The organism is Mesorhizobium sp. BAC0120, from assembly GCF_033542235.1.
Lineage (GTDB): Bacteria > Pseudomonadota > Alphaproteobacteria > Rhizobiales > Rhizobiaceae > JAWRCU01.
In genome coordinates this window covers 57,672-112,973 of the sequence record NZ_JAWRCU010000018.1, presented here as the reverse complement: position 1 = coordinate 112,973, position 55,302 = coordinate 57,672, and the positions used below count along the sequence as shown (strand labels likewise).

The window sequence follows — 55,302 nt, the reverse complement described above, 5'->3', positions numbered from 1 at the left end:
CGACTCGCTGTTCCTGCTGCCTGCCTCGCAGACGCGCGACAAGGACGCGCTCACCGAGGAGGGCGTGGGCCAGGTGATCGCGGCGCTCAGGGCGAAATTCGACTACGTGTTCTGCGACAGTCCGGCCGGAATCGAGCGCGGCGCGCAGCTCGCCATGCGCTTTGCCGACGATGCGGTGATCGTGACCAACCCGGAGGTGAGTTCGGTTCGCGATTCCGATCGCATCATCGGCCTGCTCGATGCCAAGACGGTAAAGGCCGAGCGCGGCGAGACCATCACCAAGCACGTCCTCGTCACGCGCTACGATGCTGCGCGCGCTTCACGCGGCGAAATGCTGAGGATAGACGACGTGCTGGAGATCCTCTCCACGCCTCTGCTCGGCATCATTCCGGAAAGCCAGGCGGTGCTGAGGGCATCCAATCTTGGTTCGCCGGTGACGCTCAATGAACCCACCAATGTGGCCGCCCGCGCCTATGTCGAGGCCGCAAAGAGGCTGAGCGGCGAGGATGTTCCGGTTGTTCTGCCGACAGAGAAAAGAGGTTTCCTCGATCGCCTGCTGGGAAGGAAAGCAGCATGACTTTACTCGATCTTTTCAAGCGGCGCGGCACCGCCCCTGTGGCGCGCGAACGCCTGCAGGTGCTGCTCGCCCACGAGCGCCAGAACCGTAATCAGCCTGATCTCCTGGCCAAGCTGCGGGAAGAGATCATGGCAGTGATCGCCAGGCACGTTCAGGTCGATCAGGACGACGTGAAGGTGAACATGGATCGCGGGGAGAGGGTATCGACGCTGGAGATCGATATCCAGATTCCGGCAGGCGCCATGGCGGCCGCGTTCTGACGGACGACCCGCGTCGGAAGGCGATCTGCCTTGCTGGCATGATCGCCTTGCGCAGCGGCTAAGAAGGCCGGTACCGCAATGTCAGCTGCGCGATACGATCAATTGCCTGAACCAGGCTTAAACGGAATCAGGCTTAAACGGAACGTCCGCTGCTGAATGCCAGGGGCGGGGCGGCCACAATCGCCTTGCCTTGCCTGCCCAGGGCAGAATGCCGACCAAGTTGGCTGCACCGGCAAGCCGGGTCGTGCGTGCCGGGCGCCGCAGGAGCTCAAGCCGCCGCTCCTTGCATGGGAGCCGCGCTCCAGTCCCGGTCGCAGCTGCCCGTGACCCTCAACGAACAGCCGACCCATCACCCCTGAACCGGCGATGCTTTCGCGCGCAGTCGTGCTCCGACCTGGTTGCAACTTTGGCGAGCCTCGCCAGCGCCGATTGTGCTATCGGTTGTGAAGGGTGGGTAGCACTATTGGGGGGCATCATAATGCGTATCAGGGCATCGGACCGACAAGTGCGTCGCGGCTTTCGGACACATCCGATGCGCAAGCAGAAAGACGGAGCGGCATGGCGATCCCACATGAGCGCACGCCGCTCTAAAATGATCGCAGCTTTGGCCGGCGTCCTCGTCTCAGGGCTGACCGCAGTCTCCTGTCAGACCTTGAACCAGGCCGAATGCCAGACGGCCAGCTGGTACGACCTCGGCCAGCGCGACGGGCTGGAGGGACAGCCAGTCACTCAGGTGGCGCGTCATCTCGAGGCCTGCGGAGAATATGGTCTGCCCGTCGACAACGCCTCGTGGCGGCGCGGATGGGAGGCAGGGATCCGCCAGTATTGCGTGCCTGAGAACGGGCTCAATCTCGGCCTGAGCGGGTCAGGTCAAAACTCGAGCTGTCCAGCCGACCTCGCGCAAGCTTTCATGAACGCCTATGCGGTCGGCCAGCGAGTACACGACGCTCGCGCCGAGCGCAGCCGTGTCGAAGCGGAACTCAACGACCTCAACGGAAAAATGGTGGAGGCCAAGTCGCAAGAGGAGCGATCGGCATTGAGCTCGCAGGTGTTCCTCAAGCAGAACGAGCTCCTGATGAGCGACAGGCGTGTGCGGGATGCGGATTGGGAGCTTGATCGATATCGCAATCGCAGCAGTGCTGCCGGCTACTGACGAGCACTCGGCATAGACCGCCTCCGCCGACATGGCGGACCGAAAAATGCGGAGCGTTTCCCAGAACAATCCGGCGCGGAAGCAAGAAATGGAGCGGGGTGGCGGTGCAATTTTCACGCACTCCGCTCTTCCGTCCCGATTCTCATTTCGCAAGAGCTGGACTTGGACGCCGGAGCGAATCATCGGGGTGCTGGCGATTTGTCTACTGCTGTCATTCATTTTGATTCGAAATTCGTCCAGAGCCCGATATCCAGATGAGGCTCACTTGGAGTTATGGCGCCACAGTTGCGTGCGTCCGGGCAGGATCGCTACGCCGCTCGATGGTTTAGCTACGCATCGGATTTCTGCAAAACCCACTGCGCAGGCGGGTGCATGGCGTCCGCCAGCTGTTTTCCGCAGCTTGACGGATCGCTGCGTTGCAGAATTGCCGCAGTGTCGGGGCGCGGAAATAGGTCCAGTTTTGTCCTTTGCCTACTTCGCAAGTTAAGTTTACGAGTTCGACAGCAGGCCCCAGCCGCCGGGGCTGTTCTCGCGCCTGGTACGCCGTCATGCGGGGTTGGCCATCGGCTTTTCCCTACCCTCCGGTTCGGTGCTCCTGGGACTTTCGGTCGTTGTGCCGGGGATTTCGATGAACATATCGACAACCGCCCGCGAAATTGCTGCGTGTTCCGCCTCCAACTGGGGAGCGGATCCCGACAAGGTGTGTGCTGTCGAACTCAATGCCGCGTTCAGCCGGCTCGCCCTGCCGCGAACGCAGGGCTATCCCGGAACCGGGGCGCAATGGTTCCAGCAGCGCATTCGCGACCTGCGGAGTAATCCTGACTTCCCGGCAACGGCAGTCGACTACGCCAGAAGCATAGTGCATCTGTTCGAAGGCCGTTACCTCGTGAACAAGGCGATGGCGAACGTTTCCCGCCAAACGGTCTGCATGGCCATCCTGTCTTCATATTTCGGGCAGGCCGAAAAGACCGGCGGCGCCTTTCTCTCGTCGATCCAGACACTGACCACCGCGATGGGCGTTTGCAGCAAGAACACCACTGCCGCAATCGTTGCGCTTCTGGAGCGCCTCGGCTTGATCGTGCGCGTGGAGAATCACCAGGATCGCAGATGGCTGTACATCCAGCCCACGGAAGATTTGATATCGGCGACCAGGGATTTCCAGCGTATCTCGCTGGCGGCGGCAGACACGCTGTTCCCGTCGAGAAACTACGGCGCGTTGTTCGATCAGGATGAGGGCATCCAGGAACGCTGCTTTGCGGCCGGGCTTTACTCCTACATCGCCATCCACGGGTCCGTTCTCAATCATCCCCAGTCTCAGGTGTTCGTGGCTGCTGATGGTGGAACGATATTGCTGCTCAAGCTCATGTCCCTGAAGGAGGCGGCCCGGCAAGATGACGATCATATCGTCGAGTTTCCTTTCGACGAGATCGGCACGCTGTTCGGCTTGTCGAGAACGCACATAAGACGGCTCATGCGGAAGGCGGAGGCTGAAGGATTCGTGCAGCTTCTGCAAAAAGGCGGGCGTCAGATCCGGTTGCTGTCGCCGCTCGAAGACCTGTTCGAGAACATCGTTGCCGCACATGTCGCACGAGCCCAGCTCGACATGCATCTCGCCATGGGCGACGGCATGTCGGCTTCCCCCCGCAAGTAAATGTGAGCCGCTACGGTGCGACGGTTCTGGAACTGTCTTCCCTGACGGAATGGGTCCCCGCTCAGGGATGGCGGGGACCCTCATGCGTTGACTGGAGATGAAAACGCATCAATTGCCTTCCGATCAAAGCAGTCCTTCTACATCGGCCGGAAGTAGCATTTATAAGATGTGCTAGATACATCCAACAGTCAAAGGACAGTTTTGGGTCTTGTGTCGCGATTCGTCTGCATCTTGAGCGACGAATGTATACTCGTCGAAAATTAGGCGTTTATGAACAAAGAGGTATGGGAATACACCCAACTTTGTCCCTGTAGGCCGAGAATTCGTTGCAAATATGTCGCAGTGGGAATCGCGAGGAAATAGACCCAGTTATGTCCTTTGCCGACTCCGAAGGTCAAATATACCCGTTCAGGTGGCAGGGGGTTGACCCTAGCTAAACGAGCTATTTCGGAGATTAATATGAATATCAGAACGATCTTGCTTGGGTCGACTGCGGCCATTCTTGCTGCCAGCGGTGCTCGCGCCGCCGATGCAATCGTCGCGCCCGAGCCGGAGCCGGTCGAATATGTTCGCGTCTGCGATACATACGGCACGGGCTTCTACTACGTCCCCGGCACCGAGGTTTGCCTGAAGGTCGGCGGCTATCTCCGCTACGACATCGGCGCAGGCGACCTGTTTGGCGTTGACACCGACGGCGACGACAAAGCCGACACCTACTACAAGCGCCAGCGCTTCCAGCTGCGCATGGATGCCCGTACCGAGACCGAGCTCGGCACGCTGCAGGGCGTCGTGGGCATCAACTTCAACTGGACGACCCATGGTGGCTTCGAGACCAACGACGTCCGCGACGACGAGCACATCGAGCGCGCCTGGGTGAAGCTCGGTGGCTTCATGATCGGCGTCGAGGACTCGCTGTTCTCGACCTGGCTGGGTGGCGCTTCGGGCGTCGTCAATGACGGCCTGATCCCCTACGCTCCGTTCACCACGCACCAGATCTCCTACACCTTCGATGCCGGCAACGGCTTCTCGCTCATGGCGGGTGTGGAAGAGGGCAACAACGACGATTCGTTCTATTCCGTGGATCCGGTGACCGGTGTTCGGCAGGGCGCCATCCTCGACTACACGCCTCATGTGCTGGTCGGCGCGGCGTATAAGACGGGCCTCTTCGGCCTGTCGGCTATCGGTGCCTATGACTCCGTGCAGGAGGAATTCACGATCAAGGGTCGCGTGGACGTGACGCCGAACGACATGTTCTCGTTCTTCGTCATGGGCGGCTGGACGGATGACGACGGCGACGGCAACTTCCCGGGCGGCGTTCCCTATGCCAACAATGGCGGCAACTTCTATGCTGTCTGGGGCGGCGACTGGGCGATCTGGGCCGGCGGTGCCGTGCACTTCAACGACCGCACCACCCTCAACGCCGAGTTCGGCTACAACGAGCTTGCCGATTGGTCGATCGACGCCGACGTGAACTTCACCGTGGTTCCGGGCTTCGTCGTGACGCCGGGCATCGGCTTCCGTCATGGCGACGGCGATCCGCTCAGCCAGTTCGCGGAAGGCGACAACTGGGGTGGCTACCTCCGCACCCAGTTCACGTTCTGATCGTTCGAACGAAACGTGACTTGGAGGACCCGGCGGGAAACCGCCGGGTCCTTGTCGTTTGGGGAAGCGGCCGGGAGCAACGCGAGCGAGCTGCCATGCCAAGCGCGTATCAGCCGCACGCTCTTGGCGGGGCATCGTCAAGGCACAGTTCGGCCGATACCGAAGCATCGGGGCGAGCGATCAGCTAAGGGAGGCGGCAAACGCACACGGAGGGCAGCCGGTGAACAAGCCGAACATCGCTAGGGAACTGGGGCTGCTCCTGATATTGTCCATGCTGTGGGGCGCGTCCTATACCTTCATCAAGGTCGGCGTCGAAACCATCCCGCCCGTCACGCTGATTGCTGCGCGTACCTTCGTTGCCGGTGTGCTCCTGACGGCCATCATCTATTGGCGCGGACTTCGCCTGCCGAAGGACGCGATGACGTGGAGGCGGTTTTTGTTTCAGGCGTGCCTCAACAGCGTCATCCCGTTCACGCTGATCGCGTGGGCCGAGCAGGCGACCGATGCCGGCGTGGCAACCATCCTCAATGCCACGACCCCGATCTTCACCTTTCTGCTGACCGTTCTCGTCACCCGCCACGAACCGGTGACCGGACGCAAGCTGTTCGGCACGGCAGCCGGGCTGGGAGGAGCCTGTCTCATCGTCGGCCTGCAAGCGCTCCACGGCGTTGGGCGTGAGCTGGCGGCACAGCTCGCCATCGTTTCGGCCAGCATCTGCTATGCGGGCGCAGCGATCTTCGGCAAGGGCTTCAAAGGCCTCGATCCGATCATGCCGGCAGCGGGCTCGCTGATCAGCGGGGCGGCAATCCTGATCCCCGCCAGCATGATTGTCGATCATCCGTGGACGCTGGCCCCGTCCGCGGCATCCATTCTCGCCTTGCTCGCACTCGCGGTCGTCTCCACCGCGCTTGCCTTCGTCATCTATTTCCGGCTGGTGCAGACGCTCGGCTCGGTGGGGATTACGGCGCAGTCCTACCTGCGGGTTCCCATCGGCGTGGCAATCGGCGCCTTGTTCCTGGGCGAGAGCCTGACTTCGACTGCCTGGCTCGGCTTTGCCTGCGTCATCGCCGGCGTTGCGGCGATGACGATTCCGGGGCGCGGCCAAGTGATGGCTTGAGAGATAGGGCTGCCCCGGAGCATGCGTCTAGCGAATAGCAGAATGCTCACATCTAGCGTGGCCGCAAGGTGTGTCCGGACGGCTTGTTAGTCGGGAAGGGTGGCGCCCGTGAACCCCCCTCTGTCCTGCCGGACATCTCCCCCTAAAGGGGGAGATTGGCTGTCGTCGATGATTTCGCCAATCGCCTATCGTCTCAGAACGGGCGCCGTCCAAGCGGCTGTGCAATCCCCCCCTTGAGGGGGAGATGTCCGGCAGGACAGAGGGGGGGGCTGAAGGACACCGCGTTGGCCGTTCATTCAGCACAGCGCAGGACGGCGAGCCTACCCGCCCGCGACCCCCTTCAGCCGATAGAGCGCATCCAGCGCCTCGCGCGGCGTCATCTCGTCCGGGTTGAGCTCGGCGAGCGCCTTGGCGAGCTCGTCCGACTGCGTGGGCTTTGCCGGCTCACGACGCATCGCCGCGGAAAACAGCGGCAGGTCGTCCACCAGCCGGTCGGCCTTGCCTGACGTCTCGCTGGTTTCCAGCTGGTGCAGCACCTCCTTGGCGCGCTGTACCACCGCATCGGGCAATCCGGCGAGCCGAGCGACTTGCACGCCATAGGAGCGGTCCGCCGCTCCGCGTGCCACCTCGTGCAGGAAAACGACCTCGCCCTCCCATTCCTTCACCCGCATGGTGACGTTGTGAAGGCGCGGCAGCTTGCCGGCCAGCGCGGTCATCTCGTGGAAATGCGTGGCGAAGATCGCGCGGCAGCGGTTCTTTTCATGCAGATACTCCATCGCAGCCCAGGCGATGGAGAGCCCGTCGAAGGTGGCGGTGCCGCGCCCGATCTCATCCAGGATGACGAGCGCCCGCTCGCCGGCCTGGTTGAGAATCGCCGCGGTCTCCACCATCTCGACCATGAAGGTCGAGCGCCCGCGCGCAAGGTCGTCGGATGCGCCGACGCGCGAGAACAGCCGGTCGACCACGCCGATATGGGCGCTGGTCGCCGGCACGAAGGAGCCGGCCTGGGCGAGTATCGCGATCACCGCGTTTTGCCTGAGAAAGGTCGACTTGCCGCCCATGTTCGGGCCGGTGAGCAGCCAGATCGCGCCATTGCGCCCGTTTCCCTCCGGCGAGAGGTCGCAGTCATTGGCAACGAACGGCTCCGTGGCCAGCCTCCGATGCGCCTGCTCGACCACCGGATGGCGCCCCGCGACGATATGGAAATTGAGCGAATCATCGACCACGGGCCGCGCATAGTTCTCGGTGCGCGCCAGCACGGCGAGCGCGGCCGAAACGTCGAGTATCGCGAGCGCTTCCGCCGCCCTCCGGATCGCCTCGGCCTCGCCGACTGCCTCCGAGACCAGCCGGTCAAAACCCGCAAGCTCGATCGAAAGCGCCCGGTCGGCGGCGTTGGCGATCTTGGATTCCAGCTCCGCCAGTTCGGTCGTAGTGAAGCGCATCGCGTTCGCCATCGTTTGGCGATGGATGAAGCGCGCCTTCGCGGCATCGGAGCCGGTCATGATCGCCTGATGGTTGGCGGTCACCTCGATGTAATAGCCGAGCACGTTGTTGTGCCGGATCTTCAGCGAGCGGATGCCGGTCTCGTCGATGAGGTCGCGCTCCATGCCGGCGATCACCCGACGTGACTGGTCGCGTAGCGCCCGCATCTCGTCGAGCTCGGCGTTGTAGCCCTCGCGCACGAAGCCGCCGTCGCGCTTCAAGAGCGGCAGCTCCTCGGCAAGTGCCTGGCTGAGATGATCGTAGAGACCCGCAGGCAGCGCCTCCAGCCCGGCTCGGGCGGCCACAAGCTCCTGGGGCAGCAGCGCGCCGTCGAGCAGCGCCGCGATTCCCGCCGCCGCGCCGAGCCCGGATTTCAGCGCGCCGAGATCGCGCGGCCCGCCGCGGTTGAGCGCGAGCCGCGACAAGGCGCGGGCGATGTCGGGCGCGGCCTTCAATTTTTCGCGCAGCCGGTCTGCGAGATCCGGGTCGGCGGCGAAGAAGGCGACCGCATCGAGCCGCGCGTCGATGGCGCTCGGGTCGGTGAGCGGCGCCGTCAGTCGCTCCGCGAGCAGCCGCGCGCCGGCCCCGGTCACCGTCCGGTCGACGGCCCTGTAGAGAGAGCCCTCGCGGCTTCCCGACATCGAGCGCAGCAATTCCAGATTCGAGCGCGTCGCCGGATCGATGAAGAGCGTCGCGCCGTTCTCCTCGCGCTCCGGCCGAGCGAGCGGCGGCCGCTCCGCCTTCTGCGTCTTCTCGACATAGGCGATCGCGCCGGAGATCGCCGACAGCTCCGACCTCGAGAAGGCCCCGAAGCTGTCGGGCGTCGCGACATCATAGAAGCGGGCAATGCGTGCTGCTGCGGTCGCCGAATCGAACAGCGCTGCCGGCTGCGGGTTTGCCACGCGTCCGATGATGTCGAAGACGGGTTTGAGCGCCTCATCGCGGAACACCGGCTCGGCGACGATCAGCTCCTTCGGGTCGACGCGGAAGATGTCGGTCGCGAGCCGCTCCTCCGATGATTCGGCGACCCGAAACGTCCCGGTCGAGATGTCGATCCAGGCAAGAGCATAGGCATTTTCGCTGCCGCCCTTCACCCGCCCGAGCGCCATGAAGTAGCTCGCCTCGGATGGCGCGAGCAGCTTCTCCTCGGTGATGGTGCCGGGCGTGACGAGCCGTATCACGTCGCGCTTCACCACCGACTTCGAACCGCGCTTCTTCGCTTCCGCCGGGTCTTCCAGCTGCTCGCACACCGCGACGCGGAAGCCCTGCGCGATCAGCTTCTGCAGATAGTCGTCAGCCGCATGCACCGGCACGCCGCACATCGGTATGTCGTGGCCCTGGTGCTTGCCGCGCTTGGTGAGCGCGATGCCGAGCGCCTTCGACGCCAGCTCGGCATCGTCGAAGAACAGCTCGTAGAAATCGCCCATGCGATAGAAGAGCAGGCAGTCCGGGTTCGCCGCCTTGATCTCGATATATTGCTCCATCATCGGCGTCGCGCCGGCCGCGACAAGCGCAATTCCGCCGCCCCCTTGCGGGGAAGGGGTGTCCACCTCTCCGTTTCCCGAACGCATGTCCATGCTGCCGTGCCTGCTAGAGCTCGATCTGATCGGTCCGGCTCGCGTCACACCCCTCATCCGTCGCCTTCGGCGCCCCCTTCTCCCACGAGGTGAGCAGGGGACGCTGGCATCGACTTCGCTGCAAATCGCCAACGTCCGCGATTTGCAGAGCCGCATCTGCAGGCCTCTCCCTTCTCCCCTTGTGGGAGAAGGTGGCTCGGCGCGCAGCGCCGAGACGGATGAGGGGTTCCAGCTCGCTCGACCGCCGTGAGCTTTCCCCTTGGCGCTTTACTCGTCCGAAGTGTAGCCTTATTCCCGAACGCTCCACAAAATAAGCGATCAGGCCGGTCCAAGCGGCCTCACGTGGGAGGAACCGCCGTGAACATCGCCCAGAGACCGAACAAGCCGGAGAATTCCGGTCCGTCCGTCAGCGCCGAGGAGGCCCTGGAGTTCCATGCCATGGGCCGGCCGGGCAAGATCGAGGTCGTCGCCACCAAGCCCATGGCGACCCAGCGCGACCTGTCGCTTGCCTATTCGCCCGGCGTCGCCGTGCCCGTGAAGGCCATCGCCGAGGAGCCGGCCAAGGCATTCGACTACACGACTCGCGGCAATCTCGTGGCCGTCATTTCCAACGGCACCGCCATTCTCGGTCTGGGAAATCTCGGCGCGCTCGCCTCCAAGCCGGTGATGGAGGGCAAGGCGGTGCTCTTCAAGCGCTTCGCCGACGTCGATTCCATCGACCTCGAGGTCGACACCCAGAATATCGACGAGTTCGTCAACTGCGTGCGCTTCCTCGGCCCCTCTTTCGGCGGCATCAATCTGGAGGACATCAAGGCGCCCGACTGCTTCATCATCGAGCAGCGCCTGCGCGAGCTGATGGACATCCCTGTCTTCCATGACGACCAGCACGGCACGGCGATCATCGCCACGGCCGGCCTCATCAACGCGCTGCACCTCACCGGCCGCGATATGAAGAACACCCGGCTCGTCTGCAATGGGGCCGGGGCTGCTGGCATCGCCTGCATCGAGCTGGTGAAGGCCATGGGCTTTGCGCCCGAGAATATCATCCTGTGCGACACCAAGGGTGTCGTCTACCAGGGCCGTGAGGACGGCATGAACCAGTGGAAATCGGCGCATGCGGCAAAGACCGAGGCCCGTACGCTGGCCGAGGCGCTGCAGGGCGCCGACGTCTTCTTCGGGCTTTCCGCCAAGGGCGCGCTCACCCCTGACATGGTTGCTTCCATGGCGGAAAACCCGATCATCTTCGCCATGGCAAATCCCGACCCGGAGATCACTCCGGAGGAGGTCGCCCGCATCCGCACCGACGCCATCATGGCGACCGGCCGCTCGGACTACCCGAACCAGGTCAACAATGTGCTGGGCTTCCCCTATATCTTCCGCGGCGCGCTCGATGTGCGCGCCACCACCATCAACGACGCCATGAAAGTCGCCGCGGCCGAGGCGCTGGCGGCGCTCGCCCGCCAGGACGTGCCGGACGATGTCGCCGCAGCCTACCACGGCGTGCGCCCGAAATTCGGGCCGACCTACATCATCCCGGTGCCGTTCGATCCGCGCCTCATAACCGACATCCCGGTGGCGGTCGCCAAGGCGGCCATGGAGAGCGGTGTCGCCGGGCGGCCGATTGCCAATTTCGACGCCTACGCCAACGAGCTTTCTGCGCGCCGCGACCCGATCGCCTCCACGCTCCAGCGCATCTACGACCGCGTGCGCCGCCAGCCCAAGCGCGTCGTCTTCGCCGAAGGCGAGGAGGAGCAGGTGATGCGCGCCGCCATCTCCTTTGTGAACCAGAGGCTCGGCACGGCGATCCTGGTCGGCCGCGACGACGTGATCAAGGAGAACGCCCGCCTTGCCGGGCTCGACCTGGAGCGGCCGGGCATCCAGGTCATCAACGCGCGGCTGTCGCGCCGCAATGCCTTCTACACCGACTATCTTTACGAGCGCATGCAGCGGCATGGCTTCCTCTTCCGCGACGCGCAGCGCCTGATCAACAACGACCGCAACCATTTCGCCGCCTGCATGCTGGCGCTGGGCGATGCCGACGCGGTGGTCACCGGGGTCACCCGCAACTATTCCACCGCGCTCTCGGACCTCCGCCGCGTCATCGACGACCGTCCCGGCCATTGCGTCATCGGCGCCTCGATCGTGCTTGCCCGCGGTCGCACGGTGATCGTCTCCGACACCGCCGTTCATGAGATGCCGAGTGCCGAGCAGCTCGCAGATATCGCCGAGGAGACGGCCGGTTTCGCGCGCCGCATGGGCTACGAGCCGCGCCTTGCCATGCTCGCCTATTCGACCTTCGGCCATCCGCCCGGCGAACGCTCGACGCGCATCCAGGAGGCGGTCAAGATCCTGGAGAAGCGCCGCGTCGATTTCGAATACGACGGCGAGATGGCCGCCGACGTCGCGCTCGATTACGCGCTGATGAAGCGGCAGTACCCCTTCTGCCGCCTGTCAGGCCCGGCCAACGTGCTGGTCATGCCCGCCTTCCACTCCGCCTCGATCTCGACCAAGCTCCTGCAGGAGCTCGGCGGCTCGACGGTCATCGGCCCGCTGCTGGTCGGCTTGAACAAGCCGGTTCAGATCGTGAGCCTCAACGCGAAAGACAGCGACATCGTGAACATGGCGGCGATCGCGGCGTATAGCGCGGGGGTGTGACGCCCGCGATTGGCCAATCTCCCCCCTTGAGGGGGAGATGTCCGGCAGGACAGAGGGGGGCGCTGTCCCGCCGGCGTATTTGTACTGCCCGTGGCTGCGCTGATTCATGTAGTCGAGCTTTTGCTCGACGCTGACATAAAATACATACCGCTACTCTATATTGCCCCGAAGCGCTTCAATAGCTCCAGTTGCTTCTGTAACTTCTCGATATCCATGCTGGAATCGAGTGTTACATTAACATTGAAGTTCGCCCGTGGTGCCGGCTGCGCCGAGTTTCCGGGCGGTACCGGGAAGCCGTTCTTGTCTTCCTCGCCGATGTCACTGGCCGCTGCCTCAGTATCGGACCCCGCATCGATTCTGGTCGCGGGCGAATTCACTGTCGAATTGTTTGATAAGGACTGGTTGTTTTCGTCGGTTACGACCGAAATCGCGGCTGTTTCCGACATGTCGGCCGACGCGAGGTGCGTTATGCGATCACCGTCCACAGACACCAAACCTGCTGTTGCCAAACTAGCGACATACAATTCCACGCAGGTGTCTGTCTCATCTGGGTGGACTTTAAGATCAGCGGCGCGCTGCTTCAACTTGGCCCTTGTGACAGTATCGCTTTGAAAGGTATCAAACAGTCTTTTGAATACAGTCGGCTTCAGCACGGCCTGCCCGTACAGGTGAGGCAGTTCTTCTGGCGGAGCGGCCACAATCTTCTTAGCCAACTCATCGGCAGTGTAGCCTGACTTCGCGTCGCCATCTAAGAAGCCATACTGTTTCAGAGCCGAGATGCGGACATCCCCGATACCAGCCTTGGCTCCCACCACGCCGGAATAGATCACGTCGCGTGGCTGTCGGCTCGTATGTGTTTTGCTGACCAGCCGTCGTGCATATCCTACCGCATCTTGAAGTGCTATCCGTGGAAAGATTGTACCTCCCTTCCGCCCCCCTTTCGGCATCTGCCGTGTCTTCTTTTCCTCAGCACTCATACATCCCCCCTCAATGCTGTGAGAAGCTCATCCAATCCAGCTTTATAAGAGTTGGAGAAGTCTGCATATTTCTTATCGGCGATGATCTGCGGCATAGGCGTAGTGTCAAGTTTCAAGGGCAAGATATGAACTTTTCTTCGTTGTACCTCATTTACCAGCGCATTGTTCAATTCCTTTTGAACCCACGATGAGTTCACGGAATACTCACTCGTCGCAATCAGGAAAAAGTCAGAACCAGCCAACCCCTGCGCGATCTTTTCCGGGATGGAGTCTCCGACGCGGATGCGTTGCTCGTCTAGCCACACGTCAACGCCATTTGCGGTTAGGTCGGCAGCCAGTTGTCGGATGAATGGCTTGTCCATGGAACTATGTGACAAGAACGCAATGCGTCGGTTCCTGTCTTCCTTGTGACGCTGCTCCTTTTTAGTCTCGGCCGCGTCTACAAGATCCTCTGCGATCAGACTTGGTTGCAACGCACCAAGAGACTGAGCCCACTCAACCAACGGGTTAAGATCAGCGGGAATAAACGGTGTGATACCTGCAATCGTTGCCGCTTTGCGAACGGCAATGTCTAGCTTGTCACCTAGTCTGAGGAACTGCCGAACTCCTGTCAGGAGCGGAAGCCGAACAAGCGCTTCTTTAACTACGGCTTCTTTCTGCTCCTGCGATCCCTTGTAAGGGTACGGAAGAGCCAATGCGTAACCAGACTCAGTGCTCTCGATCAGCCCAAGCCTTTCGACAAGTCCAATCTGACATGCATTCTTCAGGAGCTTGCCTGCCGTTCGTGGGTCTATTCCAGCAAATTGAGCGACCTGTCCGTTTGAAGGCGCGTCCAACCAAGCGACCGCATCTAACACAACAAACAGGGAGTCTAACTTAGCGGCCTCAAATCGCTGCGGACTTTTTGTTGCTAGCGGGGTTTTGTTGGATGCTCTCCTCTCGCTACCCTTCTTGGACGATGTCTTAGTTACCATGGCCCCTCTTCACTCTGCAGATGTTCTTGGCGCGAGAATCAGCAGGTAGTCCCCCATTCATATCGTATAGGTAACTGTAATCGAGTCGCAATCTCAGGTGGCCCATTAACTGTGCTTGATCTACGCAAGGCACAGTTTCTAATATGAGAGCGGTCTAATACAGCTAGGTAGCGACCCTCTATTTACAGGCAATTGGACCTCCAAGGCTTGCGTTTGGAGACGGTGCACTGTTGAATAATCTCTGACGATTCCGCAGCTGCAGCTGCAGCCTACGCGTCGGCGGGCGTTCTGGCGATAACGGAGCCTCAGGTTCGAGTGCCAGAACCGGAGAAGGGCGCAGAAAGGAAGAGACTTCCTTTCAGCTGATTGGCAACTCAAGCCCACGTGCGGAGCCAATCGTAGGCGCTTCCGACACTGATCTCGAGCTATGCCGACCAAGTCAACTACTATTGGAAACACGTGCGGTGGCTCGACGTCATTTACGACAAGGAGAGCATTCGCCAGACGCGGCGACCGCTTCCCAGGACTTTAACGTCCATAGAATTGGCCGTTGGCGCTGCCCCTTGTCGCCCTGCCGTGCACCTCCCCGTAAACGGGGAGAAGATAGCCGGCCGCCACGACGGCGCTCATTCTGCAACGACGATTGGCGAAACCAGAGCGACAGTCGTGCCTCCCCGTTTCGAGCCTGTCGAGGAAACGGGAGAGGATGCCGTCCTTCGGCAACTCGGCAGCCAGGTGAGGGCGGCGCCGACGATCAACGTTTACGGGCGCTGTTATGACCTGAAAACCGTCACCCCCTCACGAATACCACTTCCCCAACACCACCTTCGTATCCTTCGTCTTTGCAGCCACCTTGTCGGCAAATGCCTTCGGATCCTGTCCCTGGTAATGATAGGGATAGACGAAGGCCGGCTTGAACGCCTCCACGGCCGAGGCCGCCTGGTCGATATCCATCGTGTAGGGCAGGTTCATCGGCACGAAGGCGATATAGATGTCCTTCTGCGCGCGCATTTCGGGCGTGTCCTCGGTGTCGCCGGCGATGTAGACGCGGCGGCCGTCTATTGCGAGCACATAGCCGTTGTCGCGGCCCTTCGGGTGGTATTTCTTGCGATCCTCAGTGGTGTTGTAGGCCGGGACGGCGTCGATCGAGACCGGGCCGACTTCCGTCTTCTGGCCGTTGCCGATGGCGGTCGCCTTGGCCTTGAGATCGGCCGGCAGCTTTTCCATCACCGACGGGTTCACTACCAGCCTGGTGTCGGCGCCGACGATGGCGGTTAGCGTCTCCGGCTCGAAATGATCCGGGTGTTCGTGCGTGATCAGCACCAGGCCGGGAGCAGGCTGCCCCTCGAAAAGCGCCTTGCCGCCGACCGGGTCGTTCCAGATCACCAGGCCGGGTGTGCTCATCACGAAGCTCGCATGCTGGACCGGGCTGATGACGATTTCGCCGCTATCCGTCTTGTAGCGGTCGCCCTTGCCCTCAGCGCGGGCTGTGAACGGCATGACGCTGGTGGCGGAGAGGCCCGCCAGGCCGGCGAGACCGAGCTGCAGCGTGTCGCGTCGTGTGAATTGCATGCAAAGACCTCCCTCTCGTGAATGGCGCACAAGTGAGCGTGCACTGAGCAGACTATTTCAGAGCCGCCGTCGCGCAAGCGGCTCGCGATACGTGTGCCGAATGTGAACGATCGTCGTTCGACTTTCATCCCGTCCGCGCTCGGGAAGTTGCGCCGCGCGGCAAATTGATTTGCCTTTGATCCGCGGCGGTGTCGATTTTTCGGTCCCATCGAAAAAGGGATCTCCTGCCATGCTCCCTACCCGGCGTCATTTGCTTCAGGCCGCGGCAGCGGCCTTGCTCCCGCCCGGCGTACCGCTCGCGGCGGCCGACGAGCCCAAGCTGATCCGCGAGGACTACGCGCTGGCCCGCCAGCGTTTCCGCACGCATCTCGTCAAGATGGGGCCAGCACCCGATGAGCCGCAGCCGCTGTCGGCACCGCCGGGCGCCCGGCGGCTCGACTACCGGTCGGGTGAGCTTACTCTGACTGCCTGGATCTCGGAAAATGCCGAGCCTGCCCCTTCTACCGGCTCCCGTCCGACAGCCTCACGGCCGGCCGTGCTGTTCCTGCATGGCGGCAACGCGCTCTGGCAGGGCCACTGGGATCTGGCTCGGCCCTATGTCGAGGCGGGCTATGTCGCAATGATGCCGGCCGTCAGAGCCGAAAACGGGCTTCCCGGCTATTTCTCGGGCTTCTATGACGAGACGTCGGACGTGCTCGCCGCGGCCGAGCTGCTGCGCGCTCAGCCCGGCGTCGACCGGGAGCGGCTGTTCCTCGCCGGTCACAGCGTCGGCGGAACACTGACGCTGCTTGCTGCAATGAGCACACCCATTTTCCGCGCCGCGGCCGCCTTCTCCGCAAGTCCCGATGCACGCGCCTTCTTCCGGCGTTTCCCGGAGGATATCCGCTTCGATACCGCCGAGCCGCAAGAGTTCGACATGCGCTCGCCGCTGTCGTTCGCCACCAGCTTCAAATGCCCGGTGCTGATGCTGCACGGCAGCGAAGAGAAAAAGACGGATGCGGCGCTGCGCCTGATCGCCGACCGGGCCGAGGCCGCCGGCCTCAAGGCGAAGCGCGGCATCATCGAGGGCAGCCACAGCTCCGCCATTCCCGGCGAAACCGCCGAAAGCCTCCGCTTCTTCGCCAGCGTGTGAGCTGCAGGCGCACCGACCGAAAGTAGAAGCTCCCGGGCAGCAGCTCTCAGGAACAATTCTGTTTGCTGACGGTTCGATCGGCATATCTCCCGGTCATGCTCCACACCCTACCTGCCGGGAAGAAAGGGGCCCGCCGTCCTCCTCCGACGGCGGGCCTGGAACCGTTCACCTTCCTCAACGTTAACCCGCTATGGCTGGGTCGGGTCCGAAATCTCGTCAATATGAGCTTCGCGAGCAGCTAAGGCGGGCAAAGCGCGACCTGGAAAACTGGCAGGCCGCCTACGACAATTGCTGCGAACCCGCGGACCCCTGCAAGTTCATTGCAGAGATCAGGGACGCGGAAAAGCGGCTTGCCGCCGCCCGCAAGGCGCTCGGCGAGATCGCTCCGCCCGAACCCACAGTGCCGGCCGTCAAGTACCGGATCCGCTCCCGAACCGCACTCAACTATCGCTGGTTGAAACCGCAAGGTGGGTGATGGAAGCCTCAACGTCCAATGACCCCCTCTCCCCGTTTACGGGGAGAGGGTAAGGGTGAGGGGCAGCGCTGCCGTCGAAGAGTATGATGCAGCACCTGCGCTATTCGAAAGCCAGGATACGACCGCCCGTCTCTCACCATGTCACCGTTCCTGTCAGAATTCCGGTGCTCGCCGCGTATCAGCTGCAGGCGCTGGCTTGGAGTGTCCCGATAGACGCTTGCGCCGCCCCTCACCCTTACCCACTCCCCGTAAACGGGGAGAGGGGGCGTCAAGCGCTTGAGCCCTTCACCAGCCGCTTCGGTGCCTGCATCAGCCAGGCGCGGCGGAGCCGCAGCGCCAGCTCCTCGAGCGGCACTGCGTGAACTCGCACCAGCATCGAGGGCCAGCCCTTGTAATGGTCCGTCTCGAAGTAGAATTGCGGAGCCGCCTCCATCAGCACCTCCTTCTCCTCCAGCGGACACATGACGACCACGGTGTCCGGATCCCTCACCCGGCAAAGGAATTTCTTTCTCACCTTCAGAGCCGGCGTGCCGTAGGAAGTGCCTTCCTCGATTTCGGGCAGGCCTTCGGCCGCTGCCTTCAGTTTCGCAAAAGCGGAGGACAGATCGTCGGACATCGCTGTCCCCTGCGGTGCCACGCCAAGCGATCCAGTTGGCTGCAAAAATGCCCTAGGCGGCGAAGCGCTCGGCTTCGTTGTTGAGATAGGTGAGGTATCGCGAGACGATCGCCGTGACCGGCAGGACGATGAAGACGTCGGTCGTGCCGAAATCATGGTCGATCACGCAGCCCTCGCCGATCTTGGCGCCGACGCGCAGATAGCCCTTGATCAGCGGCGGCATGCTGGCGAAGGCCGAACGCATCGAGACGGCTTCGGCCGGCATCAGGTCCATCGCGCAGTAGCGGTCCTCGACCGCGCGCACATCCCATGGCGGAAGCGCCCGGCAATGATGCGCGAGATAGGAGAGCGCCTCGGCATGCCGCGCCGGCACCGTGCCGTGGAAGGAGGCGCAACCCGTCATCACGCCGATCTCGTAATGATTGACGTAAGCCCAGATGCCCTGCCAGAGCACTTCGATCGTCCGCTTCGAGCGGTATTCGGGGAGCACGCAGGAGCGGCCGAGTTCGAGGAAGCGAACGCCCGGATGGCGCGCCACCAGAGCGTCCAGCTCGAACTCGTCCGTCGAGTAGAAGCCGCCGGCCACCGCCGCCCGCTCCTGGCGCAGCAGCCGGTACGTGCCCACGATCTTACTGGTGTCGGGGCCGGGCAGCGAAGTGTCGAAGACGAGCAGGTGGTCGCAGACATCATCGAATCGGTCGGCGTCGCGCTGCTCGATGGCATGGACGAGCTGGCGCCTGGCGCCGAGCTCTTCATAGAAGACGCGGAATCGCACCTCCTGCGCGGCTGCTATCTCGGCAGCATCCCGCGCCAGGCGGACTTCGAGGGGACCTATCCTGCCGAGCGCGCCCCCCGTAACGATCCCCGCGCTCTTGCGGCTCAGCAGTGGCATTGCGTTGGCGGCTGGACGAATGTCTCGCTCCGTCAGTGCTGATTGCACGAGTGATTCTCCTTCGAGCCATCCCTCAATGTGGGGGATAAGCAGGCAGTGCAACAGGACTGTGACAGTAACGTGAACTGCACCAGCGGGCAATAGAGGGACGGCCGGCAGTGGATAGCCGGCTAGCCTCTCGCCTGCCGCGTCTTCCGCCCGGTTTACTCCCGCCTGTGCACCCCCGGCCTGCCTTTGCGTCAGGCGGCCGCCTGGCTCTCGACCGCGCGGATCAGCGCGTCCGGGTCGAGCGGTTTGGTAACGAAGCCGCTAGCGCCATGGGCAAGCACGTAGTGTCGGGTCGTCTCCTGGCTGTCGGCCGAAAGCACCATGATCGGCACCGGCGCGATGCCGCAGTCTTCCTCGTGGCGGCGTATGATTCCGATCGCGTCGAGACCGTCCATGACCGGCATGTGAAGGTCCATCAGCACCACGTCATAGTGGCGGTTGCCCGGCTCGGTGACCGCGTCGACCGCCGCTCTGCCGTTGCCGACAACGTCGACCCGGTGCCCGGCCTTGGTCAAGGTTGCCCGCGCGAGCATGGCGTTGATGTCGTTGTCTTCGGCGATCAGGATAGACAGGCCCGGGCTGTGGCGGTTGCGTGCAAGGCCCATCCTCGGCGGCGCCTTGCCCGCCTCGCTCGCAGGCGCGGGTTTTATCCGCTCGCTGGTAAGGGTCCGAAGCAGCGTGTCGCCGCGTACCGGCCGCGCCAGGAAGGCCGAATAACCGGCAGCGCGGAACTCACCCAGCATGCCGCGGTCGGTCGGCGCAATCAGCGTGACTGCGTCCGCCCCTGCGAAACCGGCCTCGCGCAGCCGCCTGAGCAGCCGGCCCTCGGTCGCCTCCAGAGCCGCATCGACCAGCAGCGTCTGGCATCGCGCGCCATGGGCGGCGGCCTGCGGCACGGTCGTCACGATCTCGGCCCAGCCGCCGCAGGCCCTGACCGTGCGAGCGATCGCCTCGGCTTCGACCATGTTCTTCGAGAAGATGACGACCCCTTTGCCGGCAAGCACCGAGGCGTTGTCCTCCGCCTGTTTGACGCTGTTGGCCGGGATCTCGAAATGGAATGTCGAACCGAGGCCGGGCTCGCTCTTCGCGCCGATGGCGCCGCCCATCGAGGTGACGATCCGCCTGGAGATGGCAAGGCCGAGTCCGGCCCCGCCATGCTCGCGTGTCGACGTGCCGTCGGCCTGCTCGAACTCCTCGAAGATGCGGCCGAGGTCGCGTTCCTCGATGCCGGGGCCGGTATCGGTGACGCTGAAGCGTATCGTGCGCTCAGTCTCCGTGCCGCAATTGGCGACTTCCACCAGCACGCCCCCGCAGTCGGTGAACTTGATGGCGTTGCCGATCAGGTTGAGCAGCACCTGCCGCAGCCGGCCGGGATCGGCCGTGACGATCAGCGGCACGTCTGGCGCGACATGGCAGCCGATACCGATTCCCTTGCCGTAGGCACGGGCGGCAAGCAGCTCGACAATGTTGTCGGCAAGCTCGCGGATCGACACCGGCTGCGGCTCCAGCTCGAAGCGGCCCGCCTCGATCTTCGAATAATCGAGCAGGTCTTCGATCAGCGCAAGAAGCGCGCTCGCCGAGGTGGAGATCGCGCCGACATAGGTGCGCTGCTCCGGCGACAGGCTGGTGTCGGCGAGCAGCTTGGCCATGCCCATGATGCCGTTCATCGGCGTGCGGATTTCATGGCTCACCGTCGCCAGGAAGCGCGACTTCGCCTGGCTGGCGAATTCGGCGCGCTCGCGCGCATTGATCAGCGCCATCTCGGCCCGCTTGCGGGCGGTGATGTCGCGGGCAATCGCCCTATGCGAGACTGCGTCGCTCGCCTTGTCGCGAACGGAGAGCTCTATCCAGGAAAACCAGCGCTGGCCCTTGGGCGTCTGGATCGCAACGTCGGTCGAGCTCAGGCATTCGCTCTCGGCAAAGGCCGCGTCTGGTACGATGCCGACATCGATGCGGAGCTCGGCCAAGGTGCGTCCCCTGAGTGCTTCGGGCGTCATGCCGACAAGCTCGCCGAAAACCGGGTTGGTGTAGGCGATGCGGCCCTCGCGGTCGCGATGGACCACGAGATCGCCGAGCGCGTCGATCAGGCCGCGGAAGCGCTCCTCGCTTTCCTGCAGCTCCCACATACGATCGGATAGCGTCTCATACTCCTGGCGGCCGCGTTCGACCGTGCGGCCCATCTCGGCTGCAAGCCGGTCTTCGGCGCGTAGCGCGAAGGCGAAGACCAGCAGGGTGCCGACGCCGATCAGGAAGATTGCCGCCGTTATGAAGGCCGGTGCGCCGAGCAGGCCGCTGAGGCCCGCCGTGACCAGGATGGCGACGATCAGCAGAAGGTGAAGCCCGCGCGGGTTGACGCGCTCGAGCGTCGGCACCAGCGGCGGCGGTGCAAGGCTCTGCCGTACGTGCCCGCGCTGGCTGACCGAAACCGACCCTTCGGCTCCGATTCCTACAATGTGGCCGGATTGCGCCGTCATGCCCTATGGCATTGACATGGAAGGATTAGAGAATGTTTGGACCGACCGATCGAATTTTAGCGAAACAGCGAATAGCGAATAGCGAGTAGCGGCGGAGCACCGAAGGAGCCCTATTCGCTATTCGCTACGCACTATTCGCTCACATCCACCACCACGCGGCCGCGGATTTTGCCCTCGACAATCGCCCTCGTGCTGCCGATGATTTGGTCGAAGCGGATGGTCCGCGACAACATGGCGATCTTGTCGCGGTCGAGGTCGTTGGCCAGCCTGTGCCAGGCCTCGATCCTCAGCGGTTTCGGCGCCATCACCGAATCGATCCCGAGCAGCGATACGCCGCGCAGGATGAAAGGCATGACGCTTGCCGGCAGGTCCATGCCGCCGGCAAGGCCGCAGGCCGCAACAGCACCGCCATAGGAGGTCATGGAGAGCACGTTGGCCAAGGTGTGGCTGCCGACCGCATCGATGCCCCCGGCCCAGCGCTCCTTGCCGAGCGGCTTTGCCGGGCCGGAAAGCTCGTCCCGGGTGATGATCTCGGCGGCGCCGAGGCCCTTCAGGAAGTCCGCCTCTTCCGGCCGGCCGGTCGAGGCGATCACCTGGTAGCCGAGCTTGGAGAGGAGCGAGACCGCCACCGTGCCGACGCCGCCCGCTGCTCCCGTGACGATCACCGGGCCGCGCTCGGGACCGATCGCGTGCCGTTCCAGCGCCATTACGCAAAGCATCGCCGTATAGCCGGCCGTGCCGATCGCCATTGCGTCGCGCGCGGTCAGTCCGTCGGGCAGGGGAACCAGCCAGTCGCCCTTCACGCGGGCGCGCTGCGCATAGGCGCCGTAATGCGTCTCGCCCACGCCCCAGCCATTGAGGATCACCTTGTCGCCGGCCGTGAAATCGGGATGCGAGGAGGCGAGCACCGTGCCGGCGAAATCAACCCCGGGGATCATCGGAAAGCGGCGCACGACCGGCGCCTTGCCGGTGATCGCAAGGCCGTCCTTGTAATTGACCGTCGTGTATTCGACCGAGACCGTGACGTCGCCCTCCATCAGATCGGCTTCGGACAGTTCGGTCACTTCGACCGATTGCTTCTTGTCTGCATCGCGCGAGATGAGGATCGCCTTGAATTTCTCGGGCATGGTCGACCTCCCCATGTGTGTACTTCGAGTTTGCGAGCGGGCTGGCCGCGGGTCAATCGTCGGAAAGTTCAGTCTTACTGCGGCTATTTCGCCAGATCAGCAGTTCCTCGATCACCACCAGCACCGCGCCTATGGTGATCAGCGCGTCGGCAAGGTTGAAGACCGCGAAGGACCAGACCGGCGTATGGAAGAGAATATAGTCGACCACGTGGCCATAGGTCGCGCGGTCGATGATGTTGCCGATCGCGCCGCCGACGATCAGCGCGAAACCGAGCCGTGCGATCCAGTTGCCTGGCTCCGTGCGCCAGGCCAGGTAGAGCACGAACAGGATCACGCCCGCCGCGATCGCGATCAGGCCGATGTCGCCGATCGACGCGAACATCGAGAAGGCGATTCCCGTGTTGTAGGTGCGAAACAGGGCGAGGAAGGGCAGGAGCTCGACGATCTCCTGCATCGGCAGATGCGCCTCGACCAGGTATTTGATCCACTGGTCGGCGATGACAGCGATTGCGGTGACCGCCGCATAGGGAAGGAACGCACTGAGCTTCACTGGCCGGCCTCGGTTGGGAGCTTCAGCGCCGTGCGGCGCACTTCATAGAGCATGACGGCGGTGGCGACTGCCAGATTGAGCGAATCGGCCCGGCCGGCTTGCGGAATGCGCAGCAGCTTGTCGCAGGCGGCGGCGAGTTCGTCCGGCAGCCCCTGCTGCTCGTTACCCATCAGGAGCAGGACCGGCCTTCCGCCATAGTCGACGGAGCGATAATCGACAGCACCCTTGAGATGCGTGCCGGCGACGAGGCCCGGAAAGCTCTTGCGCCAGGCAAGGAACTGCTCGGCCGTTGCCCTGGCGATCGGCACGGCGAAGACAGAGCCCATCGTCGCGCGTACCGTCTCCAGCGAGAACGGGTCGGTGGTGTCGCCGACCAGGATCAGGCCTTTGGCGCCGACCGCGTCGATGGTGCGCATCACCGTGCCGAGATTGCCGGGGTCGCGCACGCGGTCGAGCGCCACCCAGACATCATCGCCGGCCGGCCGGATGTCCTTCAGCGGCAGGTATTTCTGCGTGAAGACGCCGACCACCATCTGCGGATTGTCGCGCCGCGTGATCGCGGAGAGCACCTTCTCGCTCACCTCGAGCACCAGGGCGCCGGCGGCGACCGTGCGGGCAGCAATCTTCTCGACGGCGGCATTGCCGTGAGCGGATTTTGCAAAGACCAGCGTTTTGATCGACCAGCCGAGGTCGAGCGCATCGATGACGAGCTTCAGCCCTTCAGCCATGAAGGCATGCTGCTCATCGCGGAATTTCTTCAGCGCCAGCGCCTTGATGTCCTTGACGAGCGGATTGGCGAGGCTGGTGACCTCCTTCACCTGGCCGACCGGCCGGCGATGCTGCTCGGTTGCGCTCACGAGGCCACCCAGCGTGAGAAGAGAGAGGTCGAAAGCGCGCGTGCGGCCGACTTCTCGCGGATCACGAGCTCACCCGATTCGACGATCCCGCCCAAACCCGCGAAGCTATCGCGCATCAGCGCATGGATCGCGAAGAAGGAAGCGCGGATCGAATAGGCGGTGAGCACGACGGCGAGCGGCTTCGGCGTCAGGATCGAGCGGCAGATGTCGACGAGCGCCGGCAGGTCGTTGAAAAGCTGCCACACCTCGCCTTTCGGGCCGCGGCCATAGGCGGGCGGATCGAGCAGGATGATGTCGTAGCGGCTGCCGCGCCGTTCCTCGCGCTCGGCGAATTTCATGGCGTCCTCGCAGATCCAGCGAATGGGGCGGTCGGCAAGGCGAGCCGCCTCCTGGTTCTCGCGCGCCCAGCCGATCGCCTTCTTCGAGGCATCGACATGAGTGACCTCCGCGCCGGCACGCGCCGCGACCAGCGAGGCAAGTCCGGTATAGCCGAAAAGGTTCAGGACGCGGACCGGCCGCCGCGCGCTTTCGATCAGGCAGGCCATGTGGTCCCAATGCGAGGCCTGCTCGGGAAACACGCCGACATGCCGGAAGGAGGTGAAGCGGCCGAGATAGTCGATGGCGTCGTGCCGCATCGGCCAGGTCTCGCCGAGCGGCGCCTTCGGGAAGCGCCACCGGCCCATGCCCTCCTCGTCGGTGTCGCCGGTAAAGATGGCGTCTGCCTTCTCCCATTCGCCGCGGGGCAGAGCCCTTTGCCAGATCGCCTGCCCTTCCGGCCTGACAATGCGATAAGGACCATATTGCTCGAGCTTCTCGCCGGCGCCGCTGTCGAGAAGCGCATAATTTTCATTCGGCATCACCTCGAGGATCAGCGGCAGGCGTTCGGCTGGCAGCGCGCCCTCCCGGCGGCGCAGCTGGCGCTCTGGGGACGGCGCCTCTGGCCGCTCGCGCATCTCGGGGGCCGGACGGCGCGCCTCGGTCTGCGGCCGGTCGCGGAATTCCGGCCTGGGCCGGCCGTCACGGCGTTTTTCGCGCGAAGGCTTCAAGCGTTTCCTCGAGATTTGTCGACGCGCGGCTTCTGCCACAGCCGCCCATGCTGCGCAACAAACCCCTATCCCGCAGGTTGGCTGCGGCCGATAAGCAGAAGGGTCAATGCAAGGAAGGCAAAGCCGATGAGCTTGGCCGCGGCAACCGCCATGTGCCCGGTCTCCCAACCCCATTGTACGGCCGCGAAATCGGTCGGGAGCGGCCCGGGTGTCCAGGTGGCGAGGACTTGATTTTGTGGTGCAACCAGAGCGAACCAGAGGACGAGCGCGAGCGCATAGAACAAAGTTGCCCCGCCTGCCGTGATCATAGCTGCTGAGTCGCGCCGGACAAGAAACGTCAGAATGCCGGGCAGTAGGATGGCCGCGACGTCGAGCGGCGCGCCCACCCGCTCGAAAAGCAGGTATTGGCCATTGAACACCGTCGTCTCGCGCCACAGCTCCGGCGACCAGACCTTGAGGCGCGGCAACGCCTCGAGCACATGGGCGAAGGACGGCCCGAGGCTGAGCGCCGAGATCAGCGCGGTGAGCCAGGCCCAGAACAGGGTGAAAGGCGACGGCGCCATGCCCACGAATCGCCGAGCCCGCTGAAGTCAGGCGCGCTTCAGCTTCGGCGCCTTGCCAACCGGGACGGCCCGGAAATCGGGCAGGTCGCTCAACGCGCGCTCCGCCCCGCCGGGATTGTAGATCGCGAGCAGCACGAGCGGCTCCCAGCCGGTATTGATCGTCGAATGGTAGATTGCCGTCGGGATGTAGATCGTGTCGCCCGCCCGCACGGAGAAGGGCGGTTTGTCGTCGACCATCTGCTCGCCGGTACCTGACAGAACGTAGAGGATTTCCTCCGACTGAGGGTGGTTGTGGCGCGTGTGTCCTTCGCCGGGCAGGAGCACGACCTGTCCGAAGGTGATGTTGGCGCCCGGCGTCAGGTCCGGGCTCACCAGCCATTTGATGATGCCCCAGTCGAAGGTCTGGGTTTCGATTTTCGCAGGATCGATCGTCGGCATGTTCTCCTCCCTGATGCCGGCCTTTCGCTTTGCCTAAGCTGGCCCGCCAAATTCCCGGTAAACTGCGATGCCCGCTGCGAGGTCCTCGAGCGCGGCGCCCACCGATTTGAACAACGTGATCTCACCGGCGTCGCTGCGGCCCGGCTTCTCGCCGCGCGCAAGCTCGTGCAGATCGGCGATGATCGCGTCCCGCGTCAGCATGCCGGCGGCGAGCGGCTGGACGATGTCGCCGGCCTCCTTGGTGGCGCCGGCACGCGTGTCGACATAGACCCTTGCGCGGCGGATCGCCTCGTCGTCGGCCTCGCGCATCTCCGGGGTGAAGCCGCCTACCAGATCGACATGCGTTCCGGGCTTCAGCAGCGCGCCCTTGATCAGTGGCTCTCTCGATATGGTGGCCGAGGAGACGATATCCGCTGCGCCAATCGCGGCGTCGAGATCGGTGACAGCCTCTGCGGCAAAGCCGTCATACCGCAGGGCTGCAGCCACAGTCTCGGCATTTGCGTGCGTGCGGTTCCAGATCGAGATGCTCCTGATCGGGCGGACCGCCGCATGGGCGCGGGCAAGGAATGGCGCCATCGCCCCGGCGCCGATCACCAGCAACCGCGACGCGTCCTGGCGCGCCAGATAGGTGGCGGCAAGGGCCGAGGCGCAGGCCGTGCGCCACTGCGTCAGCCTTTGCCCGTCGATGATGGCCTGCGGCTCGCCGGTGCGACCGTCGAGCAGCAGATAGAGCCCCATCACGGCCGGCTTGCCGAGCGCGTTGTTGTCCGGCGAGACGGTGACGATCTTGACCCCGATATGGCCATCGGAAGAGCCGGCCGCCTTGAAATCGGTCCAGGCAGGCATCAGGAGCAGTGTCGAGGCAGCGCCCTCGGGCCGCTCCACCGTGTGATGATGCCTGACCGGCTGCATGGCGCCGGTGCGGAAGGCATCCCGCAACGTCTCGACGAGCCCTACGAAAGTGAGCGCCTTGTCGACGCCCTCGGCACCTACGGTCAGCATGGCCCGCCTGTCACGCGGCCGGCTTCGGCAGCGCGGTGCTCTGAGGCGCCTTGCGGATGGCGGCATCACGCAGGCTGCGCACCTCCTCGCCGCGCTGGCGCGCCAGCTTGCGGAAGCGGCCCTGCTTGATCCAGGTCGCGGCGCTGCCGACGAGCAGGCCGACAACGAGTGCAACGAAAAGCAGCACGAACAATGGAAGCTTGACCGTCAGTGCCGGGTTACCGGGATTGAACGGATCGAGCGTGAAGGCGACCAGTTCGCGATTCGCGACCGCCAGGGCGATGAGGACGATCGCCAGCGGCACGAGCACGACGATGAGCAGGATGCGATTGTACATATCGTTCCGGAAGGATCAGGCCGGCGAGCCGGCGTTATCCCAATTTGTGGTAGTTGACGTTGAGCCGCTCGCGCAGCTCCTTGCCGGTCTTGAAGAACGGCACCCATTTCTCTTCGACGGTAACGGATTCGCCCGTGCGCGGGTTGCGCCCGGTCCGAGCCGGCCTGTTTTTGACGGAGAAGGCGCCGAAGCCGCGCAACTCCACCCGGTTTCCCTCGGCCAGCGCCTCGGTGATTTCTTCGAAGATTGCGTTGACGATGTTCTCCACGTCACGAAGGAAGAGATGGGGATTTCGGTTGGCAATTATCTGCACGAGTTCCGACTTGATCATGAGCGCGCTTCCCCGACTAAGGCCTACTCGTATGAGCGTATGCGAATGATTTTGCTTTGAATTTTTAGTTTCCCCAGAGGCCGTTGTCAGGGTGCCAGAGCGACAGCAGACCGTCAAGGAAGATACGCTCGCCTCCGAGTTCGCGGATGAGACCGGCGTCGTATTCGGGCAGGCCGAGCCAGCGCGCGACAGCCTTGGCGAGCGAATTCGACAAGAGCCAACTTGATCCGGACCTCTGCGGCTTCCACTCGATGACCCGCAAATCAGGGTCGACGCCCTTGCTCGCCAGCCAGTCGATCGCCTCGCGCTCGCCGCCAAGAGCGTCGACGAGCTTGTTGCCCAACGCCTGCCGGCCAGTGAAAATCGACCCGTCGGCGAGCTTCGTCACCTCGGCGCGCGTCAGCGGCCGCCGCTCGACGACGAGCCCGATAAACCAGTCGTAGCTGTCCATGATCATGTTGCGCACCATGGCGCGCGCCTCGTCGGAAGTGGGTTTGAAGGGCGAGGGCTCGGCCTTCAAAGGCGACGACTTCACTTCCTCGAGCTTGATGCCCAGCTTGTCCATCAGGCCGCTCAGATCGGGATATTGCAGCAGGACGCCGATCGAGCCGACGATCGAGGACTGACGGGCGACGATATGGTCGGTGGCGGTGGCGATCATGTAGCCGGCCGATGCGGCCAACGTGCCGACCTGCGCCACGACGGGCTTCTCTGCGGCGACGCGACGCACCTCGTCGAAGATCGCTTCGCCGCCGGCCGTCGTGCCTCCGGGGGAATCGATCGATAGGACAACGCCTTTCACCGCGGAGGATTTGCGGATCCTTTCCAGGCGCGCGATTAGCTCGTCGTCTTCAGTGATGGTGCCTTCGATCTTCACCTTGGCGATGTGATTGGCCGCCGTGCCGCCAAACTCGTCGCCGGCAAGCCATACCGAGGCGCCGAAGATCGCGAGAAGGGCAAGGACGAGCGTCGCGGCTCGCCAGAAGCTCAGCCTGCGGCGCAGGCGGCGGCGATCGATGACTTCATCGGCCCTGATGGTCATGGCATGCCTCGTTAACGCACTGAAGTGAGGGGCTTTATTTAGATCAACAACAGGTGAACGGCTACCGCTTTGTCCAGGGAGAGGCTAATTACAGGTTGCGTTCGTGTAAGCGCGCTGGCGCAAAACCCAAAAATACCATATTGGCGTGCACGGTAGTTTGCAGGAGTGGCAAGGCTTCGGGCTTCGCGAAGCCTACAGGACATGACATAAGGCTGGGCTGGAGATTCGGCGTCGAAATGCTGGCGTGACCGAAGCTCGATCCCGCAAAATAGTTCCCAGGATCAAAATCGTTTCGAGGGCGATGACGGAAGGGCAAGGCAAATCTCAGGCGGATAATGCGTCGATCCCGCGTGAACACGACCATGTGGCTCGGGAGGCGGCGTTTCGCCGCGCGCAGAAGCATTCGCGCAAGGTACGATACCTGAAGCTCGCGCTTCCGGTCGCGGCCATTTTCATGGCTGCGACCTTCGTTGGCTATTCCTATCTTTCCGTGCCCGGGGCGTTTTCCTTCGACATCTCGGAATCGGCTTATGCCGACGGCAAGCTCGTCATGGCCAACCCCAAGCTCGACGGCTACACCAAGGACTCCAGGCCCTATTCGATGACTGCGACGCGCGCGTTGCAGCATGTCGACAGGAGCGGCATCGTCGAGCTCGAGGGGATCGATGCGAAGGTGCCGGTCAGTCGCGACGTCTTCGCGACCATCGGTGCCGAGCGTGGCGTCTATGACCGCGACAAGAACACTCTCGACATACCGAGCCAGATCACTGTCAAGACGACCGATGGCATGACTGCGGTGCTTCAGTCTGCCTATCTCGAAATCGCCAATGGCAATCTGAAGACCAGTGATCCTGTCGACATCAAGTTGAAAGGTGGGCAGCTGGCAGCCGACGCCATGACCGTCTTTGAGAACGGCAAGGTTCTGATTTTTGAGAAGCGTGTGAAGATGGAAGTCACGCCCAATCGCCTCAACGCGAGCGACGGGCCCACCGAAGAAAGCACCAAAAATGTTCAATACTGATCGCGCCTGGCTGGCGGCCGCAGCGATTTCAGCCATGTGCATAGCGGCACTGCCCGCCGGCGCGCAGACGGCAACGCAGAATCAGATGTCCGGCATCAAGATGTCCGGCGACCAGCCTATTCAGATCGAGAGCGACCGGCTTGAAGTGCGCGAGAAGGAAAACGTCGCCGTTTTCAGCGGCAACGTGAACGTCGTGCAGGGGCCCACCTTGCTGAAGGCAGGCAAGCTGACCGTCTACTACGTCAAGGGAACCGGATCGGCCACGACCGGCAGCGCAGCGATCGACCACCTCGAGGTCGACGAGAAAGTTTACGTGAAGTCGCAGGACCAGGAAGCGACGGGCGACAAAGGTACCTTCGACATGAAGAGCGAGATGCTCGTGCTATCGGGCAAGGAGGTCGTGCTCTCGCAAGGCCCGAATGTGCTGGTCGGCTGCAAGCTTACCGTCAACATGAAGACCGGGCTCGCCAATTTCGAAGCTTGTGGCGGACGCGTCAAATCCCTGTTCCAGCCCAATTCTGCGCCGAAGCCGGGTACGCAAGGCCAGCCGCAAGCACAAAGTCAGCCGCAGAGCCAGTAATGGCATCGAAAGGATCGTTTCTGTCGCGAATCGCCGGTCGATTGCGCGGACGCCTGGGCCGTCCGGCAATCAAGACGGATGCATCACGCCTGAAGGGTACGCTGATCGCGCGGGGCCTGACCAAGAGCTACAAGGGCCGCAAGGTCGTGGACGGCGTCTCGCTCGGCGTGCGCGGCGGAGAGGCGGTCGGCCTGCTCGGTCCCAACGGCGCCGGCAAGACCACTTGCTTCTACATGGTCACTGGCCTGGTCCCGGTCGATAAGGGCTCGATCGAGATCGACGGGTTCGAGGTGACGAGCATGCCGATGTACCGGCGCGCGCGGCTCGGCATCGGCTATTTGCCGCAGGAAGCGTCGATCTTCCGTGGCCTCAGCGTCGAGAGCAATATTCGCGGCGTGCTCGAGGTCGTCGAGAAGGACCGCAAGCAGCGCGAGCGCTCGCTCGACGAGCTGCTCGAGGAATTCCACATCGCGCATCTGCGCAAGGCGCCGTCGATCGCGTTGTCGGGCGGCGAGCGGCGACGGCTGGAGATCGCTCGCGCTCTCGCCAGCAAGCCGCAATACATGCTGCTTGACGAGCCCTTCGCTGGCATCGACCCCATCGCTGTCTCCGATATCCAGCAGCTCGTGCGCCACCTCACGGGGCGGGGCATCGGCGTCCTCATCACCGACCACAACGTCCGCGAGACACTCGGCCTGATCGACCGCGCCTACATCATGCATGCCGGTGAGGTTCTGACGCATGGACATCCGTCGGAAATCCTGCGCAACGAAGATGTGCGCCGTCACTATCTTGGCGAGAGCTTTACATTGTAACGCCCCGGTAAGGCCTTCCTGCTAGCAAATTGCTTGACAAGCAAAAGCTGGGCCAGTTTCATTTCCGGCGGAGAATCCGCATCCCGAGCCGGGCAGCGGAACGGCGTTTCGGGGGCGTTCAGCCAGCATACCATGTCGCTTGCGGCCAAACTGCAGCTGCGCCAGACGCAGTCATTGGTAATGACGCCGCAGCTGATGCAGTCCATCAGGCTGCTGCAGCTGACGCATGCGGAGCTCGAACGCTTCGTGGACGAAGAGATCGAGCGCAACCCGCTTCTTGAACGGGTCGAGTCCGAAGACGGTCCGACTGACTCCGAGGGCGCGGCACCGGACGCCGGGCCCGAGAATCCGGACTGGTTCTCCGAGGACAATTCCAGGCTCGATGCGCGGGCGATGGCCGGCGAATTCGATTCTTCCCTGGAAAACATCTTTCCCGACGAGCCGGGGACGACGCAGGCGATCGGCCCTGACCTTAGCTCGCACTGGAAGTCGGCCGCCGGGTCGGCCGGCTCGATGCCGCTTTCCGAAGATTTCGAGCTTGAAGATGTCGCCGCGGCCCCGCGCACGCTGCGTGACCATGTCAGCGAGCAGATCAGCTTCGCCTTGTCCGACCCGGTTCACCGGCTGATCGCCGCAGAACTAGCCGATGCGCTCGACGAGGCGGGCTATCTGTATGCGGATACGCACGAGATTGCCATGCGGCTCGGCGCGACGGAGAAGGACGTGCTCGATGCTCTGTCCGTCTGCCAGACCTTCGATCCACCCGGCATTTTCGCGCGTGGCCTCGCCGAATGCCTGGCGCTGCAGCTCAAGGCGCGTGATCGATTCGACCCGGCCATGCAAGCGCTTGTGAGCCATCTCGAGCTTCTGGCACGCCGCGATTTCGCGACGCTGCGCCGTATCTGCGGTGTCGACGACGAGGACCTCGTCGACATGATGGCTGAAATCAAGCAACTGGACCCGCGCCCGGGCATGGTGTTCGCGACCGGGACGATGGATTCGATTGTTCCGGACGTGCTCGTCAGGCCTGCAAGCGATGGAAGCTGGCAGATCGAGCTCAATCCTGACGCGCTGCCCAAGGTTCTCGTCGATCAGGTCTATTTCGCGAAAGTGTCCAGCCATACGCGAAGTCCGGCCGAAAAAGAGTTCCTGGCCGAATGCCTGCAGAATGCCAACTGGCTGGCCAGGAGCCTCGACCAGCGGGCGAAGACGATCCTGAAGGTCGCCTCCGAGATCGTGCGCCAGCAGGATGCCTTCCTCGTCCACGGCGTTCGACATCTGAGGCCGCTGAACCTGCGCATGGTCGCCGATGCGATCGGCATGCATGAGTCGACGGTGAGTCGGGTGACGGCGAACAAATACATGCTTACCCCGCGCGGCGTGTTCGAGCTGCGCTATTTTTTCACCGCGGCGATCGCTGCCGCAGGCGGGGGTGACGCCCATTCATCCGAAGCCGTGCGCGACCGCATCCGTCAGCTCATCGAAGAGGAGGAACCGGTCGATGTGCTCTCCGACGATGCAATTGTGGATATGCTGAGGAAAATCGGTATCGACATCGCCCGCCGCACGGTCGCCAAATATCGAGAGGGAATGAACATTCCCTCCTCGGTGCAGCGCCGTCGCGAGAAACGGGCGCTGGCCGCGGCGGGACGCTGAAGAGCGCCTCCTTGAGCATCCTGCAACCAAGTGGAACCACTTGGCGTTGCACATATGCGGCGAAAACGACGAGATAGAGCGGCAGCCCGGATTTAAGGGGGCGTCAGCCGCTCCAGCGCATCGGACCGAAATGTGTCGCGGTTTTCGGGCCAATCCGGTGCGTAAACAGACAGCGGGAGCGCGCTATGGCCATTTCGTTGACATTTGGCAGGGAAGCGACTAGAAGCCCGCGCGCACGAAACGGGACCTACCCGCATGCCTGAATGCCTGCGACAGGACAGGTCTCAAAAATCAACCGCAAACATCCACCGACATTTCCGCGTCACGACCGCCGGTGAAATCTTGTACCCGGCGGTGACCGGTATAAACTCGGACCGGAGCGAAGGCGCTCTGGTTTGAAACCTGAACGAAGAGGTCAGTTTTCAGATGAACCTGCGCGTATCGGGAAAGCACATGGAAATCGGCGACGCTTTCCGTTCCCGTATCGAAGGCCGGATCGGCGAAGCGATCGACAAATATTTCGACGGGGGCTTTTCAGGCCACGTTACAGTGGAGAAATCCGGCTCCCGCTTCTCTGCCGACTGCATGGTGAGGTTGGATACAGGCATTTCGCTGCAGACGACCGGCGAAGCGCAGGAACCGATTTCGGCCTTCGACGTTGCTGCCGAGCGGTTCGAGAAGCGGCTGAGGCGTTACAAGCGCAAGCTGAAGTCGCACCGCGCCGACGGCGCCGATTCGGAGGCAGTGGAAGTGGCTTCCAGCACGGTCACGACACCCTCCGATGACGAGGTGGCAGTCGAAGGACCCGCGCCGGCCGTCATCGCCGAGCAGCCGGAGACGCTGACGAGCATGACCGTGGCAGAGGCGGTCACAGCGCTCGATGCGAAGCAAAGCCCAGTCTATATATTTCGCAATGCCGGAAACGATCATGTGAGCATCGTCTACCGTCGATCGGACGGCAATATTGGTTGGATCGATACGTCAGCAGCTTCCAAGGCATAGAAAATAATCACCCCGATTTGCTGCGGGCGTAGGGGTTCGGCAGCATATGCGGGGCGCGTAAAGGATGCGAAAAGCATGGATCTTAGCGATCTGATCGAGGCGTCGGCAATCCTGCCGGCCTCGAAGGCGAATTCCAAGAAACAGCTCTTGCAGATGCTCTCGGAAAAGGCTGCCGGTTTCACCGGGCTGCCGGAGAGAGAGATTTTCGACACTATTCTGCAGCGCGAGCGGCTGGGTTCCACCGGGGTGGGCAACGGTATCGCCATTCCGCATGGCAAACTCGCCGGCGTGAAGCGCATTACCGGCGTGTTTGCGCGGCTGGAGACGCCGGTGGATTTCGAGGCGCTGGACGACCAGCCGGTTGATCTGGTTTTCCTGCTGCTCGCGCCCGAAGGAGCGGGCGCCGATCACCTGAAGGCGCTGTCACGGATTGCGCGCGTGCTACGCGACGCCGACACGGTAGCCAAGATCCGCGGCACCCGGGATGCCAGTGCGATCCATGCGCTGCTTTCGGCTGCGCCGACGTCCCACGCTGCCTGATTATTTGAGGAAAGTGTAAGGGATTGAGGGGCGGCGGTTTGCCGCCCTTTTCCGTTCCAAGCCTGCCGGATCAGTGGATCGCGACGGTCACGAGGTCATTGGCAAAAGCGCCCGCAATTGCCCGCTCGCGCTGGTCCGACAACAGGATGGGTTGACCGTTGGCGGCGAACAGGGCCCAAAGCTTTGTGCCAGGGGCGATTTCGGGAAGACCCGGAAACTTGCCCTTCAGGTCGTCGCTCTCCATCTCGCGCACATAGGCTACCGATCCCTCGCCGAGAGTAGCGAGTTCGGCCTGTGTGATCGAGTTTCTGAATTCGATGGTAGCCATATCAGCCTCCTTACCGACGGAACGCCGAAACCGGCCGTCCCGTTTCAGAGCTAATCGGTGAAAATTCAGTCTTTCACCGAAATGTTTATTTTCCGTACCAGCCGCTCCGGCTCCGGGCGATCGAGATCGATCGCAAGCAGCCCATTCTTCAGTTCCGCGCCGGCAACACGCATGCCGTCTGCAAGAACGAAGGTCCGCTGGAACTGGCGGGCGGCGATACCTCGATGCAGATATTCCCGCTCGGTATCGTCAGTCTGCCGGCCGCGGACGATCAGCTGATTCTCTTCGGTAAACACCTCCAGGTCTGCATCGCAGAAGCCCGCGACTGCGAGCGTAATTCGCAGCCTTTCCGCAGATCCTTCGGTCCCACGGAACCTTTCGATGTTGTAGGGCGGGTAACTGTCGCCATTCTTGGCGAGCCTCTCGAGCGTCTTCTCGACGGCATCGAAGCCGAGCAGAAGCGGGCTCGAGAACGGCGTTATGCGCGACATCTTTTTGTCCTCCTTGGAGCGACGAAAAAGGGAGAAACCCAGGTGGCATTTTTCCCGATGATGCTGATATGGTCCGCGCCGCAAATAAGTTCAAGAGACAACAAAAGCTTGGGGGATCGCATGTCCGCGCCTGAAAAAATCATCATCGACACCGATCCGGGACAGGACGACGCCGTCGCAATCCTGCTTGCGCTCGCGAGCCCGGAACTCGACGTGCTCGGCATCACAGCGGTCGCCGGCAACGTTCCGCTCAGCCTCACGGAAAAGAATGCCCGCAAGGTCTGCGAGCTCGCCGGCAAGACTGACACCAAGGTCTTCGCCGGCGCTGTCCGCCCACTGGTTCGTCCGCTTGTGACGGCCGAGCAGGTGCATGGGCAGACGGGCCTCAACGGCCCCGATCTGCCCGAGCCGACGATGCCGCTGCAGACGCAGCACGCGGTCGATTTCATTGTCGAGACGCTGATGAGCGAGGAGAGCGGCACGGTGACGCTCTGCCCGCTCGGACCCCTCACCAATGTCGCGCTTGCCATGATCCGGGAGCCGAAGATCGTCTCGCGGATCAAGCGGATCGTGCTGATGGGCGGCGGCTTCTTCGAAGGCGGCAACACCACGCCTGCCGCCGAGTTCAACATCTATGTCGACCCGCACGCCGCCGATGTCGTGTTCAGATCCGGCGTTCCGATCGTCGTCATGCCGCTCGACGTCACCCACAAGGCGCTGACGACGGGCAAGCGCATCGCCGCCTTCCGCGAGCTCGGCACAAGAGTCGGCATCGCGACCGCGGAGATGCTCGAATTCTTCGAGCGTTTCGACGAGGAGAAATACGGCACCGAAGGCGGGCCGCTGCACGATCCGTGCGTGATCGCCTATCTGCTGAAGCCCGAGCTCTTCAGGGGGCGCGAGGTGAACGTCGTCGTCGAGACGGCGTCCGAGCTCACCATGGGCATGACGGTCGTCGACTGGTGGGGCGTTTCGAAGCGGCCGAAAAACGCCCTCGTCCTGCGCGACATCGATGCCGGCGGCTTCTTCGCGCTCCTGGTTGAGCGTCTAGCCAGGCTATAGCCTTGAGTCCGCTGGTCAGGCACTTCCTGGAAGAGCGCGGAGTAGCCTTCGCGACCATCGAGCATCGTCCGCTTATCTCTTTCGACGACGCCAGGGAGATCTTGCCCGAGCGCATCCCTGACATGGTCAAGGGGCTCACCTTCCGCGGACCAGGGGACAGCTTGGCGATCGTGGCGCTCCGTGCGGCCGATCGCGCCGACTACAAGAAGATCGCCGACGCCCTCGGCATGCGGCGAGCCGATTTGAGGCTAGCCGAGGCCGACTGGGTCAAGAAGAGGCTCGACATGGAGCCAGGTGGCGTGGTGCCGCTGCCGATCAACGGCGCGCGCGTGCTAGTCGATCGTGCGGCTACGCTGCTCGACGAGATCGTCTGCGGCACCGGGCGCAACATCGCAACGCTCCTCATCGCACGCGATGCCTGGCTGGCTATTGCCGACGCGGAAGTCGGCGACTTCTCCAAATCGGCGGAGAGCAAAGCTTAGACTCGACCTCCGTTGCCGAGTAGACGGTAGGTGTTGATGCCATTCTGGCGGTGCTGCCGCTCGAGGATAACTTCTGAGCCGATGATGTGCGGCCGGTCCAGATCATCGTCGGCGAATACCACGGCACCGTCGTCGTGTAAGCGGATTCCATAGCGATACTGGAACCCCCGCCCCGCCGAGCTTTTAGGATCCAGAGGCAGTGTGAGGACGCTTTCGAGGGTGCCTCTCACTTGAGTTGTCTGAACGACAGGGCTGCTACGCAACACGATCGGAGTAGCGACCAGAAGAAAACACACTGCAAGAATCGTACTAACGATAATGATGCCGCGGAAATTTTCCCGGAGCACCATGAGTGCGATCTTCGCCGTAAGATTTGTGCTTGCCACGCTCACTATTTGAGCCGCGGGACGAGACGCTTCAAGTGTATGTTTTGCCGAGGCTTAACGAACTCTACTTCGCCCTCGAAAAGGCCAGCCACAATCCGCCTCCAACGAGGAAGCTGCCGCTGATCCGGTTGAGGAGCTTCACGCGGCGGGCGGTGAGCACGCGTCCCGCGCGGCCGCCAAGGATCGCATAGGTACTGTCCGACGCCGCGGCGAAGACCAGCGCGGTCGCGCCCATGACGGCGATCTGCAGGGCATGATTGCCGGCCGGATCGATGAATTGCGGGAAGAAGGCGCCGAAGAACACCAAGGTCTTGGGGTTGCTGACGGCGACGAGAAAACCCTGCAGTGCGAAGCCGCCGCGCGGCGCCACCGGCGCGCCGTCGGGATCGAGCTTGCCCTTGGAACGGAACAGCTGGATGCCGATCCAGATCAGATAGGCGGCGCCAAGCAGCCTCAGCCACTCGAACCAGTGGCCCATGCCCTCGATCAGCGAGGTGAGGCCGATGCCGACGATGGCGATCATCAGGGCGATGCCGAACTGGCCGCCGGCGACATTGGCGAGACCGGCGCGCGTCCCGTGGCGCATGCTGTTTGCGAGGATAAGCGTGACGGTGGGCCCCGGCACAATGATGATGATCAGGCAGGCGACCAGATAGGCGGCGTAGAGTTCGAGCGACATCGTTTCCTCGGCTGCGTTACGGTGGCGGGACGCGGATCATTCTCCGTGGCCGGGCGGAATGCAAGCACATGTCCTCGATGGCGTCCGCCGGGCAATCCGGAGGGGCGGTGCTTCAGCTACGCCTTCGTGCAACTGGTCGGCATCCGTCAGGCCGCGGAATGTGCCGCGAGCTGCCCCGCCTCCCAGCCGAGGATCGCGCGCTTGCGGGTCAAGCCCCAGTGGTAGCCGGTGAGGGCGCCGGATTTGCCGATCGCGCGGTGACAGGGCACCACGAAGCAAAGCGGGTTCGCCCCGACGGCGGCCCCCACAGCGCGGCTTGCCGACGGCGCGCCGATCTCGGCGGCGATCGCGGAATAGCTGCGCGCCTGGCCCATGGGAATCTTGAGGAGCGCGTCCCAGACGCGGAGCTGGAAATCGGTTCCGATCATGACCACGCGCAGCGGCTGGTCGGGCCGCCAATTCTGCGGGTTGAAGATGCGGGCGGCGTAAGGCGCCGTCGCCGCCATGTCCTCGACATAGGTTGCGTTCGGCCAGCGGCTGCTCATGTCCGCAAAAGCCGCGCGCTCATTGCCGGCATCGTTGAAGGCGAGACCGGCAAGCCCGCGGTCGGTCACCATGATCAGCGCAACGCCGAAGGGCGACAGGTGGAAGCCGTACCGGATGGTGATGCCTGCGCCGCGCGTCTTGTAGTCGCCCGGCGACATGGCCTCGTGGGTTACGAACAGGTCGTGCAGGCGGCCGGGGCCCGACATGCCGACCTCGTAAGAGGTTTCGAGCAAAGGCATGCCCTGGTCGAGCAGCTTGCGGGCATGGCTCAGCGTCACCGCCTGCAGGAAGGCCTTCGGGCTGAGGCCGGCCCATCGAGTAAACAGCTTTTGCAGCCCGGTCGGAGTTTCCCCGACCTCGGCGGCCAGCGTCTCCAGTGACGGCTGGTCGCGATAGTCCAGGCTGATCTTCTCGATGCAGCGACGCACGATTTCATAATCTGCGTCAACCGGGGTGATGTCCTTATGCATGACTGCTGTCTGTGCGTTCATGGCTCTGTCTCCTTGAACGCCAATATCGTTTCTGGCCGTCCTCATCTCCACCCGATTCCTGCCTGGACATCGGTTAGCCAGTATGACACTGTAATGCAGGGAAAGGAAGGAGCGATGCGCACCAGCAAGCCAATAACCGTGACGCTTGGCAAGCAGCAGGCAAGTCTTGACGCTCGCCTCGAGAGCGGGGCCTATGCTTCGGCAAGCGAGGTGATGCGTGCTGCGCTTCGGGCGCTCGACCGCGAAGAGGCGGCGCTCAACGAGATCATGCGTCGCAAAATCAGCGCAGCGCTTGAAAGCGAGGGACCGGACGTTCCAGCGTCGGACGTCTTCCGGAAATTGCGCGCTCATCACGAAAAGCGGCTCCGGGACGCCGGACATGACGCTTGAGGTCACCTTTCGGCCGGAAGCCGAGCAAGACCTCTTTGAAATCTATTCATACATTGCAGACAAGACCGGGCTGGAGACGGCCGGCAACTACGTGGCCCGGATAGAGGCAGCATGTCTCAGCCTCGCGACATTCCCTTGGCGGGGCGCACCGCGGGAGGACCTTGCGCCGGGAGTCCGTGTGCTTGTCTTCGAGCGCCCAGCCACGATTGCTTATCGCGTCGAAGGTGACCGCGTCCGCATCGCACGCGTGTTTCACGCCGGACGCGACTACGGTGAAGATGATTTCGGGGAATAGTCCTTAGCGAGCTTTCGCTGTTGCCAGCGCCTGCGAAAAGGCTGTGGCGAAGCTTTCGCGGTCGTCAGGGTTGAGGAAGCTGCCGATCGGCACCGAGCGGCCCTGGCCTTCGACCAGCATGCGGGTGATGCCGATCTCCTGATGGCGAGCGACCGAAAAGCGCGCCCAGAACGGGTTGAAGCGGTGCTCCTCCGTGCGTCCCGAAGGCGCGGTCTTGCGGATGTCGAGCGCGATGCGCGAGACCGAGACTTCTTCGCGAGCGCGGGCAGCGCGGTAGTTCACCCTGAACGCAATATAGACGAGCAGCACATCGAGGCCGAAGAAGCCGAACACCGGCCAGGCACCATGCGACAGGAAAATCACGCCGGTGACGACCCAACCGAGCAGCAGTGCGCCCATCAAGATGATGAAGCCGGTGCGGCCTAGCGAGCGGTGCGGCGTGAGCAGCGCGCTGAAGAAAGGCTCGTCCGGTGAGCGCTGCCTGTTTGTCTCGTCCATAGACCGAGAATATAGAGAAGACATGCCGAAGCCCAAGACGAAAAACGCTGTGCCGGCCAGGAAACGGCACAGCGCCAGCTCCAAGCCGCGCCCGCGTCAGGCGCGGCGCCGGTCGCTCTATACGCCTGACGAGGTGCGCGAGATATTCCGCCGCTTTTCCGTGCAGCGGCCGGAGCCGAAAGGCGAGCTTGCCTATGTCAATCCTTTTACGCTGCTGGTTGCCGTCGTCCTGTCGGCGCAGGCGACCGACGTCGGCGTCAACAAGGCGACCAAGGAGCTGTTCGCGGTCGCCGACACGCCTGAAAGGATGGTCGCACTGGGCGAGGAGAAGCTTGCCAGCTACATCCGCACCATCGGGCTCTGGCGCGCCAAGGCTAAGAATGTGATTGCCCTCTCGCAGGCGCTGATCAGTGAGCATGGCGGCAAGGTGCCGGACACGCAGGAGGAACTCGTCAAGCTACCGGGCGTCGGCCGCAAGACCGCGAATGTCGTGCTGAACACGGCCTTTGGGCAGTCGACGCTTGCTGTCGACACGCATATCTTCCGGCTCGGCAACCGGCTGGGGCTCGCGCCGGGCAAAACGCCGGACGAGGTCGAGCAAGGGCTGATCAAGGTCATTCCGTCGGAATATCTCCGGCACGCGCATCATTGGCTGATCCTGCATGGACGCTATGTCTGCAAGGCGCGCCGACCCGAATGCGAGCGGTGCATCATCGCCGATCTCTGCAAATATCCGGAGAAGACAAGCTCGGTTCCCGCGCCGCTCGTACCGATTGCGCCGCTCGCTCTCGAGCCGGCTTGAAGGCCGTTTTCCTAAGCCGCCTGGCGAAGCGCCGTTGCCTTGGCCGCGATCTTCGGATCGCCGGCGGACAGCATCTTGAAAAGATGCACCATCATCGCCGCGGAGAAGAGCGGCGCAAGCAGGTTGAGCAGAGGAACGGAGACGAAGGCGGCAATCAGCAGGCCTGCGAGGAAGACCGTGAGCGAGTGCCTCCGGCGCAAGGCCTTTGCGTCCTCTTGAGCCAGATGGCGCATTGCCGCGAATTCGAAGAATTCGCGGCCGAGCAGGTAGCCGTTGACGACGAAGAAGGCGACGATATTGACGCCGGGAACCAGCAGCAAGAGCAACGCAACGATGTTGCCCAGGATTACCACGCCGAAGAATTTGAGCGACTGCATAAGAGCCCGGCCGATGGGCAGCGCTACGCCGGGCGGATCGGCCGGGTAATCAATGCGCTCGACCGCCTCGGCGACGTCGTCGAGGAAAAGCCCGGCAATCGCCGCAGTCACCGGCGCGACGAGCAATGCAAGCGCTACAGCCAGGCCGATGCCGGCCAGGATCGCTGCTATGAAGGTCAGCCAGCCGGCCCAGGACGGCAAGCCAGGCAGGAGCGTGTCGATCCACGGCAGCGCCAGCCAGTCGAAAACTTCCTTCAACCCGAACCACAAGGCGATCAGCGCGATCAACGTCAGTCCGAAAGTCTTGAAGAAGACTGTGCGGAGCTCTGGGGAAAACAGGTTGCGGAGCGCAGCATGCGCAGCACTGAGGATCATCGAGGTCTCCGTCGGACCGCTCTCGAAATAGTCGAGCACCCCGGCCGGCGCAAGAAAACCAGCATCCAGACTTGAATTGCCCCACGAAATCGGTAGACCCGCGCCCGGCCCGTTCGGTGAAGCGGGGTTGCGGCTGCGGAGAACCGGATGAGCCAATACGACGTGTTGTGCATCGGCAATGCGATCGTCGACATCCTTGCCGAGTGCGACGACGCCTTTCTCGTCGAGCACGGTATCATCAAGGGCGCGATGAACCTTGTCGATGCTGAGCGTTCGGCCCTGCTCTACAGCCATATGGGGCCGGCGATCGAAGCCTCGGGTGGCTGCGCCGGCAATACGGCTGCGGGCGTGGCAAGCTTCGGCGGCACCGCCGCCTTCTTCGGCAAAGTCTCGAACGACAAGCTCGGTGACATCTATCGGCACGATATCCGGGCGCAAGGCGTCGCCTTCGACACCAAGCCACTCGCCGGCAATCCGCCGACCGCCACCTCGATGATTTTCGTCACCCCGGATGGCGAGCGCTCGATGAACACCTATCTCGGCGCCTGTATCGAGCTTGGCCCGGAGGACGTCGAGGCGGACAAGGCAGCCGCCGCCAAGGTCACCTATTTCGAAGGGTATCTGTGGGATCCGCCGCGCGCCAAGGAGGCGATCCGGCTCACTGCGCAGCATGCCCACGCCGCCGGACGCGAGGTATCGATGACCTTGTCCGATCCCTTCTGCGTCGACCGTTACCGCAGCGAATTCCTCGACCTGATGCGGTCGAAGACCGTCGATATCGTGTTTGCCAATGAAAGCGAGGTGAAGTCGCTCTACCAGACCTCGTCTTTCGAGACCGCGCTCGATCTGATCCGCAAGGATTGCAAGCTCGCGGCGGTCACGCGCTCGGAAAAGGGTTCCGTGGTGGTCTCGTCGAGCGAGACCGCAGCCGTTCCGGCGATCGAGATCGAGAGGCTGGTCGACACGACCGGCGCCGGCGACCTTTATGCCGCCGGCTTCCTGTTCGGCTATACAAATGGCCGCAGCCTTACCGACTGCGCACGGCTCGGCTCCCTTGCGGCCGGCCTCTGCATCCAGCAGATCGGGCCACGCCCGCGCCAGAATTTGCGCGAAGAAGCGCAAAGGGCGGGACTGCTTTAGTCCTCTGGTAGGCGAACGCTTTCGTCAGCCGGGAAAAGTCTCGATACGCTGCAGAAACGGGCGAAAGCCGGCCTTTGCGTAAACCGGGACCGCGCTCGGGTGGTCGTTCGTATCTGTGTGCAGCCAAATTCGGTTGGGCGAATGCTGCCAACACCGGCGCAACGCGTGATCCAGCAGGTAAGGACCGAAACCCTTGCCTTGCACGGCCGGGACCAGCCCGAAATGGACCAATTCCACCTCCGGCTCGCCGACCCTGGCGAACTCGCAAAATCCAATTGCCTCCCCATTCAAGCGGAGGACGTGAATATGGGTCGAGGGAACGGTGAGCAAACGATCGAGCGTCTCGGGCTCCACTCTGAGCCGCTCGTCCCACTGAAGCGGCTCCCCGACGGCTCTGTAGAGCGTCATGTAATCGGTGCGGCCAAGCCGCTCCCGTTCAACCCTCAGGCTGGAGTCCGGCGAAGATTTGGGAGCCGCTGGCGGCGGCTCCGTCATCTCCATGTAGGTTACCAGGAGGTCGACCATGGCCGCCTTCGCTAGAGCATTTTGCAGCCAAGTGGAATCACTTGGCGTTGCACAAATGCGGCAAAAACAAATGGATAGAGCGGCATCCCGGATTTATCCGGGCGTCAGCCGCTCCAGGGCTGCGCCGGGGTAAGGTAGGAAGCGCGCCGGCCTAAATTCCGGCTGGGTCAGGCGTCCTTCTCGGCCTGCTCATTCACCGGTCCCGGCTCGGCCGGTGCTTCGGCTTCAGCGGCTTTCGACTTGTTTTCCGCAGCGGCAGGTTTAGGGCCGCCCTTGGCGACTCCGACCATCGCCGGCCTCAGCACCCGATCGCCGATCGAGTAGCCCGCCTGCACGACCTGCACCACGGTATTGGCCGGCACGTCCGGATTCGGCACCTCGAACATCGCCTGGTGGAAGTTCGGATCGAACCTCTCCCCCTCGGGATAGAGTTTCTTCACGCCGTGCCGTTCCAGCGCGGAAAGCATCGCGCGCTCGGTGATGTCGACGCCCTCGATCAGCGCCTTGAACCCGGCGTCGGCCGAGGCCTTCGCGTCATCGGGGACGGCCTCAAGTGCGCGGCGCAGATTGTCGGAAACCGAAAGCATGTCGCGCGCGAACGCGGCGATGGCGTAGCTGCGGGCGTCATGCACGTCTCGCGCGGTCCGCTTGCGCAGATTCTCCATCTCCGCGGCAACGCGCAGCGCACGATCCTTCAGTTCCTCGTTTTCCTTCAGCAGCTTGACGACGACCTCATAATCGCCGGTGTCGTTCGCAGGGGTATTGTTGCCGTTCTCAGGCTGTCCTTCGGAAAATCGCTCTTCGTTCGACTTGTCGCTCATCGCGTGTCTGTCATCTCTCTCGTGGGTGGTCCAGAAAATTGCGCCCGATATCGAGATTCAGGCGACAAAAATCAAGGCACTAAGGGGATTCCATTCCTATCGCGAGCCTGCGATAGCTTTGATCAGGCAGCAGGTCCATTCAAAGACTGGTTATGCCGACGCCGCCGACCGGCTCCGTCATGACTTGGGATTCGAAACCAGCGATCAGCGGCCGCGCCGTCGCAATCGCAGCCTGTACCGCCGGCAAGGACAGCGATGCCTTGTGGCTTTCAGCATTGTCCCAGACTTCGGTGACCCAGATGACGTCGGCATCCGCCGTGTCCTTGGCCACGATATAGCTCAGGCAGCCAGGCATCTGCTTGGTGCTCCCGAGCAGAAGCCCAAGCAAGGCATCCCGCTGGCCGGCGTTGGCTCTCATTTTTCCGATCAGGCCGAACATCGCACCTCCTTTGCCGAGCCTACCGCAGCATCCGGCTCACCATCTGCGCGGTATAGTCCACCATCGGCACGATGCGAGCATAGTTGAGCCTTGTCGGCCCGATCACGCCGAGCGCACCGATCACCCGCGCTTCCTTGTCCCGGTAAGGGGCGACGATCAGCGAGGAGCCCGATAACGAGAAGAGCTTGTTCTCCGAACCGATGAATATGCGCACGCCGGAGCCTTGCTCGGCGAGGTCGAGGAGCTGGATCACCCCTTCCTGGTTCTCGAGATCCTCGAACAGATGCCTCAGAAGGTCGATATCGGCCTGCGCCGTCACATTTTCCAGGAGATTGGCGCGGCCGCGTACGATGAGCCGCGCCGGCAGGCCGCCCTCGGAGCCGGCCCAGACAGCCAGCCCCTTCTCGACGAGCTCCTGGGACAGCGTGTCGAGCGCAGCCTTCGTCTCCTCCTTCAGCCTCGAGATGCTCGTCTTGGCCTCGGCGAGCGTACGGCCATGGATATGCGCGTTGAGAAAGTTCGTGGCCTCTTGAAGCTGCGAGGCCGTCGTGCCGAGGGGCAGCTCGACGATGCGGTTCTCGACGTCGCCGTTCTGCGAGACCAGCACGGCGAGCGCCTTGGTCGGCTCGAGCTGGATGAACTCGATATGCTTGAGGGGCACTTCGTTCTTCGCAGCGACGACAAGGCCGGCGCCGCGCGACATGCCGGACAGCATCTGGCTCGCCTCGGTCAGCATATGCTCCAGCGAGGCGCCGCTGCCCGATGCCTTCACTTGCGCCTCGATCGAGCGGCGCTCGTCGTCGCTGAGATCGCCGATCTCCATGAAGGCGTCTACGAAGAAGCGCAGGCCGCGCTGCGTCGGCAGCCTGCCGGCCGATATGTGCGGCGCATAGATCAAGCCGAGCTGCTCGAGGTCGCTCATCACATTGCGTATGGTCGCCGGCGACAGGCTGACCGGCAGCACGCGCGACAGGTTGCGCGAGCCGAGCGGCTCGCCGTCACGCAGGTAGCTTTCGACGATTACACGGAAGATGTCGCGCGAGCGCGCGTCGAGGGTTTGGAGGGTCTGGTCGGGATCGATTCTGGCCATGGCATCCGGTGGTGGAGCAACACAGCAAGGATATAGCCAGCGGGAAAGCGAACACAACCTCGGGCTAGTGTCGAGATTTCGAAGTTCGCCTCATTTTGATATCGGGCTCTGAACGAACTTTGAAATCAAAACGACACTAGGACTCAATAAGTTGCTAGTGTCCCTGAGATTCTGAAATTCGCCCTGAGCCCTATCTCAAACTCAAGCGAATTTCAGAATCGGGACACTAGGCCGGCGGCGTTTTCCTTTGCGCAGCGCGCCTTGGAGGGCTACAAGCCCGCGACGATTCCCTGAACAGGATTTCAGATATGCGGCCATCGAAGCGGCAACCGGACGAGATGCGCGCCATTTCCTTCGAGCGCGGCGTTTCCAAGCACGCGGAAGGCTCCTGCCTCGTCAAATTTGGCGATACGCATGTGCTCTGCACCGCCAGCCTTGAAGAGAAGGTGCCGAACTGGATGCGCAATTCGGGCAAGGGCTGGGTGACGGCCGAATACGGCATGCTGCCGCGTTCGACCGGCGAGCGCATGCGCCGCGAGGCATCGACCGGCAAACAGGGTGGCCGGACGCTGGAGATCCAGCGCCTGATCGGCCGCTCGCTGCGCGCCGTCGTGGACCTGCAGGCGCTCGGCGAGCAGCAGATCACCGTCGATTGTGATGTCATCCAGGCCGACGGCGGCACACGCACGGCCTCCATCACAGGCGGCTGGATAGCGCTGCACGATTGCCTTGCCTGGATGGAGGCGCGGCAAATGGCGAGCGTGTCCAGGGTGTTGAAGGACCACGTCGCCGCGATCTCCTGCGGCATTTTCGACGGCGCTCCCGTGATCGATCTCGACTATGCGGAGGATTCAGCCGCCGGCACCGACGCCAATTTCGTGATGACTGGCAAGGGCGGGCTCGTCGAGGTGCAGGGCACCGCCGAAGGCGAACCGTTCAGCGAGGAGCAGTTCCTTAAGCTGATGGCTTTGGCACGCAAGGGCATCGCACGGCTGGTAGATCTGCAGAAGATGGCGGTGGAGTAGGCCTTTCTGCAAAATGCTTACGCCCTTTCGCGCCCCCCTCTGTCCTGAGCCTGTCGAAGGGGCCGGACATCTCCCCCGCAGGGGAGGAGATGTCCGGCCCCTTCGACAGGCTCAGGACAGAGGGGGGCAACGTAAGGAGCTGACTGTTCCGAAGGAGAGCACACTATGACTCCCTCGACCATCCTCGAATCCGCCCTTTACGTGACCGATCTCGTTGCCGCCGAAGCCTTCTACCGTGATGTGCTCGGCCTCGCCCTGGTCGGAAAAGTCGAGGGCCGTCACGCCTTCTTCCGCTGCGGTAATGGCATCCTCCTCATCTTCAATGCAGAAGCCACCGAAGTGCCGCCTGCGCCCGACGCAAAGCTGCCGGTCCCGCCACACGGCTCCCGCGGACCGGGCCATCTCTGCTTTTCCGCGACTGCGGAGGAGATCGAGCGCTGGAAAGCCGTGCTCACAGCCAAGGGCACCGCGGTCGAGGCCGATTTCGAATGGCCGCAGGGCGGCCGCTCCATCTATTTCCGCGATCCTTCCGGCAATTCGCTGGAATTCGCCGAGCCACGCATCTGGGGCCTCTGATTGATGCATGCCAAGCATGACCTCTCCGGACGGCGGATCGTCGTCGCCAGCCACAATTCCGGTAAGCTCAGGGAGATCGCAGATCTGATCGGTCCGTTCGGGCTGGAGGCCCGCTCGGCCGCCGAATACGACCTGCCCGAGCCGGACGAGACCGGGACGACCTTCGAGGAGAATGCCTATATCAAGGCACACGCGGCTGCCGTCGCCACCGGCCTGCCGGCGCTCTCGGACGATTCCGGAATGTGTGCCGATGCGCTTGGCGGCCAGCCCGGCGTCTATACGGCCAACTGGGCGGAAACCCCCGACGGCAAGCGCGATTTCGGCATCGCCATGCAGAAGGTCGAAGATCTCTTGCGCGAGAAGGGCGCGCTCGAGCCTAAGGACCGCACAGCGCGCTTCGTTGCGGTCTTTTGTCTATGCTGGCCCGATGGTTACGCGGAATATTATCGCGGCGAGGCCGAGGGCCATCTCGTCTGGCCGCCGCGCGGCGAGTTGGGCTTCGGCTACGATCCGGTGTTCATGCCGAATGGCTACGACAAAACGTTCGGAGAGATGACTGCCGAGCAGAAGCATGGCTGGAAGCCGGGTGAAGCGAATGCACTCTCGCACCGCGCTCGCGCCTTCCAGAAATTTGCCCGGGCGAGGCTTGGGTCGAGATGAACGATCCCGGCTTCGGCGTCTATATCCATTGGCCGTTCTGTGCGGCCAAATGCCCCTATTGCGACTTCAACAGCCACGTCCGCCATCAGCCGGTTGACCAGGAGCGTTTCGCCGCGGCCTTCGCGAAGGAGCTCGCCGCCATGCGCGACCGCACCGGGCCGCGTACCGTCACCAGTATCTTCCTCGGCGGCGGCACGCCGTCCTTGATGAAGCCGGAGACAGTCGGTGCCGTGCTCGATGCAGTGGCAAGTAATTGGACCCTGGCAGAGGGCGCCGAGGTCACGCTGGAGGCCAACCCGTCTTCCGTGGAAGCTTCGCGCTTCCGTGGCTATCGCGCGGCCGGCGTCAACCGCGTCTCGCTGGGTGTGCAGGCGCTGAACGATGCCGACCTGAAATTTTTGGGCCGGCTGCACAATGTCGACGAGGCGCTCATCGCGATCGCGCTGGCCCGCGAGATTTTCCCACGGCTTTCCTTCGACCTTATCTATGCGCGCCCTGGCCAGCAGCCCGAGGCCTGGGAGGCCGAGCTCAAGCAGGCCATCGGTCATGCGGTCGACCACCTCTCGCTTTACCAGCTCACGATCGAAGAGGGCACGCCGTTCCATGCCTTGCATGCGGCGAAGAAGTTCGCGATCCCCGAGCCTGACGCGGCCGCCGAGCTCTATACGGTAACGCAGGAGGTCACCGCTGCGCACGGTTTGCCGGCTTACGAAATCTCAAACCACGCCAGGCCGGGCGCTGAGAGCCGCCACAACCTCACCTATTGGCGCTATGGCGAATATGTCGGGGCCGGACCGGGCGCGCATGGCCGTTTCATCGAAAACCGCATGCGCGTTGTGACGATGACCGAAAAGGTGCCGGAGACCTGGCTTAACCTTGTCGAGGCGAAGGGCCATGGCGTAACCGGCGGCGAGACGCTCACCCGTTCTGAAGAGATCGATGAATTCCTGCTGATGGGTCTGCGGCTTGCCGAAGGCATCGATCTTGCCCGTTACGAGGAGCTTGCCGGCAAGCCGTTCAACGCGCCCCGGCTGTCGATCCTGCAGGAGGAAGGGCTGATCGAGCAGATCGGCAATTCGCGGCTGCGCGCAACGCCGGCCGGCATGATCGTGCTGGATGCGGTAGTGGCCGATCTGGCGCGGTAGAGCATGGTCGCGCACCGGATGAATGATGCCACTGCAATTCATCCTGCTCCAGCTTTGCTCAGCTCCGCCCGAAGCTTGTCGGCGCAGGGCTGACGATCGTCATCGCGCCGCCGGCGCCGACTTCGTAGACGGCGTAGCCGCGCTCCGGCGTGCCATTGGAGAGAAAGCGGAAGACCCCCGTATAGCCTGAATAGCCAGCTGGCTCCTCGATCACCGGTCTGGTGAAGCCGGCCGCCCCGTACCGCTTGACGATGCCGGCGACCATGGCGACCGTGTCATAGGCGAGGGCCGAGTTGATGGAGGGATCGGCACCGAACTTCTCGCGGTAGCGCGTTTTGTAGGTCGCGAGCCTGGTCTGATCGGCATCAGCGAACCAGGCGCCGACGAGCGCGGGGTCGGTAAGGTTCGAAGTCGTCCACTGACCCGTGCCGATCAGCTTCTTCGAGGCGAGGTCGACCCCGCTGGACCTCAGCGCCGCGGCGACGGCATTCGGGCTGCTGCCGCCGTCGGGAATGAAGATCGCCTGCGCCTGTCCGGCGGCTTGAGCGATCGAGGATGCCGCGACTTGCAGCGAGCTGTCGTCATAGTCGTAGCGCGCCGACTGGATGAGAGTTCCGCCGTTCGCCGCGAGTGTGCGCTTGAGCTGGTTCTCGGCGACATCACCGGCCGGGCCGTTCGGCAGCAGCGCTACGAAGCTGCGGTATCCGCGCATGATTGCAAAGCTCACGCCGCGATCGACGATCCCCTCCGGCAAAAAGGAGTTGAGGTATGTGCCGCCGCCCGCGACATTGCCATCCGACGAGAAGGCGATGTCGATCTTGTTGGCAGGCCGCAGCACCGTGGCGGCCTGTGTCACCTCGGCGGCAAAGAGCGGGCCGAGCACCGCGGAAGAGCCCTCCGCGCCGGCTTCGCTTGCCGTGGCTAGCGCCTGCTCGGGTTTGCCGGCGGTATCCTTCACCACGAGTTCGATGGTCTGCTGGCCGAATTCCTCGGCCGCCATCTTCGCTGCATTGCGGAACTCGGTTGCTATTCGGCTGCCGTTCCCCGGTGCCGTCATCGGCAGCAGCACGGCGATGCGGACCGGGCCTGTACCGATGATCTCGCCTTTTGCCGGCGGCAGCGTGATGGCCGGGGGCGGGTCGGGTTGCGACGGTTGAGGAAGGCCGAAGGGGACCGTTTCGCAGGCCGACAGCAGCAAAGCGGCGGCGACAGCAAGTCGCGCGGCACGAAATTCCAAACCCATATACCCCTTGCCTGAGCGCCGCACCCATCGAGCTGCGGCCAGATTTTGCAACCGGCGCCCCGACATGTCAAAGAACGCGCATGACCGAGACGGAAAGACGCAGACAGACCGAAGACGAGAAGCAGGTCCGAAGCTTCGTGATCGCGCAAGCCGAGGTAGCTGCGCGCCCGCTGGCGCCTGCTCTTTATCTTGTCGCGACCCCGATCGGCAATCTCGCCGATATCACGATCCGCGCTCTCGAAACACTTGCCGCTGCCGAAATCGTCGCTGCGGAGGATACGCGCGTCACGCGCGTGCTCCTCGATCGCTATGGCATTCGCAAGCGGCCGACGCCCTATCATGAGCACAATGCCGACGAGGCCGGCCCGCGCCTGATTGCTGCTTTGGCGGAAGGCAGGAGCGTCGCGCTGGTTTCGGACGCGGGAACTCCTCTCGTCTCGGACCCCGGCTACCGGCTGGTCGAGCGCGCGCTTGCGGCGGGTGTCAAGGTGATCCCGATCCCAGGGCCATCGGCGGTGCTCGCAGCGCTCACGGCTTCCGGTCTGCCGTCCGACTCCTTTCTGTTCGCAGGTTTTCTGCCTGCCAAGGCGGGTCAGCGAAAGAGCCGGCTCGAAGCGCTGCGGACGACGCCTGCGACGCTGATCTTTTTCGAATCGCCGCACCGGCTTGGCGAGACGCTTGTCGCCATGGCGGAGGTGTTTGGCGAAACCAGGCATGCGGTCGTCGCGCGCGAGCTGACCAAGGCCTTCGAGGAAACGCGCCGCGGCGCGCTCGGCGAACTGGCGGCCCATTATCGCGAGGCGGCGACCCCGAAAGGCGAGATCGTCGTCTGCGTTGGCCCCCCGACGGCCGAACCGGCTCAGGTCGAGGATCTGGATGGCCTCCTGATGGCGCTTTCCGCCGAAATGCCAGCCTCGAGGGCCGCAGCGGAAGCAGCAAAGATGACCGGCCGTGCCAAGCCGGAACTCTATCGGCGGCTGGTCGAGCTCAAGGCGGCGCGCAATGGCTGACGAGGCATCTCGACGCTACGGTGCCTACCGTCGCGGCCATCGTGGCGAATGGCTTGCTGCGCTCGCGCTGATCCTCAAAGGCTATCGCATCGTCGCGCGGCGCTACCGCACCAGGCTCGGCGAGATCGACCTGATCGCCCGGCGCGGGGATCTCGTCGCCATCGTCGAGGTCAAGGCGCGCCCGACACTCGTCGAGGCGATGGACGCGATCGGCGGCTACTCCGAGCAGCGTATCGAGAACGCCGCGGACTTATGGCTCATCCGCCAGCCGGACCACGCACGTCTTTCGATGCGCTTCGACATGGTCGCGGTGCTGCCCTGGCGCTGGCCCGTCCATGTCGAGGACGCGTTTCGGGGCCGAAACTGAGATTCACTAATGTTGATGGCGGCGGGTGACCCGCATGGGAAGCCCACCCTCGGGCTGGGTTGTCAACTTTTGGACCGGCCAGGGATTGGTGTTCGTCACGGTATCGAAGCGATAGCGCGAGAGCAGCACTGCCAGCGCGATGACCGCCTCCTGCATGGCGAAACTGGCGCCGATGCACACCCGCGGCCCGGCGCCGAAGGGCAGATACTGGAAACGATCGATCTTATCGCGGTTCTCCGGGTGGAAACGCTCCGGCATGAAGGCGTCCGGCCGATCCCAGAGCTTGCGGTGGCGATGAATCGTCCAGGGCATCACCAGGACTTGCGCCCCTCTGGGCAGCACGAGATCCCGGTAGCGGTCGGTCTCGATGGGCTCTCGGTTGATCGAAGGGGCAGGAGGATAAAGACGCAGAGCCTCTTCGAAAACGGCGCGGGTGAAAGGCATTGAATCCAGCCATTTGGCCGGATCCTGCTCAGCACAGAGCACTTCCTTCAGTTCCTGCTCCACTCGATCGCGCTCGAAAGGCGCTTCGGCGAGCATATAGATGGTCCAACCCAGCGCCCGCGCAGTCGTTTCGTGGCCGGCGCCGATGAAGGTGATGAGATTGTCCTCGATCTCGCTGCGCGACAGTCCGTCCAGTCCTTCGGCGCGTAGAAGGAGCGTCAGAAAGTCCTCCGGCACGCCGTCGGGATCGCGGGCCATGCGCTCTTTGCGCATCTCCATGGTTTTGGCGACGATCCCGCGGAAATAAGACATCGTCTTGCGGCCGCGCAGATGGGTTATGCGCGGCAGCCAGTCCGGCGCGCGCAAGAGGTCGAGCGGGTCGACCCGGCCCATGGTCTCGAACAGCCGATCGATCTGGTGTTCGAAGTCGCCGGGGCCGCCGGCTATCTCGCCCGAAAACAGCGTTTCAGCCAGGATCTCGTAGGTGAGGGTGGTCATGTCGCGCGAGATGTCGACGGTCTCGCCGAGCACCGCCTCGTAGCGCCCGGCGAATTCCTCGGCGCGTTTGAGCATGGGCTCGGCAAAGCCGAAGATGTGGCGCGGCGTGAAGACCGGCGCCATCGCCTTGCGGGAGCGGCGCCAGATCTGACCTTCCGCCGTCAGCAGCCCGTCGCGCAGGATCGGCCGCAGCACCTTCTGCCGGACGGTGGCAAGCTTGTAGTTCCTGGCGTTGTCCACCAGCACGTGGCGGATCAGTCCGGGATCGTTGGCGATCACCAACGGCCCGCCGATGCCACCCACCGAAATCCATGGTTCGTTGTAGGAAGGCTCGCCCCACAACTCCAGCGGGTTGCGGTACACGATCCGGATCATCTCGAAGAAAGAGGGCGGGGAACTGCGCGGCTTCGGGGCCGGCGGGATGAAAGGGGCGGGCGTCGTATCCATCGGAAACTCCGGACAGAGATAGAATCTAATGCGCGTCCATCGAGGCGTCCATGTGGCCGGTTTGATCGGGCGCGTTTGCCCCTCCACCATGCTTCGCGTGGTCCCCCTCTTCGCAGAAGAGGATCCGAGCAGCGACCGGCCGCAACGGGGATCCTCACCCGTTTACGGGAGAGAGGACCACGCGAAGCGTGGCGGAAGGGGGCCGCGCCGACTCTCGGCTGGCGCTCAACCTGTCGCAAAATAAGCGTTTTTTGCCCCTATTTCGGGTCTCCCGATTTGGAAAAATCGGCCCGAACGCCTATATCTGTACCATCTGGCGGCGCTTGATTCGGGGCCGTTTTAGGCGCGGCGGGTGCGGCAAACTACAGAAAGCTATTCATGAACGAAACGTCGGGAATTCCGAACGGCGAACCGGCCGAATACGGTGCAGATTCCATCAAGGTTTTGAAGGGTTTGGATGCGGTCCGCAAGCGGCCGGGCATGTATATCGGCGACACGGACGACGGCTCCGGCCTGCACCACATGGTTTATGAGGTCGTCGACAATGCGATCGACGAGGCACTGGCCGGCCATGCCGACCTGGTGACGGTGACGCTGAACCCGGACGGCTCCTGCGCGGTGAACGACAACGGCCGCGGCATCCCGACCGCGCTGCACCCGACCGAAGGCGTCTCGGCGGCCGAGGTCATCATGACCCAGCTCCATGCGGGCGGGAAGTTCGACCAGAATTCCTACAAGGTCTCCGGCGGCCTGCACGGCGTGGGCGTGTCGGTGGTCAATGCCTTGTCGAGTTGGCTGAGGCTGAGGATCCGCCGAGATGGCCAAATCCATGAGATGAGCTTCACCAATGGCGACGCGGACGCGCCGCTCAAGGTAACAGGCACCTATGAGCCGAATCGGCAGCCGGGCACCTATGAAGGCCGCAGCGGGAGCGAGATCACCTTTCTGCCTTCGCCGCAGACCTTCACGCAGGTCGAATTCGACTTCGGCACGCTCGAGCACCGCCTGCGCGAGCTCGCTTTCCTGAATTCCGGCGTTCGCATCATCCTGATCGACCGGCGGCATGCCGATGTGAAGCAGGTCGAGCTCCATTACGAGGGCGGACTCGAGGAATTCGTCAAATATCTGGACCGAGCCAAGAAGCCGCTGATCTCGGCGCCGATCTCAATCCAGGCCGAGCGCGAAGGCATCACGGTCGAAGTCGCGATGTGGTGGAACGACAGCTACCACGAGAACGTCCTCGCCTTCACGAACAACATCCCGCAGCGCGACGGCGGCACGCATCTCGCCGGGTTCCGCGCTGCGCTGACGCGCCAGGTGACCAGCTACGCGACCAATTCGGGCATCTCCAAGAAGGAGAAGGTGGAGCTCACCGGCGACGATTGCCGCGAGGGGCTGACGGCGGTGCTGTCGGTCAAGGTTCCGGACCCGAAATTCTCCTCGCAGACCAAGGACAAGCTGGTCTCCTCCGAGGTGCGTCCTGCGGTCGAGGGGGTCCTCAACGAGACGCTCGGCACGTGGCTCGAGGAGCACCCGGCCGAGGCCAAGGTGCTGGTCGGCAAGGTGGTCGAGGCCGCCGCGGCACGCGAGGCGGCGCGCAAGGCGCGCGAGCTCACTCGCCGCAAGGGCGTTCTCGACATCACCTCGCTGCCCGGCAAGCTGGCCGATTGCCAGGAACGCGATCCGGCGAAATCCGAGCTGTTCATCGTCGAGGGTGATTCTGCCGGCGGCTCGGCCAAGGGCGGCCGCTCGCGCCAGAACCAGGCTATCCTGCCGCTCAGGGGCAAGATCCTCAATGTCGAGCGGGCCCGCTTCGACAGGATGCTTTCCTCGGAGATGATCGGCACGCTGATCACCGCGCTCGGCACCTCGATCGGCAGCGACGAGTTCAATATCGACAAGCTGCGCTATCACAAGATCATCATCATGACGGACGCCGACGTAGACGGCGCCCATATTCGCACGCTGCTCTTGACCTTCTTCTTCCGGCAAATGCCGACGCTGATCGAGCGCGGTCACCTCTACATCGCGCAGCCGCCGCTCTACAAAGTCTCGCGGGGCAAGAGCGCGCAATACATCAAGGACGAGGGAGCGTTCGAGGAATATCTGATCTCGTCCGGCCTCGACGAGGCGTCGCTGACGCTGTCATCGGGCGAAGTGCGGACGGGGCGTGACCTGCATGCCGTGGTCGAGGATGCGCAGGCCGTGCGCTCGCTGATCAACGGGCTGCACTCCCGCTACAATCACGCCGTGGTCGAGCAGGCCGCGATCGCCGGTGCGCTCAATGCTGAAATCGCGGCCGACCCGGCGCGGGCCACGGCTATGGCCGAGACGGTCGCAACGCGCCTCGACGCGATCGCGGAAGAGACCGAGCGCGGCTGGACCGGGCGCGTCAACCCCACAAACGATCCCTCGAGCCTCTCCGGCGGTTACGTCTTCGAGCGCACCGTACGCGGGGTGAAGGAGTTCGCCCAGCTCGACATGGCGCTTCTGAACTCTGCCGATGCACGTGCGATCGCCCGCTATGCC

General features: G+C 63.3%; 57 protein-coding genes (2 of these 57 running past the window's edge). 28 read left to right on the top strand and 29 right to left on the bottom strand.

Features of this window, described 5'->3' with window-relative positions:
• From minD to SAZ10_RS28320, 6 genes are all read left to right on the top strand, one after another.
• Positions 1-577, top strand: the 3' portion of a protein-coding gene (gene minD, locus SAZ10_RS28345; protein ID WP_318612799.1) for a septum site-determining protein MinD. It extends 239 nt beyond the left edge of the window; 577 of the gene's 816 nt are visible here — the last part of the coding sequence; its start codon lies off the left edge, out of view; it ends in the stop codon at positions 575-577.
• Positions 574-837, top strand: coding sequence for a cell division topological specificity factor MinE (gene minE / locus SAZ10_RS28340; RefSeq protein WP_318612798.1), 264 nt, complete (start codon positions 574-576; stop codon positions 835-837). Before minD ends, minE begins: the two co-directional genes overlap by 4 nt.
• Before the next feature lie 571 nt (positions 838-1,408).
• Positions 1,409-1,990 carry a DUF2799 domain-containing protein gene (locus SAZ10_RS28335; RefSeq protein WP_318612797.1) on the top strand — a complete coding sequence of 194 codons (582 nt, stop codon included), beginning with the start codon at positions 1,409-1,411 and terminating at the stop codon, positions 1,988-1,990.
• Between the two features lie 628 nt (positions 1,991-2,618).
• Positions 2,619-3,641 (top strand): hypothetical protein, encoded by a 1,023-nt coding sequence (locus SAZ10_RS28330; RefSeq protein ID WP_318612796.1) that lies wholly within the window; start codon positions 2,619-2,621, stop codon positions 3,639-3,641.
• A gap of 459 nt (positions 3,642-4,100) precedes the next feature.
• Complete coding sequence (locus SAZ10_RS28325; RefSeq protein ID WP_318612795.1) at positions 4,101-5,243, top strand: porin; 1,143 nt, start codon at positions 4,101-4,103, stop codon at positions 5,241-5,243.
• Between the two features lie 220 nt (positions 5,244-5,463).
• On the top strand, positions 5,464-6,360 hold the full coding sequence (locus SAZ10_RS28320; RefSeq protein WP_318612794.1) for a DMT family transporter: 897 nt from the start codon (positions 5,464-5,466) through the stop codon (positions 6,358-6,360).
• 320 nt (positions 6,361-6,680) lie between these two features.
• On the opposite strand, the gene mutS is transcribed toward SAZ10_RS28320, so the two are convergent.
• The gene (gene mutS / locus SAZ10_RS28315) at positions 6,681-9,419 is read right to left on the bottom strand and encodes a DNA mismatch repair protein MutS (RefSeq protein ID WP_412535312.1); all 2,739 of its coding nucleotides are present in this window, start codon (positions 9,417-9,419) and stop codon (positions 6,681-6,683) included.
• 357 nt (positions 9,420-9,776) lie between these two features.
• Between mutS and SAZ10_RS28310 the strand changes: the two genes are divergently transcribed.
• The gene (locus SAZ10_RS28310) at positions 9,777-12,074 is read left to right on the top strand and encodes an NADP-dependent malic enzyme (protein ID WP_318612793.1); all 2,298 of its coding nucleotides are present in this window, start codon (positions 9,777-9,779) and stop codon (positions 12,072-12,074) included.
• A 155-nt stretch (positions 12,075-12,229) separates the two neighbouring features.
• Here the strand turns inward: SAZ10_RS28310 and SAZ10_RS28305 are convergent, their stop codons facing one another.
• The 3 genes from SAZ10_RS28305 to SAZ10_RS28295 all read right to left on the bottom strand — a co-directional run bounded on the left by SAZ10_RS28305 (position 12,230) and on the right by SAZ10_RS28295 (position 15,597).
• A complete protein-coding gene (locus tag SAZ10_RS28305; protein WP_318612792.1) occupies positions 12,230-13,051 on the bottom strand; it encodes a hypothetical protein in 822 nt (273 codons plus the stop codon).
• Positions 13,048-14,025: a toll/interleukin-1 receptor domain-containing protein gene (locus SAZ10_RS28300; protein ID WP_318612791.1), complete on the bottom strand. Its 978-nt coding sequence runs from the start codon at positions 14,023-14,025 to the stop codon at positions 13,048-13,050. The genes SAZ10_RS28305 and SAZ10_RS28300 overlap by 4 nt, the downstream gene beginning before the upstream one ends.
• A 798-nt stretch (positions 14,026-14,823) precedes the next feature.
• Positions 14,824-15,597: an MBL fold metallo-hydrolase gene (locus tag SAZ10_RS28295; RefSeq protein WP_318612790.1), complete on the bottom strand. Its 774-nt coding sequence runs from the start codon at positions 15,595-15,597 to the stop codon at positions 14,824-14,826.
• A 229-nt stretch (positions 15,598-15,826) separates the two neighbouring features.
• Here SAZ10_RS28295 and SAZ10_RS28290 point away from each other — a divergent pair, with 229 nt between their 5' ends.
• Positions 15,827-16,729, top strand: a complete 903-nt coding sequence (locus SAZ10_RS28290) for an alpha/beta hydrolase family protein (protein WP_318612789.1) — start codon at positions 15,827-15,829, stop codon at positions 16,727-16,729.
• Between the two features lie 190 nt (positions 16,730-16,919).
• On the top strand, positions 16,920-17,204 hold the full coding sequence (locus SAZ10_RS28285) for a hypothetical protein (protein ID WP_318612788.1): 285 nt from the start codon (positions 16,920-16,922) through the stop codon (positions 17,202-17,204).
• 268 nt (positions 17,205-17,472) lie between these two features.
• Here the strand turns inward: SAZ10_RS28285 and SAZ10_RS28280 are convergent, their stop codons facing one another.
• The 13 genes from SAZ10_RS28280 to sppA form a co-directional block, all read right to left on the bottom strand.
• The gene (locus SAZ10_RS28280) at positions 17,473-17,820 is read right to left on the bottom strand and encodes an MmcQ/YjbR family DNA-binding protein (RefSeq protein ID WP_318612787.1); all 348 of its coding nucleotides are present in this window, start codon (positions 17,818-17,820) and stop codon (positions 17,473-17,475) included.
• A gap of 52 nt (positions 17,821-17,872) precedes the next feature.
• Entirely contained in the window at positions 17,873-18,712 is an 840-nt protein-coding gene (locus SAZ10_RS28275) for a GNAT family N-acetyltransferase (protein ID WP_318612807.1), read from the bottom strand.
• Positions 18,713-18,951: 239 nt separating this feature from the next.
• The gene (locus tag SAZ10_RS28270) at positions 18,952-21,234 is read right to left on the bottom strand and encodes a PAS domain-containing hybrid sensor histidine kinase/response regulator (protein ID WP_318612786.1); all 2,283 of its coding nucleotides are present in this window, start codon (positions 21,232-21,234) and stop codon (positions 18,952-18,954) included.
• A gap of 131 nt (positions 21,235-21,365) precedes the next feature.
• The gene (locus SAZ10_RS28265) at positions 21,366-22,361 is read right to left on the bottom strand and encodes an MDR family oxidoreductase (RefSeq protein WP_318612784.1); all 996 of its coding nucleotides are present in this window, start codon (positions 22,359-22,361) and stop codon (positions 21,366-21,368) included.
• Between the two features lie 52 nt (positions 22,362-22,413).
• The gene (lspA, locus tag SAZ10_RS28260) at positions 22,414-22,911 is read right to left on the bottom strand and encodes a signal peptidase II (protein ID WP_318612783.1); all 498 of its coding nucleotides are present in this window, start codon (positions 22,909-22,911) and stop codon (positions 22,414-22,416) included.
• A complete protein-coding gene (locus tag SAZ10_RS28255) occupies positions 22,908-23,768 on the bottom strand; it encodes an RNA methyltransferase (RefSeq protein WP_318612782.1) in 861 nt (286 codons plus the stop codon). The genes lspA and SAZ10_RS28255 overlap by 4 nt, the downstream gene beginning before the upstream one ends.
• Complete coding sequence (locus tag SAZ10_RS28250; RefSeq protein ID WP_318612781.1) at positions 23,765-24,814, bottom strand: class I SAM-dependent rRNA methyltransferase; 1,050 nt, start codon at positions 24,812-24,814, stop codon at positions 23,765-23,767. The genes SAZ10_RS28255 and SAZ10_RS28250 overlap by 4 nt, the downstream gene beginning before the upstream one ends.
• A 65-nt stretch (positions 24,815-24,879) precedes the next feature.
• Complete coding sequence (locus tag SAZ10_RS28245; RefSeq protein WP_318612779.1) at positions 24,880-25,377, bottom strand: DUF1772 domain-containing protein; 498 nt, start codon at positions 25,375-25,377, stop codon at positions 24,880-24,882.
• Positions 25,378-25,404: 27 nt separating this feature from the next.
• A complete protein-coding gene (locus tag SAZ10_RS28240; protein WP_318612777.1) occupies positions 25,405-25,815 on the bottom strand; it encodes a cupin domain-containing protein in 411 nt (136 codons plus the stop codon).
• Between the two features lie 33 nt (positions 25,816-25,848).
• Complete coding sequence (locus SAZ10_RS28235; RefSeq protein WP_318612776.1) at positions 25,849-26,817, bottom strand: ornithine cyclodeaminase family protein; 969 nt, start codon at positions 26,815-26,817, stop codon at positions 25,849-25,851.
• 10 nt (positions 26,818-26,827) lie between these two features.
• Entirely contained in the window at positions 26,828-27,154 is a 327-nt protein-coding gene (locus SAZ10_RS28230) for a DUF1049 domain-containing protein (protein ID WP_318612775.1), read from the bottom strand.
• Between the two features lie 34 nt (positions 27,155-27,188).
• A complete protein-coding gene (locus SAZ10_RS28225; RefSeq protein WP_318612774.1) occupies positions 27,189-27,485 on the bottom strand; it encodes an integration host factor subunit beta in 297 nt (98 codons plus the stop codon).
• Between the two features lie 64 nt (positions 27,486-27,549).
• A complete protein-coding gene (sppA, locus tag SAZ10_RS28220; protein WP_318612773.1) occupies positions 27,550-28,527 on the bottom strand; it encodes a signal peptide peptidase SppA in 978 nt (325 codons plus the stop codon).
• 301 nt (positions 28,528-28,828) lie between these two features.
• Between sppA and lptC the strand changes: the two genes are divergently transcribed.
• From lptC to ptsN, 6 genes are all read left to right on the top strand, one after another.
• Entirely contained in the window at positions 28,829-29,548 is a 720-nt protein-coding gene (gene lptC, locus SAZ10_RS28215; protein WP_318612772.1) for an LPS export ABC transporter periplasmic protein LptC, read from the top strand.
• Entirely contained in the window at positions 29,535-30,128 is a 594-nt protein-coding gene (locus tag SAZ10_RS28210; protein WP_318612771.1) for an LptA/OstA family protein, read from the top strand. The genes lptC and SAZ10_RS28210 overlap by 14 nt, the downstream gene beginning before the upstream one ends.
• Positions 30,128-30,943 (top strand): LPS export ABC transporter ATP-binding protein, encoded by an 816-nt coding sequence (lptB, locus tag SAZ10_RS28205; protein ID WP_318612770.1) that lies wholly within the window; start codon positions 30,128-30,130, stop codon positions 30,941-30,943. Before SAZ10_RS28210 ends, lptB begins: the two co-directional genes overlap by 1 nt.
• A 132-nt stretch (positions 30,944-31,075) precedes the next feature.
• The gene (rpoN, locus tag SAZ10_RS28200) at positions 31,076-32,599 is read left to right on the top strand and encodes an RNA polymerase factor sigma-54 (RefSeq protein ID WP_318612769.1); all 1,524 of its coding nucleotides are present in this window, start codon (positions 31,076-31,078) and stop codon (positions 32,597-32,599) included.
• Positions 32,600-33,025: 426 nt separating this feature from the next.
• On the top strand, positions 33,026-33,601 hold the full coding sequence (gene hpf / locus SAZ10_RS28195) for a ribosome hibernation-promoting factor, HPF/YfiA family (protein ID WP_318612768.1): 576 nt from the start codon (positions 33,026-33,028) through the stop codon (positions 33,599-33,601).
• A gap of 75 nt (positions 33,602-33,676) precedes the next feature.
• Positions 33,677-34,141, top strand: a complete 465-nt coding sequence (gene ptsN, locus SAZ10_RS28190; protein ID WP_318612767.1) for a PTS IIA-like nitrogen regulatory protein PtsN — start codon at positions 33,677-33,679, stop codon at positions 34,139-34,141.
• A gap of 70 nt (positions 34,142-34,211) precedes the next feature.
• Here the strand turns inward: ptsN and SAZ10_RS28185 are convergent, their stop codons facing one another.
• Complete coding sequence (locus SAZ10_RS28185; RefSeq protein WP_318612766.1) at positions 34,212-34,469, bottom strand: DUF1150 family protein; 258 nt, start codon at positions 34,467-34,469, stop codon at positions 34,212-34,214.
• A 65-nt stretch (positions 34,470-34,534) separates the two neighbouring features.
• On the bottom strand, positions 34,535-34,960 hold the full coding sequence (locus SAZ10_RS28180) for an Hsp20 family protein (protein ID WP_318612765.1): 426 nt from the start codon (positions 34,958-34,960) through the stop codon (positions 34,535-34,537).
• 120 nt (positions 34,961-35,080) lie between these two features.
• Here SAZ10_RS28180 and SAZ10_RS28175 point away from each other — a divergent pair, with 120 nt between their 5' ends.
• Complete coding sequence (locus SAZ10_RS28175; RefSeq protein WP_318612764.1) at positions 35,081-36,022, top strand: nucleoside hydrolase; 942 nt, start codon at positions 35,081-35,083, stop codon at positions 36,020-36,022.
• A 2-nt stretch (positions 36,023-36,024) separates the two neighbouring features.
• A complete protein-coding gene (locus SAZ10_RS28170) occupies positions 36,025-36,504 on the top strand; it encodes a YbaK/EbsC family protein (protein WP_318612763.1) in 480 nt (159 codons plus the stop codon).
• A 450-nt stretch (positions 36,505-36,954) separates the two neighbouring features.
• On the opposite strand, the gene SAZ10_RS28165 is transcribed toward SAZ10_RS28170, so the two are convergent.
• The gene (locus tag SAZ10_RS28165) at positions 36,955-37,569 is read right to left on the bottom strand and encodes a LysE family translocator (protein WP_318612762.1); all 615 of its coding nucleotides are present in this window, start codon (positions 37,567-37,569) and stop codon (positions 36,955-36,957) included.
• A 146-nt stretch (positions 37,570-37,715) separates the two neighbouring features.
• Entirely contained in the window at positions 37,716-38,606 is an 891-nt protein-coding gene (locus tag SAZ10_RS28160; RefSeq protein ID WP_318612761.1) for a methylated-DNA--[protein]-cysteine S-methyltransferase, read from the bottom strand.
• A gap of 114 nt (positions 38,607-38,720) precedes the next feature.
• Between SAZ10_RS28160 and SAZ10_RS28155 the strand changes: the two genes are divergently transcribed.
• Positions 38,721-38,996 (top strand): type II toxin-antitoxin system ParD family antitoxin, encoded by a 276-nt coding sequence (locus SAZ10_RS28155; protein WP_318612760.1) that lies wholly within the window; start codon positions 38,721-38,723, stop codon positions 38,994-38,996.
• Positions 38,986-39,291, top strand: a complete 306-nt coding sequence (locus SAZ10_RS28150; protein ID WP_318612759.1) for a type II toxin-antitoxin system RelE/ParE family toxin — start codon at positions 38,986-38,988, stop codon at positions 39,289-39,291. Before SAZ10_RS28155 ends, SAZ10_RS28150 begins: the two co-directional genes overlap by 11 nt.
• A gap of 3 nt (positions 39,292-39,294) precedes the next feature.
• Here SAZ10_RS28150 and SAZ10_RS28145 read toward each other — a convergent pair whose 3' ends face one another.
• Complete coding sequence (locus tag SAZ10_RS28145; protein ID WP_318612758.1) at positions 39,295-39,789, bottom strand: DUF2244 domain-containing protein; 495 nt, start codon at positions 39,787-39,789, stop codon at positions 39,295-39,297.
• Positions 39,790-39,811: 22 nt separating this feature from the next.
• Between SAZ10_RS28145 and nth the strand changes: the two genes are divergently transcribed.
• Positions 39,812-40,591, top strand: a complete 780-nt coding sequence (gene nth / locus SAZ10_RS28140; protein WP_318612757.1) for an endonuclease III — start codon at positions 39,812-39,814, stop codon at positions 40,589-40,591.
• A gap of 11 nt (positions 40,592-40,602) precedes the next feature.
• On the opposite strand, the gene SAZ10_RS28135 is transcribed toward nth, so the two are convergent.
• Complete coding sequence (locus SAZ10_RS28135) at positions 40,603-41,343, bottom strand: sulfate transporter family protein (protein ID WP_318612756.1); 741 nt, start codon at positions 41,341-41,343, stop codon at positions 40,603-40,605.
• Positions 41,344-41,490: 147 nt separating this feature from the next.
• On the opposite strand from SAZ10_RS28135, the gene SAZ10_RS28130 reads away from it, so the two are divergent.
• Positions 41,491-42,483, top strand: coding sequence for an adenosine kinase (locus SAZ10_RS28130; RefSeq protein ID WP_318612755.1), 993 nt, complete (start codon positions 41,491-41,493; stop codon positions 42,481-42,483).
• Between the two features lie 24 nt (positions 42,484-42,507).
• On the opposite strand, the gene SAZ10_RS28125 is transcribed toward SAZ10_RS28130, so the two are convergent.
• From SAZ10_RS28125 to hrcA, 4 genes are all read right to left on the bottom strand, one after another.
• Entirely contained in the window at positions 42,508-43,008 is a 501-nt protein-coding gene (locus SAZ10_RS28125) for a GNAT family N-acetyltransferase (protein WP_318612753.1), read from the bottom strand.
• A gap of 167 nt (positions 43,009-43,175) precedes the next feature.
• A complete protein-coding gene (gene grpE, locus SAZ10_RS28120; RefSeq protein ID WP_318612752.1) occupies positions 43,176-43,829 on the bottom strand; it encodes a nucleotide exchange factor GrpE in 654 nt (217 codons plus the stop codon).
• 139 nt (positions 43,830-43,968) lie between these two features.
• Complete coding sequence (locus SAZ10_RS28115; protein WP_318612751.1) at positions 43,969-44,268, bottom strand: putative quinol monooxygenase; 300 nt, start codon at positions 44,266-44,268, stop codon at positions 43,969-43,971.
• Between the two features lie 19 nt (positions 44,269-44,287).
• Entirely contained in the window at positions 44,288-45,358 is a 1,071-nt protein-coding gene (gene hrcA, locus SAZ10_RS28110; RefSeq protein ID WP_318612750.1) for a heat-inducible transcriptional repressor HrcA, read from the bottom strand.
• A gap of 308 nt (positions 45,359-45,666) precedes the next feature.
• On the opposite strand from hrcA, the gene rph reads away from it, so the two are divergent.
• From rph to hemW, 4 genes are all read left to right on the top strand, one after another.
• The gene (rph, locus tag SAZ10_RS28105) at positions 45,667-46,383 is read left to right on the top strand and encodes a ribonuclease PH (protein WP_318612749.1); all 717 of its coding nucleotides are present in this window, start codon (positions 45,667-45,669) and stop codon (positions 46,381-46,383) included.
• A 165-nt stretch (positions 46,384-46,548) separates the two neighbouring features.
• Entirely contained in the window at positions 46,549-46,959 is a 411-nt protein-coding gene (locus SAZ10_RS28100; RefSeq protein ID WP_318612748.1) for a VOC family protein, read from the top strand.
• Positions 46,960-46,962: 3 nt separating this feature from the next.
• Positions 46,963-47,619 (top strand): RdgB/HAM1 family non-canonical purine NTP pyrophosphatase, encoded by a 657-nt coding sequence (gene rdgB / locus SAZ10_RS28095; RefSeq protein ID WP_318612747.1) that lies wholly within the window; start codon positions 46,963-46,965, stop codon positions 47,617-47,619.
• Positions 47,616-48,764 (top strand): radical SAM family heme chaperone HemW, encoded by a 1,149-nt coding sequence (gene hemW / locus SAZ10_RS28090; protein WP_318612746.1) that lies wholly within the window; start codon positions 47,616-47,618, stop codon positions 48,762-48,764. The genes rdgB and hemW overlap by 4 nt, the downstream gene beginning before the upstream one ends.
• Before the next feature lie 58 nt (positions 48,765-48,822).
• Here hemW and SAZ10_RS28085 read toward each other — a convergent pair whose 3' ends face one another.
• Complete coding sequence (locus tag SAZ10_RS28085; RefSeq protein WP_318612745.1) at positions 48,823-50,007, bottom strand: penicillin-binding protein activator; 1,185 nt, start codon at positions 50,005-50,007, stop codon at positions 48,823-48,825.
• Between the two features lie 80 nt (positions 50,008-50,087).
• Here SAZ10_RS28085 and rsmI point away from each other — a divergent pair, with 80 nt between their 5' ends.
• Positions 50,088-51,017, top strand: a complete 930-nt coding sequence (gene rsmI / locus SAZ10_RS28080; RefSeq protein WP_318612744.1) for a 16S rRNA (cytidine(1402)-2'-O)-methyltransferase — start codon at positions 50,088-50,090, stop codon at positions 51,015-51,017.
• Complete coding sequence (locus tag SAZ10_RS28075) at positions 51,010-51,384, top strand: YraN family protein (protein WP_318612743.1); 375 nt, start codon at positions 51,010-51,012, stop codon at positions 51,382-51,384. The genes rsmI and SAZ10_RS28075 overlap by 8 nt, the downstream gene beginning before the upstream one ends.
• A 6-nt stretch (positions 51,385-51,390) precedes the next feature.
• Here SAZ10_RS28075 and SAZ10_RS28070 read toward each other — a convergent pair whose 3' ends face one another.
• Positions 51,391-52,773 (bottom strand): cytochrome P450, encoded by a 1,383-nt coding sequence (locus tag SAZ10_RS28070; RefSeq protein WP_318612742.1) that lies wholly within the window; start codon positions 52,771-52,773, stop codon positions 51,391-51,393.
• Between the two features lie 378 nt (positions 52,774-53,151).
• Here SAZ10_RS28070 and gyrB point away from each other — a divergent pair, with 378 nt between their 5' ends.
• Positions 53,152-55,302 carry the 5' portion of a DNA topoisomerase (ATP-hydrolyzing) subunit B gene (gyrB, locus tag SAZ10_RS28065; RefSeq protein WP_318612741.1) on the top strand. The gene runs 333 nt beyond the window's last position, so only the first 2,151 of its 2,484 coding nucleotides appear in the window; its start codon is at positions 53,152-53,154; its stop codon lies beyond the right edge, outside the window.

Excerpts from the sequence above, each read along its gene's own strand:
- rpoN (WP_318612769.1), top strand. The coding sequence starts at position 31,076 with ATGTCGCTTGCGGCCAAACTGCAGCTGCGCCAGACGCAGTCATTGGTA.
- lptB (WP_318612770.1), top strand. The coding sequence starts at position 30,128 with ATGGCATCGAAAGGATCGTTTCTGTCGCGAATCGCCGGTCGATTGCGC.
- SAZ10_RS28230 (WP_318612775.1), bottom strand. The coding sequence starts at position 27,154 with ATGTACAATCGCATCCTGCTCATCGTCGTGCTCGTGCCGCTGGCGATC.
- SAZ10_RS28300 (WP_318612791.1), bottom strand. The coding sequence starts at position 14,025 with ATGGTAACTAAGACATCGTCCAAGAAGGGTAGCGAGAGGAGAGCATCC.
- SAZ10_RS28210 (WP_318612771.1), top strand. The coding sequence starts at position 29,535 with ATGTTCAATACTGATCGCGCCTGGCTGGCGGCCGCAGCGATTTCAGCC.
- rph (WP_318612749.1), top strand. The coding sequence starts at position 45,667 with ATGCGGCCATCGAAGCGGCAACCGGACGAGATGCGCGCCATTTCCTTC.
- SAZ10_RS28135 (WP_318612756.1), bottom strand. The coding sequence starts at position 41,343 with ATGATCCTCAGTGCTGCGCATGCTGCGCTCCGCAACCTGTTTTCCCCA.
- nth (WP_318612757.1), top strand. The coding sequence starts at position 39,812 with ATGCCGAAGCCCAAGACGAAAAACGCTGTGCCGGCCAGGAAACGGCAC.
- SAZ10_RS28180 (WP_318612765.1), bottom strand. The coding sequence starts at position 34,960 with ATGTCGCGCATAACGCCGTTCTCGAGCCCGCTTCTGCTCGGCTTCGAT.
- hrcA (WP_318612750.1), bottom strand. The coding sequence starts at position 45,358 with ATGGCCAGAATCGATCCCGACCAGACCCTCCAAACCCTCGACGCGCGC.
- SAZ10_RS28275 (WP_318612807.1), bottom strand. The coding sequence starts at position 18,712 with ATGCCACTGCTGAGCCGCAAGAGCGCGGGGATCGTTACGGGGGGCGCG.
- sppA (WP_318612773.1), bottom strand. The coding sequence starts at position 28,527 with ATGACCATCAGGGCCGATGAAGTCATCGATCGCCGCCGCCTGCGCCGC.
- SAZ10_RS28085 (WP_318612745.1), bottom strand. The coding sequence starts at position 50,007 with ATGGGTTTGGAATTTCGTGCCGCGCGACTTGCTGTCGCCGCCGCTTTG.
- hemW (WP_318612746.1), top strand. The coding sequence starts at position 47,616 with ATGAACGATCCCGGCTTCGGCGTCTATATCCATTGGCCGTTCTGTGCG.
- SAZ10_RS28295 (WP_318612790.1), bottom strand. The coding sequence starts at position 15,597 with ATGCAATTCACACGACGCGACACGCTGCAGCTCGGTCTCGCCGGCCTG.
- SAZ10_RS28285 (WP_318612788.1), top strand. The coding sequence starts at position 16,920 with ATGGCTGGGTCGGGTCCGAAATCTCGTCAATATGAGCTTCGCGAGCAG.
- rdgB (WP_318612747.1), top strand. The coding sequence starts at position 46,963 with ATGCATGCCAAGCATGACCTCTCCGGACGGCGGATCGTCGTCGCCAGC.
- SAZ10_RS28305 (WP_318612792.1), bottom strand. The coding sequence starts at position 13,051 with ATGAGTGCTGAGGAAAAGAAGACACGGCAGATGCCGAAAGGGGGGCGG.
- mutS (WP_412535312.1), bottom strand. The coding sequence starts at position 9,419 with ATGGACATGCGTTCGGGAAACGGAGAGGTGGACACCCCTTCCCCGCAA.
- SAZ10_RS28160 (WP_318612761.1), bottom strand. The coding sequence starts at position 38,606 with ATGAACGCACAGACAGCAGTCATGCATAAGGACATCACCCCGGTTGAC.
- lptC (WP_318612772.1), top strand. The coding sequence starts at position 28,829 with ATGACGGAAGGGCAAGGCAAATCTCAGGCGGATAATGCGTCGATCCCG.
- SAZ10_RS28240 (WP_318612777.1), bottom strand. The coding sequence starts at position 25,815 with ATGCCGACGATCGATCCTGCGAAAATCGAAACCCAGACCTTCGACTGG.
- SAZ10_RS28150 (WP_318612759.1), top strand. The coding sequence starts at position 38,986 with ATGACGCTTGAGGTCACCTTTCGGCCGGAAGCCGAGCAAGACCTCTTT.
- SAZ10_RS28330 (WP_318612796.1), top strand. The coding sequence starts at position 2,619 with ATGAACATATCGACAACCGCCCGCGAAATTGCTGCGTGTTCCGCCTCC.
- SAZ10_RS28265 (WP_318612784.1), bottom strand. The coding sequence starts at position 22,361 with ATGCCCGAGAAATTCAAGGCGATCCTCATCTCGCGCGATGCAGACAAG.
- SAZ10_RS28100 (WP_318612748.1), top strand. The coding sequence starts at position 46,549 with ATGACTCCCTCGACCATCCTCGAATCCGCCCTTTACGTGACCGATCTC.
- rsmI (WP_318612744.1), top strand. The coding sequence starts at position 50,088 with ATGACCGAGACGGAAAGACGCAGACAGACCGAAGACGAGAAGCAGGTC.
- SAZ10_RS28075 (WP_318612743.1), top strand. The coding sequence starts at position 51,010 with ATGGCTGACGAGGCATCTCGACGCTACGGTGCCTACCGTCGCGGCCAT.
- SAZ10_RS28290 (WP_318612789.1), top strand. The coding sequence starts at position 15,827 with ATGCTCCCTACCCGGCGTCATTTGCTTCAGGCCGCGGCAGCGGCCTTG.
- SAZ10_RS28155 (WP_318612760.1), top strand. The coding sequence starts at position 38,721 with ATGCGCACCAGCAAGCCAATAACCGTGACGCTTGGCAAGCAGCAGGCA.
- SAZ10_RS28165 (WP_318612762.1), bottom strand. The coding sequence starts at position 37,569 with ATGTCGCTCGAACTCTACGCCGCCTATCTGGTCGCCTGCCTGATCATC.
- hpf (WP_318612768.1), top strand. The coding sequence starts at position 33,026 with ATGAACCTGCGCGTATCGGGAAAGCACATGGAAATCGGCGACGCTTTC.
- grpE (WP_318612752.1), bottom strand. The coding sequence starts at position 43,829 with ATGAGCGACAAGTCGAACGAAGAGCGATTTTCCGAAGGACAGCCTGAG.
- SAZ10_RS28335 (WP_318612797.1), top strand. The coding sequence starts at position 1,409 with ATGAGCGCACGCCGCTCTAAAATGATCGCAGCTTTGGCCGGCGTCCTC.
- SAZ10_RS28280 (WP_318612787.1), bottom strand. The coding sequence starts at position 17,820 with ATGTCCGACGATCTGTCCTCCGCTTTTGCGAAACTGAAGGCAGCGGCC.
- minE (WP_318612798.1), top strand. The coding sequence starts at position 574 with ATGACTTTACTCGATCTTTTCAAGCGGCGCGGCACCGCCCCTGTGGCG.
- SAZ10_RS28325 (WP_318612795.1), top strand. The coding sequence starts at position 4,101 with ATGAATATCAGAACGATCTTGCTTGGGTCGACTGCGGCCATTCTTGCT.
- SAZ10_RS28115 (WP_318612751.1), bottom strand. The coding sequence starts at position 44,268 with ATGTTCGGCCTGATCGGAAAAATGAGAGCCAACGCCGGCCAGCGGGAT.
- SAZ10_RS28070 (WP_318612742.1), bottom strand. The coding sequence starts at position 52,773 with ATGGATACGACGCCCGCCCCTTTCATCCCGCCGGCCCCGAAGCCGCGC.
- SAZ10_RS28270 (WP_318612786.1), bottom strand. The coding sequence starts at position 21,234 with ATGACGGCGCAATCCGGCCACATTGTAGGAATCGGAGCCGAAGGGTCG.
- SAZ10_RS28130 (WP_318612755.1), top strand. The coding sequence starts at position 41,491 with ATGAGCCAATACGACGTGTTGTGCATCGGCAATGCGATCGTCGACATC.
- SAZ10_RS28235 (WP_318612776.1), bottom strand. The coding sequence starts at position 26,817 with ATGCTGACCGTAGGTGCCGAGGGCGTCGACAAGGCGCTCACTTTCGTA.
- SAZ10_RS28145 (WP_318612758.1), bottom strand. The coding sequence starts at position 39,789 with ATGGACGAGACAAACAGGCAGCGCTCACCGGACGAGCCTTTCTTCAGC.
- SAZ10_RS28245 (WP_318612779.1), bottom strand. The coding sequence starts at position 25,377 with ATGGCGCCGTCGCCTTTCACCCTGTTCTGGGCCTGGCTCACCGCGCTG.
- SAZ10_RS28175 (WP_318612764.1), top strand. The coding sequence starts at position 35,081 with ATGTCCGCGCCTGAAAAAATCATCATCGACACCGATCCGGGACAGGAC.
- SAZ10_RS28225 (WP_318612774.1), bottom strand. The coding sequence starts at position 27,485 with ATGATCAAGTCGGAACTCGTGCAGATAATTGCCAACCGAAATCCCCAT.
- SAZ10_RS28185 (WP_318612766.1), bottom strand. The coding sequence starts at position 34,469 with ATGGCTACCATCGAATTCAGAAACTCGATCACACAGGCCGAACTCGCT.
- SAZ10_RS28125 (WP_318612753.1), bottom strand. The coding sequence starts at position 43,008 with ATGGTCGACCTCCTGGTAACCTACATGGAGATGACGGAGCCGCCGCCA.
- ptsN (WP_318612767.1), top strand. The coding sequence starts at position 33,677 with ATGGATCTTAGCGATCTGATCGAGGCGTCGGCAATCCTGCCGGCCTCG.